This window comes from Streptomyces hyaluromycini (assembly GCF_002217755.1).
Lineage (GTDB): Bacteria > Actinomycetota > Actinomycetes > Streptomycetales > Streptomycetaceae > Streptomyces > Streptomyces hyaluromycini.
Genome location: NZ_BCFL01000020.1, coordinates 170,779 through 228,449 on the forward strand (window position 1 = coordinate 170,779; position 57,671 = coordinate 228,449).

51 protein-coding genes (2 of these 51 only partly in view) are annotated in these 57,671 nt (G+C 72.9%); 40 read left to right on the forward strand and 11 right to left on the reverse strand.

Annotation, left to right across the window (positions count from 1 at the left end):
- Positions 1-343: the 3' end of a Vgb family protein gene (locus SSP29_RS22560; RefSeq protein ID WP_089102564.1), read on the forward strand. It extends 641 nt beyond the left edge of the window; 343 of the gene's 984 nt are visible here — the last part of the coding sequence; the start codon falls outside the window, past its left edge; the stop codon is at positions 341-343.
- Positions 344-398: 55 nt separating this feature from the next.
- On the opposite strand, the gene SSP29_RS22565 is transcribed toward SSP29_RS22560, so the two are convergent.
- Entirely contained in the window at positions 399-818 is a 420-nt protein-coding gene (locus SSP29_RS22565) for a tRNA-dependent cyclodipeptide synthase (RefSeq protein WP_150134703.1), read from the reverse strand.
- A 367-nt stretch (positions 819-1,185) separates the two neighbouring features.
- Here SSP29_RS22565 and SSP29_RS22570 point away from each other — a divergent pair, with 367 nt between their 5' ends.
- The 4 genes from SSP29_RS22570 (at position 1,186) to SSP29_RS22585 (ending at position 4,340) form a co-directional block, all read left to right on the forward strand.
- On the forward strand, positions 1,186-2,052 hold the full coding sequence (locus tag SSP29_RS22570; protein ID WP_089102894.1) for a fructosamine kinase family protein: 867 nt from the start codon (positions 1,186-1,188) through the stop codon (positions 2,050-2,052).
- A gap of 165 nt (positions 2,053-2,217) precedes the next feature.
- Positions 2,218-2,409, forward strand: coding sequence for a putative ATP-grasp-modified RiPP (gene tgmA / locus SSP29_RS22575; protein WP_089102565.1), 192 nt, complete (start codon positions 2,218-2,220; stop codon positions 2,407-2,409).
- A gap of 15 nt (positions 2,410-2,424) precedes the next feature.
- Positions 2,425-3,408: an ATP-grasp ribosomal peptide maturase gene (gene tgmB, locus SSP29_RS22580; protein ID WP_089102566.1), complete on the forward strand. Its 984-nt coding sequence runs from the start codon at positions 2,425-2,427 to the stop codon at positions 3,406-3,408.
- A gap of 47 nt (positions 3,409-3,455) precedes the next feature.
- Positions 3,456-4,340 (forward strand): Gfo/Idh/MocA family protein, encoded by an 885-nt coding sequence (locus SSP29_RS22585; RefSeq protein ID WP_089102567.1) that lies wholly within the window; start codon positions 3,456-3,458, stop codon positions 4,338-4,340.
- Between the two features lie 173 nt (positions 4,341-4,513).
- On the opposite strand, the gene SSP29_RS22590 is transcribed toward SSP29_RS22585, so the two are convergent.
- Entirely contained in the window at positions 4,514-4,834 is a 321-nt protein-coding gene (locus SSP29_RS22590) for a hypothetical protein (protein ID WP_089102568.1), read from the reverse strand.
- A gap of 44 nt (positions 4,835-4,878) precedes the next feature.
- Positions 4,879-5,787, reverse strand: coding sequence for a GNAT family N-acetyltransferase (locus SSP29_RS22595; RefSeq protein ID WP_089102569.1), 909 nt, complete (start codon positions 5,785-5,787; stop codon positions 4,879-4,881).
- A gap of 243 nt (positions 5,788-6,030) precedes the next feature.
- Here SSP29_RS22595 and SSP29_RS22600 point away from each other — a divergent pair, with 243 nt between their 5' ends.
- On the forward strand, positions 6,031-7,128 hold the full coding sequence (locus SSP29_RS22600; RefSeq protein WP_089102570.1) for a PP2C family protein-serine/threonine phosphatase: 1,098 nt from the start codon (positions 6,031-6,033) through the stop codon (positions 7,126-7,128).
- 29 nt (positions 7,129-7,157) lie between these two features.
- Here SSP29_RS22600 and SSP29_RS22605 read toward each other — a convergent pair whose 3' ends face one another.
- Both SSP29_RS22605 and SSP29_RS22610 read right to left on the reverse strand, forming a co-directional pair.
- Positions 7,158-7,598, reverse strand: a complete 441-nt coding sequence (locus SSP29_RS22605) for an Lrp/AsnC family transcriptional regulator (protein WP_089102895.1) — start codon at positions 7,596-7,598, stop codon at positions 7,158-7,160.
- Between the two features lie 30 nt (positions 7,599-7,628).
- Positions 7,629-8,978: a transaminase gene (locus SSP29_RS22610; RefSeq protein WP_089102571.1), complete on the reverse strand. Its 1,350-nt coding sequence runs from the start codon at positions 8,976-8,978 to the stop codon at positions 7,629-7,631.
- A 334-nt stretch (positions 8,979-9,312) separates the two neighbouring features.
- Here SSP29_RS22610 and SSP29_RS22615 point away from each other — a divergent pair, with 334 nt between their 5' ends.
- The 8 genes from SSP29_RS22615 (at position 9,313) to SSP29_RS22650 (ending at position 16,874) form a co-directional block, all read left to right on the forward strand.
- Positions 9,313-9,783, forward strand: a complete 471-nt coding sequence (locus SSP29_RS22615) for a hypothetical protein (RefSeq protein WP_089102572.1) — start codon at positions 9,313-9,315, stop codon at positions 9,781-9,783.
- A 304-nt stretch (positions 9,784-10,087) separates the two neighbouring features.
- Complete coding sequence (locus SSP29_RS22620) at positions 10,088-11,332, forward strand: serine hydrolase domain-containing protein (protein WP_089102573.1); 1,245 nt, start codon at positions 10,088-10,090, stop codon at positions 11,330-11,332.
- Positions 11,333-11,549: 217 nt separating this feature from the next.
- On the forward strand, positions 11,550-13,049 hold the full coding sequence (locus SSP29_RS22625) for an ATP-binding protein (protein WP_089102574.1): 1,500 nt from the start codon (positions 11,550-11,552) through the stop codon (positions 13,047-13,049).
- On the forward strand, positions 13,046-13,468 hold the full coding sequence (locus tag SSP29_RS22630; protein WP_089102575.1) for a roadblock/LC7 domain-containing protein: 423 nt from the start codon (positions 13,046-13,048) through the stop codon (positions 13,466-13,468). Before SSP29_RS22625 ends, SSP29_RS22630 begins: the two co-directional genes overlap by 4 nt.
- Entirely contained in the window at positions 13,465-13,827 is a 363-nt protein-coding gene (locus SSP29_RS22635) for a DUF742 domain-containing protein (RefSeq protein WP_089102576.1), read from the forward strand. Before SSP29_RS22630 ends, SSP29_RS22635 begins: the two co-directional genes overlap by 4 nt.
- Positions 13,799-14,422, forward strand: a complete 624-nt coding sequence (locus SSP29_RS22640; RefSeq protein ID WP_089102577.1) for a GTP-binding protein — start codon at positions 13,799-13,801, stop codon at positions 14,420-14,422. The genes SSP29_RS22635 and SSP29_RS22640 overlap by 29 nt, the downstream gene beginning before the upstream one ends.
- Entirely contained in the window at positions 14,419-15,645 is a 1,227-nt protein-coding gene (locus SSP29_RS22645; RefSeq protein ID WP_089102578.1) for a cytochrome P450 family protein, read from the forward strand. The genes SSP29_RS22640 and SSP29_RS22645 overlap by 4 nt, the downstream gene beginning before the upstream one ends.
- A complete protein-coding gene (locus SSP29_RS22650) occupies positions 15,642-16,874 on the forward strand; it encodes a cytochrome P450 family protein (RefSeq protein WP_089102579.1) in 1,233 nt (410 codons plus the stop codon). The genes SSP29_RS22645 and SSP29_RS22650 overlap by 4 nt, the downstream gene beginning before the upstream one ends.
- 142 nt (positions 16,875-17,016) lie before the next feature.
- Here the strand turns inward: SSP29_RS22650 and SSP29_RS22655 are convergent, their stop codons facing one another.
- Complete coding sequence (locus SSP29_RS22655; RefSeq protein WP_089102580.1) at positions 17,017-18,546, reverse strand: helix-turn-helix domain-containing protein; 1,530 nt, start codon at positions 18,544-18,546, stop codon at positions 17,017-17,019.
- A gap of 544 nt (positions 18,547-19,090) precedes the next feature.
- On the opposite strand from SSP29_RS22655, the gene SSP29_RS22660 reads away from it, so the two are divergent.
- From SSP29_RS22660 to SSP29_RS22670, 3 genes are all read left to right on the forward strand, one after another.
- Complete coding sequence (locus SSP29_RS22660) at positions 19,091-19,711, forward strand: L-threonylcarbamoyladenylate synthase (RefSeq protein WP_150134708.1); 621 nt, start codon at positions 19,091-19,093, stop codon at positions 19,709-19,711.
- A gap of 115 nt (positions 19,712-19,826) precedes the next feature.
- Positions 19,827-20,582: a dienelactone hydrolase family protein gene (locus tag SSP29_RS22665; protein ID WP_089102581.1), complete on the forward strand. Its 756-nt coding sequence runs from the start codon at positions 19,827-19,829 to the stop codon at positions 20,580-20,582.
- Positions 20,583-20,783: 201 nt separating this feature from the next.
- Positions 20,784-21,956 carry a glycoside hydrolase family 64 protein gene (locus SSP29_RS22670; RefSeq protein WP_438363806.1) on the forward strand — a complete coding sequence of 391 codons (1,173 nt, stop codon included), beginning with the start codon at positions 20,784-20,786 and terminating at the stop codon, positions 21,954-21,956.
- Between the two features lie 62 nt (positions 21,957-22,018).
- Here the strand turns inward: SSP29_RS22670 and SSP29_RS22675 are convergent, their stop codons facing one another.
- Together SSP29_RS22675 and SSP29_RS22680 are read right to left on the reverse strand one after the other, a co-directional pair.
- Complete coding sequence (locus SSP29_RS22675; protein ID WP_174855993.1) at positions 22,019-24,421, reverse strand: M4 family metallopeptidase; 2,403 nt, start codon at positions 24,419-24,421, stop codon at positions 22,019-22,021.
- Positions 24,422-24,679: 258 nt separating this feature from the next.
- Positions 24,680-25,153, reverse strand: coding sequence for a GNAT family N-acetyltransferase (locus tag SSP29_RS22680; protein ID WP_089102897.1), 474 nt, complete (start codon positions 25,151-25,153; stop codon positions 24,680-24,682).
- Between the two features lie 275 nt (positions 25,154-25,428).
- Between SSP29_RS22680 and SSP29_RS22685 the strand changes: the two genes are divergently transcribed.
- The 13 genes from SSP29_RS22685 (at position 25,429) to solA (ending at position 40,418) form a co-directional block, all read left to right on the forward strand.
- Positions 25,429-26,079, forward strand: a complete 651-nt coding sequence (locus SSP29_RS22685) for an NADPH-dependent F420 reductase (RefSeq protein WP_089102584.1) — start codon at positions 25,429-25,431, stop codon at positions 26,077-26,079.
- 127 nt (positions 26,080-26,206) lie between these two features.
- Entirely contained in the window at positions 26,207-27,163 is a 957-nt protein-coding gene (locus SSP29_RS22690; protein WP_150134713.1) for an MHYT domain-containing protein, read from the forward strand.
- A 661-nt stretch (positions 27,164-27,824) separates the two neighbouring features.
- Positions 27,825-29,507 (forward strand): ABC transporter substrate-binding protein, encoded by a 1,683-nt coding sequence (locus SSP29_RS22695; protein WP_089102585.1) that lies wholly within the window; start codon positions 27,825-27,827, stop codon positions 29,505-29,507.
- Positions 29,500-30,432, forward strand: a complete 933-nt coding sequence (locus tag SSP29_RS22700; RefSeq protein WP_150134714.1) for an ABC transporter permease — start codon at positions 29,500-29,502, stop codon at positions 30,430-30,432. The genes SSP29_RS22695 and SSP29_RS22700 overlap by 8 nt, the downstream gene beginning before the upstream one ends.
- Positions 30,429-31,505 carry an ABC transporter permease gene (locus SSP29_RS22705; RefSeq protein WP_150134715.1) on the forward strand — a complete coding sequence of 359 codons (1,077 nt, stop codon included), beginning with the start codon at positions 30,429-30,431 and terminating at the stop codon, positions 31,503-31,505. Before SSP29_RS22700 ends, SSP29_RS22705 begins: the two co-directional genes overlap by 4 nt.
- A gap of 5 nt (positions 31,506-31,510) precedes the next feature.
- The gene (locus SSP29_RS22710; protein WP_089102586.1) at positions 31,511-32,200 is read left to right on the forward strand and encodes an alpha/beta hydrolase; all 690 of its coding nucleotides are present in this window, start codon (positions 31,511-31,513) and stop codon (positions 32,198-32,200) included.
- Positions 32,201-32,322: 122 nt separating this feature from the next.
- Positions 32,323-33,330, forward strand: a complete 1,008-nt coding sequence (locus SSP29_RS22715) for an ABC transporter ATP-binding protein (RefSeq protein ID WP_218036920.1) — start codon at positions 32,323-32,325, stop codon at positions 33,328-33,330.
- A complete protein-coding gene (locus SSP29_RS22720; protein ID WP_089102588.1) occupies positions 33,327-34,307 on the forward strand; it encodes an ABC transporter ATP-binding protein in 981 nt (326 codons plus the stop codon). The genes SSP29_RS22715 and SSP29_RS22720 overlap by 4 nt, the downstream gene beginning before the upstream one ends.
- The gene (locus SSP29_RS22725; RefSeq protein WP_089102589.1) at positions 34,304-35,068 is read left to right on the forward strand and encodes an amidohydrolase family protein; all 765 of its coding nucleotides are present in this window, start codon (positions 34,304-34,306) and stop codon (positions 35,066-35,068) included. The genes SSP29_RS22720 and SSP29_RS22725 overlap by 4 nt, the downstream gene beginning before the upstream one ends.
- Positions 35,065-35,514, forward strand: a complete 450-nt coding sequence (locus SSP29_RS22730) for a cytidine/deoxycytidylate deaminase family protein (protein WP_089102590.1) — start codon at positions 35,065-35,067, stop codon at positions 35,512-35,514. The genes SSP29_RS22725 and SSP29_RS22730 overlap by 4 nt, the downstream gene beginning before the upstream one ends.
- A gap of 75 nt (positions 35,515-35,589) precedes the next feature.
- Positions 35,590-36,480 (forward strand): creatininase family protein, encoded by an 891-nt coding sequence (locus SSP29_RS22735; protein WP_089102591.1) that lies wholly within the window; start codon positions 35,590-35,592, stop codon positions 36,478-36,480.
- 54 nt (positions 36,481-36,534) lie between these two features.
- Positions 36,535-37,992, forward strand: coding sequence for an aldehyde dehydrogenase family protein (locus SSP29_RS22740; RefSeq protein WP_150134717.1), 1,458 nt, complete (start codon positions 36,535-36,537; stop codon positions 37,990-37,992).
- The gene (gene solA / locus SSP29_RS22745) at positions 37,989-40,418 is read left to right on the forward strand and encodes an N-methyl-L-tryptophan oxidase (protein ID WP_089102592.1); all 2,430 of its coding nucleotides are present in this window, start codon (positions 37,989-37,991) and stop codon (positions 40,416-40,418) included. The genes SSP29_RS22740 and solA overlap by 4 nt, the downstream gene beginning before the upstream one ends.
- Before the next feature lie 53 nt (positions 40,419-40,471).
- Here solA and SSP29_RS22750 read toward each other — a convergent pair whose 3' ends face one another.
- Entirely contained in the window at positions 40,472-41,161 is a 690-nt protein-coding gene (locus SSP29_RS22750) for a GntR family transcriptional regulator (RefSeq protein WP_089102593.1), read from the reverse strand.
- Between the two features lie 134 nt (positions 41,162-41,295).
- Here SSP29_RS22750 and SSP29_RS22755 point away from each other — a divergent pair, with 134 nt between their 5' ends.
- The 9 genes from SSP29_RS22755 (at position 41,296) to SSP29_RS22795 (ending at position 53,940) form a co-directional block, all read left to right on the forward strand.
- A complete protein-coding gene (locus SSP29_RS22755) occupies positions 41,296-41,949 on the forward strand; it encodes a cyclase family protein (protein ID WP_089102594.1) in 654 nt (217 codons plus the stop codon).
- Entirely contained in the window at positions 41,946-43,679 is a 1,734-nt protein-coding gene (locus SSP29_RS22760; RefSeq protein ID WP_245883175.1) for a gamma-glutamyltransferase, read from the forward strand. The genes SSP29_RS22755 and SSP29_RS22760 overlap by 4 nt, the downstream gene beginning before the upstream one ends.
- A complete protein-coding gene (locus SSP29_RS22765; protein ID WP_089102595.1) occupies positions 43,676-45,634 on the forward strand; it encodes a primary-amine oxidase in 1,959 nt (652 codons plus the stop codon). The genes SSP29_RS22760 and SSP29_RS22765 overlap by 4 nt, the downstream gene beginning before the upstream one ends.
- A gap of 885 nt (positions 45,635-46,519) precedes the next feature.
- Complete coding sequence (locus tag SSP29_RS22770; RefSeq protein ID WP_089102596.1) at positions 46,520-47,872, forward strand: Rieske 2Fe-2S domain-containing protein; 1,353 nt, start codon at positions 46,520-46,522, stop codon at positions 47,870-47,872.
- Positions 47,873-47,877: 5 nt separating this feature from the next.
- Positions 47,878-49,320, forward strand: coding sequence for a glutamine synthetase family protein (locus tag SSP29_RS22775; RefSeq protein WP_089102597.1), 1,443 nt, complete (start codon positions 47,878-47,880; stop codon positions 49,318-49,320).
- Complete coding sequence (locus SSP29_RS22780; protein ID WP_089102598.1) at positions 49,310-50,281, forward strand: PDR/VanB family oxidoreductase; 972 nt, start codon at positions 49,310-49,312, stop codon at positions 50,279-50,281. Before SSP29_RS22775 ends, SSP29_RS22780 begins: the two co-directional genes overlap by 11 nt.
- Positions 50,282-50,304: 23 nt before the next feature.
- Positions 50,305-51,150, forward strand: coding sequence for an N-acyl homoserine lactonase family protein (locus tag SSP29_RS22785; RefSeq protein ID WP_089102599.1), 846 nt, complete (start codon positions 50,305-50,307; stop codon positions 51,148-51,150).
- 175 nt (positions 51,151-51,325) lie between these two features.
- Complete coding sequence (locus tag SSP29_RS22790) at positions 51,326-52,828, forward strand: metallophosphoesterase family protein (protein WP_089102600.1); 1,503 nt, start codon at positions 51,326-51,328, stop codon at positions 52,826-52,828.
- 77 nt (positions 52,829-52,905) lie between these two features.
- Positions 52,906-53,940, forward strand: a complete 1,035-nt coding sequence (locus SSP29_RS22795; protein ID WP_089102601.1) for an LLM class flavin-dependent oxidoreductase — start codon at positions 52,906-52,908, stop codon at positions 53,938-53,940.
- A gap of 1 nt (position 53,941) precedes the next feature.
- Here the strand turns inward: SSP29_RS22795 and SSP29_RS22800 are convergent, their stop codons facing one another.
- Positions 53,942-54,916, reverse strand: coding sequence for a TauD/TfdA dioxygenase family protein (locus SSP29_RS22800; RefSeq protein WP_089102602.1), 975 nt, complete (start codon positions 54,914-54,916; stop codon positions 53,942-53,944).
- 345 nt (positions 54,917-55,261) lie between these two features.
- Here SSP29_RS22800 and SSP29_RS22805 point away from each other — a divergent pair, with 345 nt between their 5' ends.
- Complete coding sequence (locus SSP29_RS22805; protein WP_089102603.1) at positions 55,262-55,696, forward strand: cupin domain-containing protein; 435 nt, start codon at positions 55,262-55,264, stop codon at positions 55,694-55,696.
- 13 nt (positions 55,697-55,709) lie between these two features.
- Here the strand turns inward: SSP29_RS22805 and SSP29_RS22810 are convergent, their stop codons facing one another.
- Positions 55,710-57,671 carry the 3' portion of a SpoIIE family protein phosphatase gene (locus SSP29_RS22810; RefSeq protein ID WP_089102604.1) on the reverse strand. Its footprint extends 399 nt past the window's final position, so 1,962 of the gene's 2,361 nt are visible here — the last part of the coding sequence; its start codon lies beyond the right edge, outside the window; it ends in the stop codon at positions 55,710-55,712.

A 57,671-nucleotide genomic window follows, 5' to 3' on the forward strand; every position in this document is an offset into this window, starting at 1 on the left:
CCCCGAGGACATCGTCCACGGGCCGGGCGGAATGTGGTTCACCGCGTCCGGGTCGGGCTCCGTCGACCGGATCGACGCCACCGGCCGTGTCACCCGGTTCCCGCTGCCCGGCGCCGACGGCGACCCCGGCGGGATCGCCGCCGAGCCGGACGGCCCGGTGTGGTTCACCGACCGGTCGGGCCGGATCGGACGGGTGACGGCGGACGGCGGGGTCGCCGTCGTACCGCTGGCGTCCGGCCCCGACAAGGCACCCTTCCGGCTCGCCGCCGGCCCGGACGGCACGCTGTGGTTCACCGAACTGCTGGGCAACGCGATCGGACGGCTTCGGGCGTCCCCGCGCTGAAGGGTGCCGTCCGAAAGGTGCCGTCGGCTCTCGCGCAGCCGCTCCGGACCGCGGTTCACGCGGCCGGTGCGTCGCACACTCTCGCGGCCGCGGGGGTGACGATCGCGTGTCCCTGGTTGCGGGAGGCACGCAGGCCGGCGCCGCGGCCGTACGGCAACTCCGCCATCGGCAGCCGCTGGTGGTAGCAGACCGGGGAGGACGGGACGCGGAGGATGGCGGGGGTGTCGAGGAAGAGCGGGAGCTCCGCGCACACGTACTCCAGGCACACCGCGCACTGCCGCGCATCGGCCGCCTCCCCGCGCGTGGCGAGGAAGCGGCCGACCAGGTCGTCGCAGACGGCGCGCAAGTCGTCGTCCTCGCCCAGCTGCCGCTGCAACTGCCGGTGTATCTCCTGGTACGCGGCGTTGGCGCGGAAGTGGGAGGTGTAGGGCTGGATCTCGAAGGCGTCGGCCATCAGCACGGATGCCGTGGTCAAGGGGGACCCTCCGCCGCGCGCGTCCTGACCGGGCCTTGTGCCCTGGTTGTGGTGATGCGGCGAGGCTCAAGCCAGCCGCACCGGGTCGACGGGGGCAGTGGCTGCCGGATGGTGGCCGGAACCCGTCGAGGCGCTGCCGGAGACTCCATGGAAATTGAGCTGCTTGCGGACGGGGAGGATGGGATTCTTCGCTACGGCCCGATGAGTACCGCAGGGGGAGGTATCACCGCAGTGAACCGTATGCGCACAACTTCCGGGATCCCGGCCGTCACCGCCGTCCGGACCGCTCTCGCCGTCGGCCGTCAGAGCCGCTTTTCCTTGAACGCGTACGGCCGGGCGGCCGAAGGCGGCCGGGGCGCTGGTGGCCGTGGTCGACTCCGGTGAGGGTCCGGGCGCGGCGGCGGCCCGGCTCACCGGGCGGCGGGTCGCTGCCGAACGGGCACGGTCGGGCGGCCTGGCCGAGGTGAGGTTCGCGGGCGGTCCCGCGGTCATGGTCAAGCGCGGCGACGGTCCCGGGGCGGTACGGGCCGAGGTGGCCGGGCTGCGCTGGCTGGCCGCCGCCCGGGCGGTGCCGGTACCGGAGGTGCTCGGGCACGACGAGCGGTGGATGGTGACCGAACTGGTCCCCACCGGCCGTCCGGGCGCCGAGGCGGCGACGCGTTTCGGCCGCGCCCTGGCCGCCCTGCACGCCTCGGGCGCCCCGGCCTTCGGGGCGGCGCCGCCGGACGGCCCGCGCGACGCCTGGATCGGTCTCGCCCCGATGCGCAACGAGCCCGGCACCGAGTGGCCTCGGTGGTACGCCGAGCACCGGGTGCTGCCGTATCTGCGTGCGGCGGCCGATCGGGGGACCCTGCGACCGGGCGAGGCCGCCGTGGTCGAGCGGGTCTGCGAGCGGCTGCCGGAGCTCGCCGGGCCGCCCGAGCCGCCCGCCCGGCTGCACGGCGACCTGTGGAGCGGGAACGTCCTGTGGGGTGCCGACGGCAGGGTCCGGCTGATCGACCCGGCCGCGCACGGCGGGCACCGCGAGACCGACCTCGCGATGCTCCGGCTCTTCGGCTGCCCGTATCTGGACCGGATTGTGGCGAGCTATCGCGAGGCTGCTCCGCTGGCCGACGGCTGGGCGGAGCGGATCGGCCTGCACCAGCTGTTCCCGCTGCTGGTGCATGCCGCGCTCTTCGGACGGAGCTATGCCGAACAGGCTTTGGCGACATCCCGGAATTACGCGTACATGTGACACCGTCATGTGCCGGACAGGAATGTGAAATCGGCCACGTGCAGGAGCGATTCGCCGCTTCTCCCTTAACAAGCTCTTAATTCGGGCTGAGATTACGCAGAGTAAGGAAACCAACCACGCGTTCGAATCGTATAAGTGCATGGAAGAACGAAACAGGGAGAGACCATGCAACCGTTCGCGCTCAACTACGCACGCCCCGCAGTGCAGTTGGACGTCACCACTCCGTACGCGTATGACTCCGGACTGCAGTTGAACGTTCTCCACGATGGCCGGATCGCAGCCACCGATCACGCAACGCTCAGAGCCCTGGGGACCACGACCTCCACCGCGGGTTCCAAGACGCACTTCGACGACTGATCGCGGATCCTCACGATGACCGTGCTCATCCTGACCAGTGACGAGGACGTGACGGCGGACATGGTGGTCCTCCGGCTGCACGAGGCCGCAGTGCCCGTCGTCCGCCTCGATCCTGCCGATCTGACCAGTGGGGTGGCCCTGTCGGGCGAGTATGTGCAGGGCGTCAGCCGCGGACACCTGTCCGTGAACGGGCGCCTGGTGAGCATGAACGGCCTGCGTTCCATATGGCTGCGCAGGCCGGGGGTCGCGGCCTCCCGGGCGGCACAACCGTCCAGCTGGCTCACCGAGGAGTCCGAGCAGGCGCTGTACGGCATGCTGCGCGGGACCGAGGCGCGCTGGATGAACCATCCGGACGCGGCCCGCCGGGCCCGCCACAAGCCGTGGCAGCTGCGGCTGGCGCAGCGCAGCGGGCTCGCCGTGCCCGCGACGCTGATCACCACGTTTCCGCAGGCGGCCCGGGAGTTCGCGGAGCGGTTCCCGGACCTCGTGGTCAAGCCGGTGTCGGGCGCGCATCCGCAGGAGCCGCCGCGGGCGGTGCCGACCAGCCGGGTGGCGCCGGACACGGACTTCGCGGCGGTGGCCTTCGGCCCGACGCTGTTGCAGCGGCGGGTCGCCAAGCGGGCCGACATCCGGCTGACGGCGGTCGGCAAGCAGTTGCTGGCCGCCCGCAAGCCGGTGAGCCCGGACGCCCACCCCGACGACGTGGACGTCCGGTTCGCGCCGTCCGACTCTCCCTGGCAGGAGGCGGAGGTACCGCCGCGAGTCGCCGAGGCCGTCCGCACGTATATGAAGGACGCCGAGCTGGCCTACGGTGCCTTCGACTTCGCGGAGGACGCCGACGGCATCTGGTGGTTCCTGGAGTGCAACCAGTCGGGCCAGTTCGGGTTCGTCGAGATGGACACCGGTCAGCCGATCGCCGAGACCATCGCCGGCTGGCTGGCGCACGGCACCGACCGGAGCCGGTCGTACGTCAACGGCGGACGGAGCACGACGCCTTGACGGGCTGGGCGACGATGTGGAACCGGGTACGGAGAAGGGAACGGGAGATGCGCATCGGACTGCTGGGGACGGGGCCGTGGGCGCGGGCGGCGTACGCCCCCGCGCTGGCGGGGCATGGTTCGCTGGACTTCGCCGGGGTGTGGGGCCGCCGCCCCGGGGCCGCCGCGGAACTCGCCGGGGAGTACGGCGTCCGGGCGTACGACGACGTGGACGCGCTGCTCGGCGATGTGGACGCGGTGGCGGTGGCGCTGCCGCCGGTCGTCCAGGCGGAACTGGCGGTGCGCGCCGCGGCGGCGGGCCGGCATCTGCTGCTGGACAAGCCGCTCGCGCTCGGCGTCGCCGAGGGGCGGGCGGTGGTGGAGGCGGCCGAGCGGGCCCGGGTCGCCTCCGTGGTGTTCTTCACCACCCGGTTCCAGCCGGAGCCGGAGGCGTGGATCGGTGAACAGGCCGCCACCGCGGGGTGGTTCACGGCCCGGGCGCACTGGCTGGGGTCGCTGTTCACCGGTGCGGGCCCGTTCGCCGACTCGCCGTGGCGGCGGGAGAAGGGCGCGCTGTGGGACGTGGGTCCGCACGCCCTGTCCGTGCTGCTGCCGGTCCTGGGCGACGTACGGCGGGTGGCGGCCGTGCACGGCCCCGCGGACACCGTCCATCTCGTCCTCGACCACGCCGGCGGGGCGTCGAGCACGGTGACCCTGAGCCTCACCGCGCCCCCGGCGGCGGCCGGAGCCGATGTGGAGCTGCGGGGCGAGGCGGGGGTCACGCTCCTTCCGAGGAGTGCGGAAGGAGCGGTCCCGGCCCTCACCCGGGCCGCCGACGCCCTGGTCACCGCCGCGCGCACGGGCCGGGCGCACCCGTGCGACGCGGCCTTCGCCCTGCGGGTCACCGAGATCCTCACGGAGGCGGAGACCCTGCTGGGCAAGGACATCGGCTAAGCGCTCCGCTGGAAGTGCCGCGATATGCCGTCGGTCGACTGCGGCGCCGTTGTGGCTGGTCGCGCAGTTCCTCCCCCAGCCTTCGGCCGGGGGTACCCCCAGCGCCCCTTCAGGGCGCTGCCGAACCGCAGCCGACTTCGCCGGACCCGCTTAGGGGCCGGGCGGCCGGCGGGCTACTCCTTGCCGAACGGCTCATCGCTCCATCTGAACCAGGCCCGGTCCCCCTCGATGTGCAGCAGGAACTCGGGGACCGGGCCGTCCGGTGAGATCAGGGAGACCTGACCGCAGATCTCGCCCTGGACCTCCTCCCAGGCCTCCCAGTCCTCGGCGTCGGCCAGCACCAGCTCCCGGGCGAAGAGGTCCCGGACGCCGGCGAAGCCGGGACCGGGGGTGAAGGTGCCGTGCAGCCAGGGGAAGTCGGCCTCGTCGATGCGGATCTCGCCGACCGGCTCCTGCCCGCCGCGCACCTGCCAGACGTCACCCTCGAACCCCATGCCGGCCTCTCCCGTCAGCTGTCGATCACCCTGCTGTCAGCATGTCACCCGGCACTGACAGCGGCCGCCGCCCAGAAGTTCACCCGCTCCCGGACGACGGGGTATCCGGCCCGGGCGAAGTGCGCGGCCATGGGGGCGTTGCCCTGGTCGGTGGCGGCGGCGATGAACTCGGCGCCGTGCTCGACGAGGAAGTGCGTGCACTCCACGAGGAGGTCGTAGGCGTACCCGTGCCCGCGCTGCTCGGGCAGGACGCCTATGAACCCGACACAGGGTCCTGCCGGGTTGCGCCCGGGGATGTGGATGCCGACCGGCTCGCCGTCGGGGGTGCGGGCGATCTGCCACCACTCGCGGGGCGAGGGCATCCAGTGGAAGAAGTCCATCTCCTCCTGGGCCGCCTGGTCCACTCCCCCCTGCTCGATGGCACGGCGGGCGTGGGCGTCCAGGGTGACGGAGTGGATGCGGCGCAGGGCGTCGAAGAACACCCGGTCGTCGGGTTCGGGAGTGAAGACGAGGCGGCCCGGCCGTCCGGGCAGGCCGCACTCGGGCGTCCAGCGGTAGTTGTAACGCTCCACCAGCAGCTCGAAGCCCGCCTTGCGGACGGCGGTGAAGCGGGTCTCGGCGGCGGTGCGCAGGGCGGGGTCGTCGTGCCAGCCCGTGGGCAGGTCGAGTTCCAGTTCCTCGACCTGCCAGGGCGCGCCGCGCAGCAGCTCCGCGCCGGCCTCCTCCTCGCCCTCGGCCACGTCGAACCAGTTGATCAGGAGCGGCTCGGTGGCCTCGGGAGCGCCCCACCAGGCGGCCCGGGCGACCACGCGCCCGTCGCGCAGGGCGACGCGCTGCCAGTCGGGCCGGAACCGGGTGCGCTGGTGCTTCTCCCGCATGCGCAGCGGGTCGGGCAGGGTGTCGAAGAGGTGGGCGGTGCTGTCGTCGAGCGTGCGGATGACCGGATCGGTCACGGATTCCTCCGGGATGCGTACTACGGGGAGCGCTCCCGGGTCAGCTCTGACCTGTCACGCCCGGGAAACGGGGAGGGAGCGCGGAATGGGTGGGATGTACATCGCACTCGCCTCCTTCCGTCCGGTCTCGGGCGTGCGCTCATACGTTAGGGGACCGGCCCGGACGCGTCCACGGGTTTTCCGCACGCGGCTTTTCAAGATCAGGGCGGGTCGGGTGACCGGGCACGGGCGTAGCTTAGGGATGTGACTTCGGTGCGCGGCCGGTCGTCGCGCGGCTACCGGGACGGTCGTGGCTGGTTGCAGGGTGCGCCGCCGCCACGCTGGATCCGGGTGCTGCCCGTCGCCCTGCTCGCGGTGGTGACGGCGGCGACGCTGATCAGCCCCCACGGAGGCGACTTCGGCTTCCTCCTCGGGGCCATCCCGCCGCTGGCCGTGCTCTCCTACGGCCCGCTGGCGACGGCCGTGCTCAGCTGCCTGGTGGTGCTCCTGCTCAACGTGCCCGCCACCCATCTGAACCATCCCGGCGACACCGACCTCCTCACGGTCACCTTCGTGGCGCTACTGAGTGTGTTCGTTTCCTATGTGCGCAGTCACCGGGACGCCCAGCTGCTCACCGAACGGGCGGTCGGCGAGGCGGTGCAGCGGGCCGTGCTGCCGCCGATGCCGGAGCGGGTCGGCGCGGTGGGGTGCGTGGGGCTGTACCGGGCCGCGCAGCACGGCACGCTGGTGGGCGGGGACTTCTTCGACGTGCGCGACGGCCCGTACGGGGTCCGGGCGGTGATGGGGGACGTACGGGGGCACGGGCTGGCCGCCGTCGCCACGGTGGTGTCGCTGCTCGGCGCGTTCCGGGAGGCGGTGCTCGATCTGCCGGACCTGGAGTCGGTGGCGACGCGGATGGACCGCAGGCTGACGGTGGACTCGGCCGACGTCCCGCACGCGGAGCTGTTCGCCACGGCCCTGCTGCTGGAGTTCTCCGCCGATCTGCGGTCGGTGCGGATCGTGGCCTGCGGTCATCCGCCGCCCGTGCTGCTGCGGGACGGGCAGGCCCAGGAAGTGGCCGTCGCGGCGGGGGCTCCGCTCGGCCTCGGGCTGGTGGGGGTGGACCCGGCGAAGGAGGTCACGGTCGAGCTGGGGACGGGCGACCGGCTGTTCCTCGCCTCGGACGGGGTCTGGGAGGCGCGCGACCGGGCCGGGTGTTTCTATCCGCTCCCGGAGCGGCTCGCCGGGTTCGCGGGCGTGGACGCGGTCGCACTCACCGAACTGGTGTGGGAGGACCTGTCCGGACGCTACGAGGTGCGTGACGACACCACCATGCTCGTGCTGACCCCGGCCATCGGCTGAGCTCTCGGCACCGCCGTCGGCCGGACCGCTCAGCCCACCTCCCACAGGAAGCGGTGGGTGTGGATGCCGAAGTACGGGAAGGGCCGGACCTCGCGTACGCCCTCGATCGGCCGGACCACGTCGTTGACGAAGTCGAGCAGGTCCTTCGGACCGGGCGTGACCACCTCGGCGAACAGGTCGAAGCCGCCCGAGGTGAACACGGAGTACACCACCTCGGGGTGTCCGGCGAGCGCGTCGGCGACGGCACGGGGGTCGCCGTCCACGCCGACGCCCAGGAGGGCCATCGCCTGGCCGCCCATGGCCATCGGGTCGGTGACGCCGACGACCTGCACGGCCCGGGAGTCCAGCAGGCGCTGCAGCCGCTGCCGGGCCGCGGAGGCGGAGAGGCCGACCTTCGGGCCCAGGTCGGCGTAGGCGATACGGCCGTCGGCCTGGAGCTCGCGCAGGATGGCCCGGTCGATGTCGTCCATGTGCACCACGTCCCCGCCCCTTCCTCTTCGTCAGCCGGCCAGTTCGAGCAGCGCGGCGCCGAACACCGCGGTGTGGGTGTCGACGTCCTGCTCGGTGGTGTCGGGGCACATCAGGGCCATGTTGTGGAACGGGGTGAGGAGGATGCCGCGGTTGGCGAGGTAGAGGTGCAGGAAGTCCTCAAGGCCGGGGTCGGCGGCGGCCTCGGACTCGGTGCCGGTGCGCGGGGCCGGGGAGGCGAAGCGGTACTCGGTGCGGGCGCCGAGGCGGCTGACCGACCAGGGCAGGCCGTGCGCCTCGACGGCGGACCGCACACCGCTCTCGAAGCGTGCGGAGAGCCGGTCCATGTGGTCGAACGCCTCGTCGGTGAGCACGTGCTCCAGGGTGGCCCGGGTCGCCGCCACCGAGAGCGCGTTGCCCGCGAGGGTGCCGCCGACCCCGCCCATGTCCACGAGGTCCAGGTCGTCGCGGGCGAGGAGCCGCTCGGCGAGGTCGGCGGAGAGGCCGTAGGCGCCGGCCGGGATGCCGCCGCCGATGGCCTTGCCGATGGTCAGCAGGTCGGGTTCCAGGTCCCAGGCGGCGGTGCAGCCGCCGGGCCCGGCGGAGAAGGTGTGCGTCTCGTCGTTGATCAGCAGCGTGCCGTACTGCCGGGTGAGGGCGCGCACGCCCTCCAGGTAGCCGGGCTCGGGCAGCACGATGCCGATGTTGGTGAGGGCGGGTTCCATGAGGACGGCCGCCACGTCGCCGTGGGCGAGTTCGCGCTCCAGCTGGTCCAGGTCGTTGAACTCGGCGACCCGGCTGGTCAGGGTGACGTCGCAGGGCGCGCCGACGTTCCCGGGGCGGGGCGCGCCCTTGCCGTCGGGGCCGACGACGATGAGGGACTCGTCGACGCTGCCGTGGTAGCTGTAGCTGTTCACCAGGATCTTCGGGCGCCCCGTGACGGCGCGGGCGAGCCGGATCGCCCACCGGTTGGCGTCCGTCGCGGTGAGCGAGAAGCTCCAGCGGGCGAGTCCGAAGCGGCGGGTCAGCTCGGCGCCGACCCACTCCGCGTCCTCCGTCGGCAGCATCGCGGTGGCCCCGCCCAGCTCGCCGAACCGGCGGTGCACCGCCTCGGTCACGGCGGCCGGCGAGTGACCGGCCATCGCGCCGGTGTCGCCGAGGCAGAAGTCGATGTACGTGTGCCCGTCGACGTCGGTGACCCGGGCACCACGGGCGGTCGCCAGGTACCGGGGGAAGGCTCCGGCGGTCTTGTTCATCCACGTCATCGGGACCCGGCCGAAGAGATGGCCGGCGTCAGCGTATGCCGCCCGGGAACGGGGGTTTCGCCGTTCGGCCTCGGCGCTCTCGCGGGCCAGGAGGGCGTGCAGTCGGGTGCGGTCCATGAAGTACCCCTGGTCGGGTGCAGCGGCGACGGAACGATGGGAGCGTACGACTGATATCACCCCTGAATCAAGGCATGACACTCGAATCGATTGCCGGAACGACAGAATCGAGCGTGATCGTCCATCACGGCAGATCCGCTGCTCTGCGCAACTCCGCACCGATGCACCGTGTTCGAACATCCGCCCTAAAACGCCAGGGTTCGCCACCCCTTCCGCCAGTTAGAAATATCTACCAGCATGCATATGCCGGGTTGGCGTGCGGATGCGCCGAGTGCCCGGTGCCGGTCGTTCCCTGCACCCGAAACAGGTGAGCGGATATCCCACGGAGCAGTGCATGACGAACACGATGTGGATGCAGGGTGTGGAATGGCTCGCGGCGGCCTCGGCGGACCCCCGGGCATGCAAATGGGAGTGGGACCACGGTGAGGGCGTCTCGCTTTTGGAGGCAGGACGCTTCTGGGATGTGCTGAGCGTGCCGGACCGGCTCGGTCTGCTCACGCTGGACCTGCTGTGGCGGCCGCCCCTGCCGGTGCCCGGGCCGACCCTGGTGGACACCGCGGCGCGCCGGGTCGGGTTCTTCCTGCCCCCCGACCCCGACGGCGGCTGGATCGGGGCCGGGCTGCGGTACACGGGCAAGGGGGCGTGGGTCGCGGTACCGCCGCCCTACCGGCCCGCGCGTTTCCTGGAGTGGCTGGTGCCGCCCGACGGCAGCGGCGCCCTGCACTCGCCGGCCACGCTGGAGCTGGCGCTCCGGGAGGCCAACGGCACACTGGCGGTACTGCGGCCGGTGTGCGACGAGCAGTGAGGCCGGAGGTCAGCGGCGGTCGGCTCACGGGAGCGAAAGGGCGCGCGGCTCCCGGACCGTGCGCCAGGGCGTGCGAGAAGTTCCGTCCGTGCCGGGGAAACGCCCGGGACGCGCTGGTGGTACACGCCGTCCGACGCGCTCACCGGGCCGGGTGAGCGCACCCCCCGATCGGGCCGGGCCGCCCGTCCTGCAGGCATTCCGGCGGCCGGCAGGCGGCGCCGGGCGCGCGCTCGTATCCTGTGAAGTCAGGGTTCTGACGTCCGACCCCACCGCACGTACGCTCTCACGTGCTTGGAGTCAGCCCATGCCGTACAGGTCCGCCATGCTGCGCCGGGCGGCCGCGATCGCCGTCGTGCTGGGCGCGCTCACCGTGCCCCTCGCCGGAGCACCCGCAGCCGCACCGGTCGCGTTCGCCGCACCCTCGCCCACCCCGTCGCCGTCCGGCAGCCCGGACGTCCGCACCATGACCCCGGCGGTGGCCCGCCAACTCGACGCGGTCGTCCAGCACGTCATGAGCGAGGCGGACGTACCCGGCGTGACCGTCGGCATCTGGACGCCCGGCCAGAGCGACTACGTTCGCTCGTTCGGGGTCGCGAACAAGGCGACCGGGCAGAAGATGTCACCCGACCTGTACATGCGGATCGGCAGCGAGACCAAGACGTTCACGGTGACCGCACTGCTCCAGCTGGTCGACCAGGGCAGGGTGAGCCTGGACGACCCCGTCGGCAAGTACCTCCATGGCGTCCCCAACGGTGACCGGATCACGCTGCGGGACCTGGCCGGGATGCGCAGCGGGCTGTTCAACTACTCCGAGGACGCGGGCTTCTTCAAGGCGCTGACGTCGGATCCGCAGCGCGCCTTCACCCCGCGGCAGCTGCTCGCCTACTCCTTCGCACACCCGGTGATGTTCCAGCCCGGGGAGAAGTTCTTCTACTCCAACACCAACCTGATCCTGCTCGGCCTGCTCGTCGAGAAGGAGAGCGGGCAGCGGCTCGGCGACTACCTCGAACAGGACGTCCTGCGTCCGGCGGGCATGAGCCACACCCTGTTCCCGACCGGGAACGAGTTCCCCGCCCCGCACGCACAGGGCTACACCAACCAGACCGCGACCGGGAAGGTCGAGGAGACCGCCGGCTGGAACCCGTCCTGGGGCTGGGCCGCCGGCGCGATGATCTCGAACCTGGACGATCTGCACACCTGGGCGCGCACCGTGGCCACCGGTGTCTTCCCCGACGGCACCGCCATGGTCGGACCGGCCGTCCAGAAACAGCGGCTGACCACACCCTCGACCGGCATCCAGGGCGCCGGGTACGGCCTCGGCATCTTCGACGTCCAGGGCTGGATCGGGCACAACGGCTCGCTGCCGGGCTACGAGTCCCTGACCGTCTACCTGCCGTCGACGCGGACGACGGTGGTCGTGCTGCTCAACACCGACATCAGCTACAAGGGCGACATCGAGCCCAGCACCCTGTTCGGCCAGGCGATCACCCGGGTCGTCTCCCCGTCCCACGTCTTCAACCTGCCGGTGCCGGCCTCCGCCACGCGGTGACGATTCGGCCCGCGCGGGATCCCAACTCACCGCCCCCGCATGGCATTTCCGACACTTGACACAGAAGCGAACAGTCGCCGGGCGGATTCGAAGTGATGTAACGATTCACCGTGCGGGGCCGGTCAATGACGGTGTGTACTGTGCTGCGAGCGCCACATGGGAGGGCCCTGGGCTCTCCCTGCCGTCTGCTGCCCTACTCCCCCTGGAAACCGATTCCATGATCGAATTACCGGAACTGGTGGCCGGTGGTCTCGCCGCCGGAACGCTCTCCGCGCTCGCCCTCGGCGGCAGCCTGGTCAGGTCCCGGCGCCAGAAGGCGGCGCTGCGGGCCGAGGTCACGGAACTGCGGGCCCAACTGGAGGGCGCCGAGGGCGCGTTCATCACCGAGGTCGAGCATCTCGCGGCCCGCCGGATGCCCGCGGCCGCGGCCCAGCTCGCGCATCCGCACCTCAGGGTGCCGGGCCCGGCCAGGCAGCACACGCCCGGGACCCCCACCGGGATCGCGCTGGAGTACGTGCTCACCGCGCTGCGCGAGGAGCTGAGCGCGCAGCGCACCCGGATCGACGCGGCCGCGCAGGCCGGCCTCCGGGGCGCCACCCGGGAGATCCAGGCCGCCCTGTACCGCCTGCAGGACGCCCTGCGGGGACTTCAACAACGCTACGACGACCCCGAGCTGGCGCAGACACTGTTCGCACTGGACCACGAGAACGAGCAGTCGCTGCGGCGGGCACAGGTCGCGGCCGTGGTGTGCGGGGCCTGGGTGGGACTGGCCCGCGAGGAGTCCCATGTGGTGGACGCCGTCACCGGCGGCCAGGCCCGGCTCTCGGGCTACCACCGGATCCAGGTCAACAACCATCTGGAGCCGGGCACCGCCCTGGTGTCCCACGCGGTCGAGCCGGTCGCCATCATCGTCGCCGAACTCCTCGACAACGCGCTGCGCCACTCGGCGCCGGACACCGACGTCGTGGTCAATCTGGAGCACGTCCACCACGGGGTGTGCGTGACCGTCGACGACGCGGGCCTCGGCATGACGCAGGACGAACGGGCCCGCGCCCAGCGGCTGGTGGCGGGCAGCGACCCGATCCTGCTGACCGACCTGGGCGACCCGCCGCGCATGGGCCTGGCCGCGATCGGCCAGCTCACCCGCCAGTTCGACCTGAGCGTCGACGTCTCGTCCCCCTCGCCCTACGGCGGGGTCCGCGCGGTGCTGCGGGTGGACAGCCATCTGCTCGGCCGGATCGACCCGGGCGAACGGCCCCCGTCGGTCAGCGCGCCCCGCTCGACCCGGGAGCGCGCGGCGCGCAGGGAAGCGGTGCGTGAGCGGGCCGTGCGTGAGACGGCGGTGCGTGAGACGCCCGTCCCTCAGACAGCCGTACACGAGGCAGCCGTACCGGAATCGGCCCTGCCCGAGATCGCCTCGGCCGAGTCTCCGGTGCCCGCCGCGCCGGCACCGGCCGGACCGGCTGCCGAGCACGAACGCGCCCCCGCCCCCGGCCATGAGCAGCCGGGTGACCTGGGCGGCCTGCCGCAGCGGCGCCGTCGGCACCGTGCCGCCGCCCCCGGCGCGCCCGAACCGCAGCAGGCCGCGCGCCGCCCCGAGGAGGCGGCCGCGGCGCTCGCGGCCCTGCAGTACGGCACCGCGGCGGCGCGGGCCCCCAAGCGGGCGAGCGCGCCCGAACCCCAGCGGACCGACGACGAAGGAGGAGCGGCCAGATGAGCAGCCGCGATGCGGGCGAGACGGCATGGGTGCTGGACCCCGTCCTGCAGGTACCGCATGTACTGGCCGCCGTCCTGCTCACCCGGGACGGCCTGGCGACCGGCTACACCGACCGCCTGTCCCAGGCGAGCGCGGAGCGGGTGGCCGCGATCACCAGTACCGTGCAGGGCGCCTGCCGGGCCGCGGCGGCCGCGTTCGCCGACCGGGACCGGGCCGAGGTGCGGCAGGTGGTCATCGAGTCGGACCACGGCTACGTGCTGATCGTGCCCACCGACCACGGCACCTGTGTGGCCGCCTACGGTGACCCGGAGGTGCGGCTCGACCTGCTGGCGCACCGGGTGCACTCGCAGGTGGCCCGGCTGGGTGAGAAGGCGATGGCGGCCGCGCCCAGAGGCTCCGACGGCGGCGCACCGGCATGACCGGCCGCCGTGGCGGCCGTCCCCTGGTCCCCGCGTATCTGTCGACCGGCGGGGTGGCGCGCCCCAGCCGTCCGCACCTGGAACGGCTGACGGTGCTCACCCGTGACGGGACCCCCCTGCCCGCCGGTCTGCCGGCCGCCGAACTGGCCCTGCTGGAGCTGCTGTCCGGCGGCGCGCTGACGGTGGTGGAGGCGGCGGCGCTGCTGCGGCTGCCGTTCTCCGCCGTGCGGGTGCTGGCCGCCGACCTCGTCGACCGGGACCTGGTCCAGGCCCGCGCGCCGATCCCGCCCGCCGAACGGTTCGACCCCGACCTGCTGAAGAGAGTGGCCGATGGCCTCCGCGCCCTCAAGCACCAGTGAGCTGCCCCGCGCGGGCGGCACCCATCTCCCCGACACCGCCCGCGATCTGGTGAAGATCCTGGTCACCGGGCCGTTCGGGGTGGGCAAGACGACCCTGATCGACTCGGTGTCGGAGATCCGCCCGCTGCACACCGAGGAGCATCTCACCGAGGCCTCCGTCCATGTCGACGATCTCGACGGGGTGCGGGAGAAGGAGACGACGACCGTCGCCATCGACTTCGGGCGGATCAGCCTGTCCGGCGGGATCGTGCTGTACCTGTTCGGGACACCGGGGCAGGACCGGTTCCGGACGCTGTGGGACGACATCTCCTACGGGGCGCTCGGTGCCCTGGTCCTGGTCGACAGCCGCCGGATCGACGCCTCCTTCGACGTACTGGGCCTGGTGGAGGAGGCGGGGCTGCCGTACGCGGTCGCCTTCAACGCGTTTCCCGACGCGCCGAGCCACTACACGGGCGACCAGCTGCGCGCCGCCCTGGATCTGGAGCCCGGCACCCCGATGGTGACCTGTGACGCCCGGGACCCGCATTCCTCGGTCGACGCGCTGCTCGCCCTCGTCCAGCACCTGATCGACGACCGGCCGGCGGAGGCCCGATGACCGCCCAGCAGTCCTTCACCGTCTCCGGCCCGGTACGGCTGTGGGAGGACGGCTTCGCCCGCAACCCGCACGGCTACTACGCGGCGCTGCGCGCCCAGGGCCCGGTGGGCTGGGCGGAACTCGCGCCGGGCACGCCGGCGTACGTGGTCACGGAGCGGCGCGCCGCCCTGGACGTGCTGCGGGACGTCGAGACCTTCTCGCACGACCCGCGGGGCTGGGAGGCGACCGTCCCCGAGGACTCCCCGCTGCTCGGCATGATGCGCTGGCGGCCCAACGCCCTGTTCTCCGACGCCGACGCGCACCTCCGCTACCGGACCACCCTCATCGACGTGTTCGACCTGATCGAGCCGCACGACCTGCGCCAGCTGGTGCACCGCGCGGTGCGGCTGCTGGTCGACCGCTTCGGGCCCAAGGGCGAGGCGGATCTCGTCACCGACTTCACCCGGCCGCTGATGGCCCTGGTGTTCAACAACCTCTTCGGGCTGCCGGACAGCCAGGGGGACCGGCTCAACGAGGGCCTCCTGAAGATGATGGAGGGCGGCGCGCAGGCGGCCGAGGGCGAGGCGGACTTCGTCGAGTACGTGCTGCGGCTGATCGCCGCCAAGGTCGAGGAGCGCGGCGAGGACCTGCCGAGCATGCTCCTGGACCATCCCGCGCAGCTGACCCCGGAGGAGGTCACCTGGCAGGTGTTCCTCACCCTGGGCGCCGGCTACGAGCCGACCACGAACCTCGTCTCCAACGCGCTCTCCCGGATCCTCGGCAACCCGCTCTACTACTCCACGCTCACCAGCGGCGCCCGACCGGTGATGGACGCGGTCATCGAGGTGCTGCACCACGAGACCCCGCTGGCCAACTACGGCATCTACTACGCCCGTCGGCCGGTCTCCTTCCACGGGGCGTGGGTCCGGCCGGCGATCCCGGTGGTGGTCTCCTTCGGCGCCGTGGGGCTGTTCGCCGAGCGGGAGGACACCGGCGGCCGGCGTGCCGCGGACGCCTCGCACCTGTCGTGGGGCGCCGGTCCGCACGCCTGCCCGGTCCGGCACCACGCGCTGCTCATCGCGACCGAGGCGATCGAGCGGCTCACCCTGTGGCTGCCCGACCTCGACCCGGTCCTGCCCCGCGAGAAGCTCAGCTGGCGGCCCGGCCCGTTCCACCGCTCGCTGACCTCGCTGCCCGTCCGGTTCAGCCCCCGCTCCCCCGACCAGCCTGGAGAGTCGTCGTGACCGTCACCGACCGCATCGCTCTCGACCCGTTCGGCTCCGACATCCCGGCGGAGAGCGCACGGTTACGCGCCCTCGGCCCCGTCGTGCCCGTCGAACTGCCCGGCGGCATACCCGCCTGGGCGCCCACCGGCTACGACGTCCTCAAGGAACTCATCCTCGATCCCCAGGTCAGCAAGGACCCGCGCAAGCACTGGCGGCTCTGGCCGGAGATCGGCGAACACCCCTCCTGGGGCTGGGTGGTGAGCTGGATCGGCGTGTTCAACATGCTCTCCGCGTACGGCCCCGACCACACCCGGCTGCGCAAGCTGGTGGCGCCGAGCTTCACGCACCGGCGGACCGAGGCGATGCGGCCGCGGGTCGCGGCGATCGCCGCGGAGCTGCTCGACGCGCTGGCGGCCGCGGGTGCCGACGGTTCGGCGGTGGACCTGCGGGCCGGGCTGGCGCAGCCGCTTCCCATGCGGATGATCTGCGAACTGTTCGGGGTGCCCGACGAGATGCGGGACGACACCGGTGCGCTGATCGCGGCCATCATGGACACCTCCGACCCGACCCCCGAGCACGCGGCGTTCGTGCAGGAGCGGATCGGCACGGTCCTCGGCGGGCTGATCGCGTACAAGGTGGAGCACCCGGGCGACGACATGACCACGGAGCTGATCCGGGTCCGCGACGAGGACGGCGACCGGCTCAGCGACGAGGAACTTCTTTACACGCTGCTGCTGGTGATCGGCGCCGGCTTCGAGACCACGGTCAACCTGATCGGCAACGCGGCCGTGGCGCTGCTGACGGATCCGGCGCAGCTGGCGGCGGTGCGGTCCGGGACGGTCGGCTGGGACGCGGTGATCGACGAGACGCTGCGGGTCCATCCGTCGATCGCCTCGCTGCCGCTGCGGTTCGCGGTGAACGACCTGAAGGTCGGGGACGTCACCATTCCGGCCGGGGACGCGATCATCACCACGTTCGCGGCGGCGGGCCTCGACCCGGCGCACTACGGGCCGGACGCGGCCGTGTTCGACGCCGCCCGGGGCGGCGACGACCATCTGGCGTTCGGGATCGGGGTGCACCGCTGCATCGGCGCGCCGCTCGCCCGGGCGGAGGCGCTGGCCGCGCTGCCCGCGCTGTTCGAGCGGTTCCCGGGGCTGCGGCTCGCGGTCGGCGAGGACGAGCTGCGGCAGGTGCCGTCGTTCATCGCGTTCGGCTGGCAGGAGATCCCGGTGCGCCTGGAGGCGTGAACCGGGGGCGAGGCGGGGCGGCCGGGGATCGCGGGGGCGGCGACCGGTCCCCCGTTCCGGTCGTGCCCCCGCGCAATGTGAACTTACGTCCGGATCCGGTCGTTGGGTATCGCGCCGGTGCCCGTTCGGGGACGCCGAGGACTCACCCGTGCACAGGTGAGTCCGGTTGGCCCTGATTCGCCGGGAGCAGGACGGGTGCGGTGAGGTCCCCGAGGGCGAGGTGGGCCAGGACGACCTCGTACAGGTCGGTGCCCGCGGCCAGCAGCTGGCGTTCCAGGACGGGTTCGGCGCCCCGCACGTGTTCGCGGACGGTCTGGGCGTGCATGCCCAGGTCGTGGGCGGCGCGTTCGGCGTTCCCGTCGGCGGCGATCCAGGCGCGCAGGGTGCCGCGCAGGTCGCGGCCGTCCCGGACCAGCCGGTCCAGGAGGTCGTGCGCCCAGGCCCGCAGCGCCGGACTCGCCAGCAGGTCGCCCAGCCGGACGCCGGACGGCTCGGGCACCGTACCGGCGAGATCCTCCGTCAGGGCCGCATGGGTGTTCAGGGCCAGATGGACGGTGGCGCGCACGGTGAGGTCGGAGAAGTCGGCGCCCAGCAACGCCTCGACCCGGTCCATGCGGGCGCGCACGGTGTTGCGGCTGACGCCGAGGACCTTGGCCGCGCTGACGGCGGTGAACTCCAGGCCGAGGCGGGTGGTGGCGAGGAGTTCCGCACGGGTGTGGTGGGGCAGGGTGTCGAGCGGCCGCAGCACGGCGGTGGACCAGGCATGCAGCGCGGTGGGGTCCATCAGCCGTTCCGGGTGGGTGCGTTCGGCGTAGACGGCGGCCTGGTCGGGGCGGAAGTGGGCGACGGCGAGGGCGCTGACGGCCTGGCCGTAGGCGGTGGCCGTCTGGGCCAGGTTCTGCCGGACGCTGCCGCCGAGGAAGGTGCCGGGGCGGCCGTCGACCAGTGAGCGCAGCCGCTCCGCCGTCGCGGGCGCGGGGCTGAGGACGATGACGTGGCCGTCCATGGCGGGGCAGCGCACGACGAGGGCCTGGCCGCGGGTCATGTCGAGGCAGTCCTCGGCGAGGCCGTCGCGTTCCGCCGGGTGCCCCTCGACGATGTACACGCAGGCGCTGTCGGTGTCGAGCAGGCCGGGCCACAGGCCGGAGGCGACGCGGCGGGCGGAGACCGTGTCCTCCACCATCAGGAGTTGCAGGATGGCGAGGCGCAGGTCGGCGGCGGCCCGCCGGAGCCGGTGCCCGGCGGCCCTCAGCTCCCGCTCGCGCAGCAGGAGTTCGACGACTCCGGCGGTGTGGGTGACGATCTCGGCGGCGCGCCGGTCGAAGGGGGTGTCGCGGGCCACGGCGAGCAGTCCGGCGGCCGCCGGACGCGGGTCGGAGGCGCGGACGGCGACGAGCCGCAGGTGGCGGTCGCCGTCCTGGACCGCGGCGGCTGAGATCCGCCTGGCGATCACGTCGGCCACGAGTCCGGCGTCGAGGGGGATTCCGGTACCGGCGAGCACCGTGCCGTCGGCGTCCTGGAGGCAGACCGTCCCCTGCACCGCGCCGGCCAGCCAGGCGACGACCCGGCGCGGGTCGCGGGCGCCGGGACGCAGATGGTCGAGGAGCCGCGCGGCCCAGTCGTCGCCGAGGGTTGTCGGGTACGGGGGGCCCTCGCCTGCTCGGCCTGCCATCTCGCCCTGCCCCTCGTCCCTCGCGTAAGCCTCGGTCCACGGACGTTACCCGATGGACGAAGCCCGGTCCCGGCCACCGGGCACGGCTCCGCCGGCGGCCCTCGGGGGAAGGGCCACCGGCGGAGAAAGCCTCACCCGGGGCCGGGGGGGAGGGCCCCGGGTTGGCTGGTTCTTCGGATGCCCGGGAATCCACCGGTTATGCGGACCGATTTCCGAATCCGCCGGATCCATGGCCGGCGACGGCCGCGGCACGACCACCCGGTCGGGCCATGACGTGGCCGGGCCGGGGTCCCGCGCGCATCCCGGTACCGACCGGGTACGGCCCGAGCGGGTCCGGTGAAGTCCGCTGCAGTTCGGCAGCGCCCCTTCGGGGCGCTGGGGGTACCCCCGGCCGAAGGCTGGGGGAGGAACTGCGCGACCAGCCACGACGGCGCCGCAGTCGACAGACGGCATATCGCGCCGGTTACGGCGGAGCGCTTGGTGGCCGTCCGGCACGGGCCCGGCCAGGTCGGCCGAGAGTCGCCGTACGGCATAAGCTCGGTGGATGGCGAAGTACTTCGACGTGCACCCCGACAACCCGCAGCCGCGCAGCATCTCCCAGATCGCCGACTCGGTGCGGTCGGGGTCGCTCATCGCATACCCGACCGACTCCTGCTACGCGCTGGGCTGCCAGCTCGGCAGCCGGGACGGCATCGACCGGATCCGCAGCATCCGGCATCTGGACGACCGGCACCACTTCACCCTGATGTGCCGTGACTTCGCGCAGCTCGGCCAGTTCGTGCGCGTGGACAACGACGTGTTCCGGGCCGTGAAGGCGTCGACGCCCGGCAGCTACACCTTCATCCTCCCGGCGACCCGGGAGGTGCCGCGCAAGCTGCTGCACCCGAAGAAGAAGACCGTCGGCGTCCGCATCCCCGACCATGTGGTCACCCAGGCGCTGCTGGCGGAGCTGGGCGAGCCGCTGCTGTCCAGCACCCTGCTGCTGCCGGACGAGGCGGAGCCGCTGACCCAGGGCTGGGAGATCAAGGACCGGCTGGACCACCAGGTGGACGCGGTGGTCGACTCCGGGGAGTGCGGCACCGAGCCGACCACGGTCATCGACTTCTCCGGCGGCGAGGCGGAGATCGTCCGCCGGGGCGCGGGCGACACCTCCCGCTTCGAGTGACCATTTCCGGCTCCCCCGAAGCCGTTCTCCCACCGTAGCGTGCCACGATGATCAGGACATGCCGCGCCGGGTGTCCCGCACCCCGACGCCGACTCCACAGAGAGGCACTTGCGCCATGACCCCCGTACAGGGAACCGACGTGGACATCACCACCGCGGACGGTGTCGCCGACGCCTACCTGGCCCATCCCGCCGACGGACTCCCCCACCCGGGCGTGCTCTTCTACCAGGACGCGTACGGAATCCGTCCCCACCTGAAGTCGATGGCGGACCGGCTCGCCGCCGCGGGTTACACAGTGCTGATCCCGAACGTCTTCTACCGCAGCGGCCGTACACCGGTCGTGGAGCTGCCCGAGTTCATCGACCCGGCCGCGGACCCGACCATCTGGCAGCGCATCATGCCGGTCCTGCAGTCGTTGACGCCCGAGGGAGTCAAGCGGGACGCCGACGCCTACCTGAACTGGCTGGCCGACAGCCCGCTGGTGACCGACGGACCGGTCGGCATCACCGGTTACTGCATGGGCGCCCGGCTGGCCGTGGGGACCGCCGCCGTCTTCCCGGAGCGGGTCGCCGCGGCGGCCGGCTTCCACGGCGGCCGACTGGTCACCGACACCCCGGACAGCCCGCACCTGACGGTCGGCCCCATCACCGCGGAGCTGTACTTCGGCTTCGCGGACCAGGACCAGTCGATGACCGCGGAGCAGATCCGCACCTTCCAGGAGGCACTCGACGCCGCCGGCATCCGCAACACCTGCGAGGTCTACCCGGGTGCCGCGCACGGCTATACGCAGGCCGACACCCCGGCGTACTCCGCCGAGGCCGCCGAGCGCCACTGGGCCGCGCTGCTCGACCTGCTGAAGCGCACGTTCTGATCCACCGACGTCACCGAACCAGACGTCACCGAAAGAAGGGGCCCGTCGACCGACGGGCCCCTTCTTTCGTCCTGCGCATTGACATGAACCCGCCCCACCGCCACTCTGAGAGCGCTCTCACAATTGGTCCGGACCAATTTCGGTACCAACCCCGACCCCACACGGAGGTGGAGAGTGCGCACAGGAATCGCACGCCGCACGCTGCCCCTGGCGGCCACGGCGGCACTGATCGGCGGGGCGCTCACACTGGGCACCCCGGCGCCGGCCGGCGCGGCCGTTGCGGACACGATCCCACTGAAGATCACCAACAACTCCGGCCGTACCGACCAGGTGTACGTGTACGACCTCGGCACCCAGCTCTCCACGGGACAGCAGGGCTGGGCCGACGCCAACGGCACCTTCCACGCCTGGCCGGCCGGCGGCAACCCGCCGACCCCGGCGCCGGACGCCTCGATCACGGGCCCGGCGGCGGGCCAGTCGAAGACGATCCGGATCCCGAAGTTCTCCGGCCGGATCTACTTCTCCTACGGCCAGAAGCTGGACTTCAGACTGACCACCGGCGGCCTGGTGCAGCCCGCGGTGCAGAACCCGACCGACCCCAACCGCAACATCCTCTTCAACTGGTCCGAGTACACGCTGAACGACTCGGGTCTGTGGATCAACAGCACCCAGGTGGACATGTTCTCGGTGCCGTACGCGGTCGGAGTGCAGCGCGCCGACGGCAGCACGGCCAGCACCGGGCACCTCAAGTCGGGTGGCTACAACGGGTTCTTCAGCGCCCTGCGCGGGCAGCCCGGCGGCTGGGCGAACCTGGTCCAGACCCGGTCCGACGGCACCGTGCTGCGCGCGCTCTCCCCGCTGTACGGCGTGGAGACCGGGGCGCTGCCGTCGACCGTCATGGACGACTACGTCAACCGGGTCTGGTCGAAGTACTCGACGTCGACCCTGACCGTCACGCCGTTCGCCGACCAGCCGAACACCAAGTACTACGGCCGGGTCTCGGGGAACGTCATGAACTTCACCAACTCCGCCGGGGCGGTGGTGACGAGCTTCCAGAAGCCGGACGCGAACAGCATCTTCGGCTGCCACAACCTGCTCGACGCGCCCAACGACCTGGTACGCGGACCGATTTCGCGCACCCTCTGCGCGGGCTTCAACCGGTCGACACTGCTGACCAGCGCCAGCCAGCCGGACACCAACCCGGCCGACTTCTACCTGGACACGGTCACCAACCACTACGCGCGCAAGATCCACGCGCAGATGGCCGACGGCAAGGCCTACGCCTTCGCCTTCGACGACGTCGGCAACCAGGAGTCGCTGGTCAACGACGGCAGTCCGCAGCAGGCGTACCTCACGCTGGACCCGCTGAGCTGACCCGCGCGGGCGTCCCGCACCCGGCTCGCGGATGCGGGACGCCCGGCTTCAGCCGCGGTACGTCAGCCGGTCGTGACGGCGGTGTCGTCGACGACGAAGCTGGTCTGGAGCGAGGAGTCCTCGACACCGCTGAACTTCAGGGTGACGGTCGAGCCCGCGTAGGACCCGAGGCTGAAGGACTTCTGCACGTATCCGGTGGCCGCGTTGAGGTTGGAGTACGTGGCCAGGGTGGTCGAACCGGCGGTGACCGTCAGCTTGTCGTACTGGGTGCTGGTGGTGGTCTCGGCCGTGTCGATGTGCAGGTAGAAGGTGAACGTGGTGGCGGTGCAGCCGGACGGGATCGTCACCGACTGGGAGAGCGTGTCGGTGTGGGTCGATCCGTAGCCGTCGAGCCAGGCCTTGTACGAGCCCGCGTGGGCGGCCTCGCTGCTGGAGTTGGTGATGACTCCGCTGGTCGCGGTCCAGGTGGTGTTGCCCGACTCGAAGCCGGCGTTGCCGAGCAGCTGCGTGGAGGTGCAGCTGCCGCCGCCTCCGCTGGAACTGACCGTCCAGGTGAAGGACGCCGTGCCGGTGGCCCCGGTGGAGTCGGTCACCGTGACGGTCGTGCTGTAGGTGCCCGCCGTCGTGGGGGTGCCGGTGATGGCCCCGGTGGAGCTGCTGATCGACAGGCCGGTCGGCAGTCCGGTCGCCGCGTAGGTCAGCGAGCCGCTGTTGGTGCTGCTCGCCGATATCTGCAGGCTCACCGCGGTACCGACGGTCGAGGACTGGCTGCCCGGGTTGGTGACCGTGACGCCCGAGGTGGGCACGGTGATGTGGCTGCCGACGTTGATGCCGGCGAACGCGTTGCCGACACCCGCGTACTGGGTGGAGCTGGTGCCGTACAGTGCCGCGGCCGCGCTCAGGGCGGCGGTGCGGGCGCCCGCGTAGTTGGTGCTGGACGTCATGTACGACGTCAGCGCCTTGTACCAGATCTGCAGGGCCGCGGCCCGGCCGATGCCGGCGACGGCGACGCCGTCGGAGGTCGGGCTGTTGTACGTGACGCCGTTGATGGTCTTGCTGCCGCTGCCCTCGGACAGCAGGTAGAACATGTGGTTCGCCGGGCCCGAGGAGTAGTGCACGTCGAGGTTGCCGACCCCGGAGTACCAGCTGTCGGCCGACGAGCCGTCCTTGTTCGGTTCGTCCATGTAACGCAGCGGCGTGCCGTCGCCGTTGATGTCGATCTTCTCGCCGATGAGGTAGTCACCGACGTCGGTGGAGTTGTTGGCGTAGAACTCCACGCCGGTGCCGAAGATGTCGGAGGTCGCCTCGTTCAGGCCGCCCGACTCACCGGTGTAGTCGAGCCCGGCGGTGTTCGACGTGACGCCGTGGCTCATCTCGTGGCCCGCGACGTCGAGCGAGGTGAGGGCATGGGTGCTGCTCGTGCCGTCGCCGTAGGTCATGCAGAAGCAGTCGTCGTCCCAGAAGGCGTTGACGTACGCCGTGCTGTAGTGGACGCGGCTGTAGGCGGCGACACCGTCGTTCTTGATGCCGCTGCGGCCGAAGGTGTTCTTGTAGAAGTCCCAGGTCGTCTGGGCGCCGTAGGCGGCGTCGGCGCCGGCGGTCTGGGTGTTGGAGCCGGATCCGGTGCCCCAGACGTCGTCGGTGTCGGTCATCAGGGTGCCGGTGCCCGACGTGCCGTTGTTGAGGCTGTACGTCTTGTGGCCGCCGCGGGTGGTGTCGTACAGCTGGTACGTGGAACCCGACAGCGTGGTGTTGAGGGTGACCGTGCCGCTGTACTGGGTGTTGCCCGTGCCCGTCTGGACGGCCTGGTAGCGGTAGAGCTCCTTGCCGCTGGTGGCGTCCGTGACGACGTGCAGCTTGCTGGGCGTGCCGTCGTCCTGGAAGCCGCCGATCACGGTCTCCCAGGCGAGCTTCGGGGTGCCGTTGCCGGCCCAGATCACCTTGCGGGCGCTGTCGGCGACGGGCTTCTGCGCGTCGAGGGCCTTGGCCGCCTTGAGCGCCTTGGTCTGGGCGGCGGACTTGCTGTAGGTCGCGCTGACCGTGGGGACGGCGATGGTGTGCTTGTTGTTGAAGGTGGTGCTCACGGTTCCGGCCGCGAGGGAGGCGGGCGGGGTGTGCACGACCAGGTCGCCGCCGAGCACCGGCAGACCGGCGTAGGTGCGCTCGTAACGGGTGTGCACGGTGCCGTCGTTGTCCTTGACGACATCCTTGACGACCAGCTTCTCCTTGGCGCCGAGGCCGATGGTGCGGGCGGTCGCGGCGGTCTTCTGCCGGGCGCTCCTGAGCAGCGCGCTGTGCTGGGCGGGGGTGAGCTTGGCCTCCAGGCCGCCGGTGCGTACGGGGCTGGGGTGGGGGGTGGCGGGCTTGGCGTTCGCCGGGACCGACTGGATGCCGACGGCGAGGAAGGCGGCGGTGGAGACCAGTGCGGCTCCGACCGTGGCCCGTCTGTGGGGAAGACGTCTCACTCGTACTCCTCCTGCTGCGGCCGCCGGGTCGCGGCCGGTGACAGACCGGGCAGACGGGGATGTGCTGTCCGGGACGAGCTGAGCTGTGCGGGGACCGGGATCCGGGAACCGGGGTGCATGGTCCGGGATCCGTGGACACGCCATGGAGAAGGCGTGTGGTGAGCGAGGATTCCAGATTTGACCCGCGCATGTCATTCACGTCGAGGTCAGTCAAGGGTTTTCCCTATGCAGGGCAGGGCGGTCCGGACGGACCGGCGTTCACCGGGAGGGCGGGCGCGGGGACGGCACGCGCGGGGCGGGCGGGCGAACCATGAACACGTCCACCGGATCCTCGGTCTCGACCAGGAATCCGTGCCGCTCGTACAGCCGCCGGGCCGCGCTGCCCTGCAGGACGTTCAGCCGGACGGGGACGCCGTCGCGGTCGCACCGCGCCAGCACCTCCCGCAGCACGGCCGAGCCGATGCCGCCGCCCTGCACGTACGGGGCCAGATAGAAGTGCTCCAGCCAACGGGCGTCCCCGGCCGGCCGCAGCGCCACACAGCCGGCGAAGGCGCCCTCCACCTCGATCACCCGGGTGCAGGCCGCGCCGAACCCGTCCCGCAGCCGCTGCCGGACCCGCCGCGCGTCGTACCGGCCGAGCCGCTCCAGGTCGTCCCGCAGTACGACGGCACGCAGTTCGGCCACCGCCTCGACGTCCGCGTCCGACGCCGGCCGCGTCCTCCAGTCCGCCACGATCGCCACGCTATCGACCGCGGCCGGCCGCCAAGGGACCGGGGCGGGGAACCCGGTCCCGCCGACGGGCCGGCGCGGCGCGCCCCCGGTCACGACCGGCGGCGAGGAGCCGTGACGCGGTCACCGAGGACGCCCGACGAGGCCCGACGGCCCCCTGCCTCACCAGCCCGAGCCGCGCCAAGCCGACCGATTTATCCTGGTTCAGGCGGAGTGCGACGGTCGCGCGTCCCCGGACCGGCCGTCGGCGGCTCCCACCCCACGGAAGGGGCTCACCCATGCGGGTCTTCATCGTCGGCACAGGCAACATGGCGGGCGGTATCGCCACCCGCGCCCTGGCGGGCGGGCACACGGTCCGGCTGATCGGCACGGATCCCGTCAAGGCCGCCACGCTCGCCGACGCCCTGGGCGAGCGGACGCCGGGGGCGGATGTGGCGCCCGCCGTGCCGGACGCGGTCGGTTCGGCGGACGTGGTGGTGCTGGCCGTGCCGTTCGACGCGGCCAGGCAGGTCGTGACCGAGTACGGGGACCAGCTCGCCGGGAAGACGGTCGTCGACATCTCGAACCCGGTGGACTTCTCGACCTTCGACTCGCTCACGGTGCCCGCGGACAGCTCCGCCGCCCAGCAGCTCGCCGAGGCCGCCGCGCCGGGCACGCACGTGGTGAAGGCGTTCAACACCACGTTCGCGGGCTCACTGGTCGCGGGTGAGGTGGGCGGGCTGCCGCTGGACGTGTTCATCGCCGGCGACGACGCGGCGGCCCGCGACCAGGTGGCCGAGCTGGTCTCCTCCGGCGGACTCAACCCGGTGGTCGTCGGCGGGCTGCGGCACGCCCGGGAGCTGGAGGGCATCCAGCTGCTGCACATGGCCCTGCAGACGCGGCCCGAGGGGCACGGCTGGATGAGCGCGATCAAGATCGTCGCACCCTGAGCCACGCCTGCGGCGCCCCAGAGACAGCTGAAGTCCCGGTGAACGTCGTGGCGAACGTCCCGGCGCACGCCCCCGGCGCGTAGTACCTTCCCCCACAACAGCCGTGACTCTGGGGGGAGTTGTGCACATGCACGGCACGACGGACGGTTTCCACTACGGCGCCGTGACTCCGGTCGCGGCCTATCTGATGGCCTGTCTGGGCGGGGCACTGGGGCTGCGCTGCATCGTCAGGTCGCTGTACCACCACGGGCAGTCGTGGCGGCCGGGCTGGCTCGCACTGGGGGCGGCCTCGATCGGCTGCGGCATCTGGACGATGCACTTCATCGCGATGATCGGCTTCCACGTCCGGGAGACCACGATCCGCTACGACGTGGGGCTGACCCTGCTCAGTCTCGCGGTGGCGGTCCTGGTGGTCGGCATCGGCGTCTTCGCGGTCGGCTACCGGGGTGCGACCACGGGAACGCTCTGGGCGGCGGGTGTCGTCACCGGTCTGGGTGTGGCCGCCATGCACTACCTGGGCATGGCCGCGCTCCGCCTTGACGGAACGATTCACTACGACCGGGTGACGGTCGCCCTGTCCGTCCTGATCGCGATCGCGGCGGCGACGGCGGCGCTGTGGGCGGCCGTGTCGGTGCGGGGCTTCACGGCGAGTCTGGGCGCCAGCCTGGTGATGGGCCTGGCGGTGTCGGGCATGCACTACACCGCCATGGCGGCCGTGAGCGTCGATGTGCACGCGGCGTCCGCCACCTCGTGGTCGAGTGCGTCACCGACCTCGCTGCTGCTGCCCATGCTGCTCGGCCCGGTCGTGTTCCTGCTGCTGGCCGGGGTGGTGGTGATGTTCGACCCGCTGCTGGTCCTGGGCGAAGGGGACTGGAACCGCCGGGCACCCGAGAGGAAGGCCCCGCCGACGCCGTCGCCCCGGGCGGCGCGCTCACGCCCGCCGGGCCGGCGCGGCGGACGCACACCCCGAAGGCGCAACGGCCGCCGGGCACCGGGCGGCGTGAGCCGGTTGGGCAGTTCTCATCGCCCCGCGCCCGGTCCGCAGGACCCGTACGGTGCCCCCTCCAACCCCTACGAATGGTGACCAGTTCTGCCGGGAACGCCCGAACGCTGTCGACGCCCCCTCCGACCCGCATCAGAGGCTTCACTCGCTCGTCGTGAGGTCGGCCGAGCGCACACTGCACAGACCGCGAGTCCGGACATGAGCAGCTGAGGCAAAGAGCCGGGGACGACTCCGCGGACCGTGTCGGATGAGCCGCGGACCGTCTTCAGCCGCGGTTGCCGCAGCATGAACGGCGCTTCAGGCATCCGGGCCACAAGCGGCTTCCGGACCGGGAGCTGCTGTGCGGGATCCCGTGTGCGCCGCAGGCCGACGCCCAGTGGGGGCCACCTGCCGCAGGGCAGAAGCCGTGGCGCGCTTTCCGGTATCGGTCGCCGCCGCTGGAACCCCGCGCTCCTTCGAAGACCGGGGCGTCGAAACCCTCACCACTGCGAGGTCGCCGACGGTGCTGCCCGGAGTCGTGCGGGCGCCGCGCAAGCAGTCCGCGCGGACGGCGTGATCTTCGGCAGCACCGGAGTCTGGGGCCGAGGACGCCCCCGGCGTATGACACACACTCTCCGGGATCCGCTTCACACGCCTTTAACCCCAGGGACACGAGAGGGAATCGGGAGCCACTGAGCATGTTTTTGGATCCAATCCAGCGCAGATTTAATCCATTCTCAGGATCGGTGCCCAAGGAGGCCCCATGCCGGATCACACATCTGGATCGCCCTCGACCGCCGCCGCGACCCCGTCGTCGGTGCCGGCGACCGGGTCGCGGGACGTCTCGCGCCGGACGATGCTCCGGGGTGCCGGACTGCTCGGCGTGGGCGTGGGGTTCGGGCTGCCCGCCCTGCTCACCGCGTGCGGTGCCGCGGCCCAGGACGGAGGCGGCAGCGGGAAGGGCGGCACGCTCACCCTGGCCATCGACGCCACCAGCGCCGTCAACGACCCGGCCTTCTACACGTCCCTGGGCGACTGGATGGCCGTCGACTGCATCTGCCGCGGCCTGACCTTCATCTCCTTCGAGACCAACGAGCCCACACCGGACCTGGCGAAGACGTGGACCATATCCAATGACAAGCTCACCTACACCTTCACCCTGCGCGAAGGGGTGAAGTTCCACGACGGGACCACGCTGACCTCCGCCGACGTGCTCGCCAGCCTCGGCCGCCAGTTCGACCCGGACGACAAGACACTGCCCAAGGGCGCGACCCGGCCGCTGTCGAGCATGGGCGCCAACGTCGCCTCGCTCACCGCACCCGACGACATGACCGTGAAGATGGTCCTCAAGAAGCCGGACCGGACCGTGCTCGGCAAGCTCTCCGACATCGGCGGCCGGATCATCTCCAAGGCCGCGCTGGACAAGCACGGCGCCGACATCGGCAAGCACCTCGTGGGCACCGGGCCGTTCGCCTTCTCCACCGCCACCGCGGGGCAGTCCATCACGCTCGAGGCCTTCGACGGCTTCCGGCTGGGCAAGCCCCCCATCGACCGGCTGGTGCTGCGCCAGGTCCAGGACCCGTCCACCATCGTCAGCTCGCTGCTCAGCGGCGACGTGTCCGCGACCCAGTTCGCCCCGTACTCCGCCGTCTCGCAGCTGCGCAAGGACAGCGCGGTGAAGGTGTACGACACCCCGCAGAACGCCGACGCCATCATGATGATCGACGCCCGCCGGGTCCCCGAACTGAAGGTGCGCAAGGCCATCAACCTGGCCATCAACCGCAAGGCCATCCTCCAGCAGGCGTTCTACGGCGTCGGCGCCGAACCCAGGGGCTACGCGATCCCGCCGGCCCAGAGCGGCTACGACACCGCGCTCGCCGACCTCAGCACCCAGGACACCGCGCAGGCCAAGCGGCTCGTGGAGGAGGCCGGGGCGAAGGGGCGCACCATCCGGCTCATGGCCGCCAGCGACTCCTGGCACCCCAAGGCCGCCCAGATCATCGCCCAGAACCTCACCGACATCGGCCTCAAGGTGGCCACCACCTCGGTGGACCCGGCGACCTACTTCAGCCGGCTCCTGGACGGGGAGGACGACTACCACGACCTGATGATCTGGGAGCGCAACACCTACGTGCCCGACCCCGACGACATGGTCGGCGCGATGGCGAGCCCCACCAGCATCTACGGCTCCAAGCTCTCCGGCATGGACACCCTGAAGGGCGCCGCCTCCCTCGCCGACGACCTCTACACGGCCAAGAACCTCACCGACACCAAGAAGCGCACCGCCGCCTACACGAAGATCCAGCGCCGGTGGGCCGAGGAGTACATGGTCCTGTCGATGCTGGCCTGCTTCAGCAACCTGGTCGTCAGCGGCGCGGACGTGAAGGGCATGAACACCGACGCCCTGGCCAACCACCGCTGTTACATGGAGAAGGCCAGTGTCTGAGGCCGGCGCCTCGGTCGACGCCGTGGCGGCGGAGGCGGCGGCCCCCGCCGCCGCGGCCTCCCCGCCCCGGCCCGGAACAGCGCGACGGATTCTGGGCGCTCTGCGTCGGCGCAGGGTGGCCCGCTCCTGGCCCGCGCTGCTCGCCTGGCTGCTGCTCGCCGCGACGGTCCTGGTCGCCCTGCTCGGACCGCTGGTCGTGGCGGCGGACCCGCTGCGCCAGACCTCCTCGGCGCTGCTGGCCCCCGGAGCGCCGGGGCATCCGCTGGGCACCGACGACCTGGGCCGGGACGAGCTGGCCCGGCTGGTGCACGGCGCCCGCCCGCTGCTGCTGGTGTCCTTCGCGGCGACCGCCCTCGCGGCCGGGATCGGCACCCTGGTCGGACTGGTCGCCGGATATGCGGGCGGCGTGGTGGAGCAGGCACTGATGCGGCTGGTCGACCTGGCGCTGGCCTTCCCGTCGATCCTGCTGGTGATCCTCCTGGTGGCGGCCGCCGGACCGGGCACGGTCAGTCTGATCCTCGGCATCGGCAGCTCGCTGGCGCCGGGTCTCGCCCGGCTGGCCCGCACCCTGACCGCACGCGAGGCCGCCAAGGACTACGTCGTGGCCTGCCGGCTCGGCGGCACCGGGGCGCCCCGCATCCTGCTGCGCGAGGTACTCCCCAACATCGGCGGCCCGTTGCTCGCCCAGGTCGTCATGACGCTGTCGATCGCGGCCGGGTTCGCGGCCGGTCTCTCCTACCTCGGCCTGGGCATCCAGCCGCCGCAGCCGGACTGGGGCTACATGGTGCAGGCCGGGCAGGAGTTCCTGTACACCGCTCCCCGACTGGTGGTGCTGCCGGCCGCCCTCACCCTGCTGTTCGTCGTGGCGTGCAACTTCGTCGGCGACGACCTGCGGGACGCCCTCGACCCGAGGGGGACGGCATGAGCGCGGGCACCGGGGTGCTGACCCGGGTGCGCCTGCCCCGGCCGACGGGAGCGGCCTGGGTGTTCGTGCGGCGGCTCGCCGTGATCCCCGTCGTGCTGTTCGCGCTCGCCTCCCTGGTGTTCGTGGCGATACGGCTGCTGCCGGGCTCCCCGGCGACCTCGCTCGCGGCGGGCGGCGGCAACACCTCCTCCGCGCAGTTCGACGCCAACGAGGAACGCGTCACCAAGGCCCTCGGACTCGACCAGCCGCTGCTGACGCAGTACGGCCACTTCCTCGGCGACCTCGTCCATCTGCGCCTCGGCACCTCGTTCTACGGCTCCAACAGCGTCCTCGGCCTGCTCGGCGACGCGCTGCCCGCGACCGTGGAGCTCACCCTCGCGGCCATGACGGTCGCGGTGGTACTCGGCGTCGTCACCGGAGTCGTCGCGGCACTGCGCCGGGGCAGCTGGATCGACACCTCGACCCGGGCCGTGGCGACCGTCAGCTTCTCGCTGCCCTGGTTCGCGCTCGGCGTGCTGGCCATCGTGGTGTTCGGCGTGTGGCTGCGCTGGCTGCCGGTCCTCGGCCGGCTGCCCAGCACCCTCGACTACCGGCCCACCACCGGCTTCGTCCTGTTCGACGCGATCCTCCAGGACCGGCCCGAACTGGTGTGGCCGTGGTTCCAGCACCTGATCCTGCCCGCGGTGACCCTCGCGCTGTCGATGGCCGGTTTCATCACCCGGATCGTGCGCGCCTCCGTGCTGGAGGTGCTCGGCGACGACTTCGTGCGCACCGCCCGGATGAAGGGCCTCGGCGAGGGCGCGGTGGTGCGCCGGCACGTGCTGCGCAACGCCTGGCTGCCCATCGTCACCGTCCTGGGGCTCCAGTTCGGGTCCCTGCTGGGTGGTTCGGTGGTCACCGAGACCGTCTTCTCCTACCCGGGCGTCGGACGCCTCCTCGTGCAGGGGGTGCTGCAGCGCGACTACCCGGTCGTGCAGGGCGCGGCCCTCGCGATCGCCCTGCTGTTCACCCTCGTCAACCACGCGGTCGACCTGCTCTACACGGTCCTCGACCCGCGCCTACGCAAAGGATGATCCCGATGGACATCGTGCTGGTCCACGGCGCCGGCGGACGGCCCACCACCTGGTCGGCGGTCCAGCCGCTGCTCGCCGCCCACGGCCACCGGCTGGTCACGGTCACCAACCCGATGACCTCGCTCGCCGACGACATCGCCGAGACCACCGCCGCGCTCGCGGGCACCAGCGGCCCGGTGCTGCTCGCCGGGCACTCCTACGGCGGCGCGGTGATCACGAACGTGGGACGCGATCCGCGTGTCGCAGGGCTGGTCTACATAGCCGCGTTCGGGCCGGACGAGGGCGAGACCGTCAACGGGATCGTGGAGCGCTACCAACCCGCGGAGATCTCCAAGTACATGCGGCGCGGCCCGAACGGGGAGTGGAAGTCAGAGCCGAGCCCGGAGTTCTGGGCGGAGATCGGCCCGGACCTGTCGGACGAGCAGCGGGCGGTCGTCGAGGCGGAGGGACGCAAGGCCGACAACCTCGTCTTCACCCAGGCCACCGGGGCGCCGGCCTGGCGGTCGCTGCCCAGCTGGTACCTGGTCGCCGACGACGACCGCACCCTGCGCCCGGAGATCCAGAACTTCATGGCCGAGCGGATGAAGGCGACCGTCGAGCACGTGCCGGGCAGCCACTACACCACCCTGGTGTGGCCCGAGCGGGTCGCCGACCTGATCCACCGGGCGGCGCTGGCCGTGGGCGGTGCCGTATGACCGCGCCGGAGGGCGTACATCACGTGACTGCGCCGGAGGACGTGCATGACGTGACTGCATCGGAGGCCGCGCACGACACGACCGCGTCGGAAGGCGTGCACGACGCGCGCCCTCCGGAGGCGGTGCTCGAAGTGCGCGGTCTGAGTGTCGGGTTCGACGTGCCGGCGGGCCGGCTGCCCGCCGTGGACGGGGTGGACCTGACGCTGCGCAGGGGCGAGATCCTCGCGCTGGTCGGCGAGTCCGGGTCGGGCAAGTCGGCGCTGTCGATGAGCCTGGTCGGCCTCAACCGCGGCCCCCGCACCCACATCGCCGGATCCGTGTCGTTCCGGGGCCGGGAGCTGGTGGGGGCGTCCGAGCGGGAGCTGCGCCGGGTGCGCGGCAAGGACGTGGCGGTGGTCTTCCAGGACGCGCTGGCCGCGCTCAACCCGCTGCACCGGGCGGGTGCGCAGGTCGCGGAGACGATCCGGGCCCATGGCGACGTCCCGCGGGCCACGGCCGCGAGCCGTGCCGTCGAACTGCTCGGCGAGGTCGGTATCGCGGGCCCGGCGCGGGCCGCCCGCGCCTATCCGCACCAGCTCTCCGGCGGCATGCGCCAGCGCGTGATGATCGCGATGGGGCTGGCCAACGACCCGGCGGTGCTGATCGCCGACGAGCCGACCACCGCGCTGGACGTGACCATCCAGGCGCAGGTGCTGGCGCTGCTGAAGCGGGTGCAGCGCGAGCACGGCACGTCCGTGCTGCTGATCACCCACGACCTGGGGGTGGTCGCGGAGGTCGCGGACCGGGTGGCGGTGATGTACGCGGGCCGGATCGTGGAACAGGGCACCCGCGACGAGGTGCTGTTCGACCCTCAGCACCCGTACACGATGGGCCTGCTCGGCTCGGTGCCCCCGCTGCACGGGCCGGTGCCCGAGCGGCTGCCGGCCATCCCCGGCAGTCCGCCCGCAGGTGTCGCACGGCCGTCCGGCTGCGGCTTCCGGCCGCGTTGCGGGTTCGCCCAGGACGGCTGCGAGAGCCGCCCGGAGCTGCGGCGGCGCCACGGCGGCGCGGCCCACCTGGACGCCTGTGTGCTCCCCGCGGAGGCCCGGATGCGGGCTCGGGCGGCCCAGGCGGCGGGAGCCGCCGTATGAGCGAGGTCCTGATGAGCGCCCGCGGGCTGCGGGTCGACTACGCCGGCCGGGCCGGCGGCCGGGTGCGGGCGCTACGGGACGTCGACCTGGACATCGCCGAGGGCGAGACGCTGGGACTGGTCGGCGAGTCGGGGTGCGGCAAGTCCACGCTCGGGCGGGCGCTGCTGCGCGTGGTGGAACCGTCGGCGGGCCGGATCGACTTCCTCGGCACCGATCTGACCCGGCTGCGCGGGCGACGTCTGCGGCGGACCCGGGCCGAGCTCCAGATGGTGTTCCAGGACCCGTTCGGCTCGCTGAACCCGCGCCGCACGGTCGCCGACATCGTCGCCGAGCCGCTGCTCCGCTCCCGGGGCGCGAGCCGCGCCGAGGCGGAACGTACCGTGGCCGAACTCCTCGACCTGGTCGGTCTGGGGGCCGAGGCCGGCGGGCGCAAGCCGCACGAGTTCTCCGGCGGCCAGCGCCAGCGCATCGGCATCGCCCGGGCCCTGTCCTCGTCGCCGCGATTCGTGGTGGCCGACGAGGCGGTCTCCGCGCTGGACGTGTCCATCCAGGCCCAGGTGCTGAACCTGCTGTCGGACCTGGTGCGCGACCGGGGTCTGACGATGCTGTTCATCTCCCACGACCTCGGTGTGGTGCGGCACATCGCCGACCGGGTCGCCGTGATGTACCTCGGCGAGATCATCGAGACCGCTCCCCGGGACGACTTCTTCTCCGGCCCCGCCCATCCGTACAGCAGCGCGCTGCTGGCCAGCGTGCCGGAGCTGCGGCCCGGCCCGCCCGTCGAACGGCAGCCCCTGGAGGGCGAGCTGCCCGACCCCGCGGACCCGCCGGAGGGGTGCCTGTTCCGGACCCGCTGCCCGTTCGCCACCGACCTCTGCCGCACCCGGCACCCGGAACTGCGCGAGATATCGCCGGGCCGCCGCGTGCGCTGCCATCTCCCCCTCGGCCCCGTGCCCGTGAGTGAGGACCCGCAATGATCATCGACGCCTACAACACCACCCAGGACGTGCGCGGCCGTTCCGACTACCTGACCGGCGCGCGCAAGGGCGAGGCGCCGCCGCCCTACAAGCCCTTCGAGCCGCGCCGCATCCTCGACCGGATGGACGCCGCCGGGGTGGACATGGCGATGGTGTGCTCGCTCGCGCAGCGCATCGAGAACGACTTCATCGCCTCGCTGGTGGCCGCGTACCCCGACCGGTTCTTCGGCTTCGGCCAGGTGCTGCCGCAGGCGGACGACACGATCGAGGAGATCGACCGGATCGCCGATGCCGGACTGGTGGGGCTGAAGCTGCATCCGAGCCTGCACGGCTACCACGTGGCCGACCACGGGCTGCTCGACCCGGTGTTCGAGGCCTGTGCAAGGCGCGGGCTGATGGTGCTGGTCAACGCCCTCGACGACGCCTTCTGCGCGCCGCTGGCCATCGAGGAGATCGCCCGGGACCACCCCGGGGTGCCGACGATCATCGCGCACATGGGCGCGGTGTGGAACGTGCCGGAGGCGATCATCGTGGCCGAACGGCAGCCGCACGTCTATCTGGAGACGTCCGCGACGCTGATGAGTGACGTGAAGCGGGCCTACACGCGGCTCGGCCCCCGGCAGATCCTGATGGGCAGCGAGTGGCCCGGCTCGGACTTCGACCTGGAGCGCATGAAGATCACCAAGGCGGTCGAGGACGAGAAGGACCGGGCGCTGATCGAGGGCGGCAACATGGCCCGCCTGCTGGGGCTCGGCGAATGACCGCCGCGCCCGTGGCCGTCCCGCCGGAGATGAGCGAGCAGGACGCCGAACTCCTCTCCGTGGCCCAGGCGTTGCTGGACCGGGTGTGGCAGGCGGACCGGCACGAGGTGGCCACCGCCCTGCGCACCGCGGACGGCCGGATCCACACCGGCGTCCATGTCGAGGGCTCCTGCCGGCGCAGTTCGATCTGCGCGGAGGGCGTCGCCCTCGGCACCGCGCGCGGCGCGCTCGCGCCCGGTGCGCCGCTGGCGGTGACCTCGGTGGTGTCGGTGCAGATCAAGCCCGCCGGACGGTTCCGGATCATCGCGCCGTGCGGGGTGTGCCGCGAACTCATCAGCGACTACTGCCCGGACGCCGTCGTGTGGATCACCACGGTCGACGGCGACCGTCCCGTCCCGGCCCGCGCCCTGGACCTGCTGCCGGAGAAGAGCCGGCGCCGCTGGTGACCCCGAACGACAGCACCGCACCGCCGAGGAGACGACACCCCCGTACTCCCGCGTACCCCCGAGGAAAGGAGAGACATGCCGTCCGTCATCACAGGACCCAACGGCCTGCGCGTCCCCACCGGCCTTGACGTGCCCGCACTCGCCGCGCAACTCGGCGGCAGCGGAGCGCCGTTGCCGTGGGAGGAGCTGACCTGGCAGGAGGCCGGGACCACGGTCGCCGGAAGCGACGCGGTGATCATCCCGGTGGGCGCCACCGAACAGCACGGCCCCCATCTGCCGCTGGCCGTGGACACCCGGATCTGCGAGGCGGTCGCCCTGGGCGTGTCCGCGCTGACGGGCGTACCGGTGCTGCCGCCGCTGGCCTTCGGCGTGTCCGCCTCGCACGGCGGCTTCGCCGGGACGGTGGCGCTACGCCCCGAGACGCTGATCGCCGTCGTGGAGGACGTGATCGACTCCCTGTACGCCAGCGGGGTACGGCAGTTCGTCCTGCTCAACGGGCACATCTGGAACAACGGCGCGCTCGACGTGTCCGCCGAGAAACTGAGGGTGCGTCACCGGGACGCCCGGGTACGGGCGTTGGGGTACGTGACGATGTACCCGGGGCCCGAGGTCGACGGCCATGTCACGTACGGGCGGGCGCTGATGCACGCCAACTACTTCGAGACCTCGGTGATGCTGCACCTGGCGCCCGGGCTGGTGCGGATGGAGCGGGCCACCTCGCACGTCGACGTCGACTCCTTCTGGGACTACCGCATGGACCAGGTCAGCGAGACCGGTGTGTGGGGCAGGGACGTCACCGAGGCGAACGCGGCCCACGGGCGGGCGGAGTTCGACCGCTGTGTGCTCACCACCGCCCGCGCGGTCTCGGCGGCCGTGCACGAGCCCTGGCCCAGCGCGGCGCACCGGCCCGGCGATCCCGCCCCAGCCGTCCCGCCTCAGCCATCCGGCCTGAGCCATCCGGCCTGAGCCGCCCGGCCGGAGACCCGCGCCGCCGTTCCACGAACGACAAGGAGAACCCCCTTGGACCCCAGCATCACCCTGCCCAGGCTGCCCGAGTGCGAGCCCATGCTCATCGGCGGCGCCTGGACCACGGGCGCCTCGGCCCGGCGCATCCCGGTCCTCGACCCGGCCACCCGCGAGCCGCTGACCACGATCGCCCAGGCGGACGCCACGGACGTGGCCGCGGCGGTGGCCGCCGCCTCGGCCGCCCACCGCGACGGCCGCTGGCGCGCGCTGCCGCCCCGGGACCGGCGGGACGTCCTGCTGCGGCTCGCGGACCTGGTGGAGCGGGACGCCGAGGCACTGGCGGTCCTGGACACCCTGGACAACGGCAAGGCGATCGAGCGGGCCCGCGGTGACGTGGAGCTGGGCCTCCAGGCGATCCGGCACTTCGCGGGCACCCCGGCCCGGCTGACCGGCACGGTGCATCCCGCCGGGCCCGGCCGGCATGTGTACAGCGTCCGGGAGCCGGTGGGCGTGGTGGCCGCCGTGCTGCCCTGGAACTTCCCCTTCATGATCGCGGCCTGGAAACTCGCCCCGGCCCTGGCGGCCGGCTGCACGGTGGTCGTCAAGCCCGCCGAGCAGACCCCGCTGACCGCGTTGCGGCTGGCCGCGCTGTGCCTGGAGGCCGGTGTGCCGGAGGGCGTGGTCAACGTGGTGACGGGCGACGGACGCACCGGGGCGGAGCTGGTCGCGCATCCCGGTGTGGCCAAGGTGTCGTTCACCGGGTCCACCGACGTCGGGCGGCTGATCATGGCCGCGGCGGCGCCGTCCGTGAAGCGGCTCACGCTCGAACTGGGCGGCAAGTCCGCCAACATGGTGTTCGCCGACGCCGACCTGGACGCCGCCGTACCGGCCGCCGTACGGGCCGTGTTCGGGCACTCCGGACAGATGTGCACGGCGGGCAGCCGGCTGCTCGTGCAGCGCACGGTGATCGACGAGTTCCTGGACCGGATGCTGCCGGCCGTCGAGGCGCTGCGGATCGGCCCCGGTCTCTCGGGCGGGATCAACATCGGACCGCTCGTCTCCCAGGAGCAGTTCGACCGGGTCACGGGCTACCTGGACCTCGGCCGCGCCGAGGGCGCCAAGGCCGTCACGGGCGGGGAACCCCTGCCGGGACCCGGCTGGTTCGTGCGGCCCACGGTGTTCACCGACGTCACGCCGGACATGCGGATCGCCCGGGAGGAGATCTTCGGACCGGTCGCCGCGGTGCTGCCCTTCGACACCGAGGAGGAGGCCATCGCGCTCGCCAACGACAGCGACTACGGCCTCGCGGCCGGCGTGTGGACCACCGACCTCGGCCGCGCGCACCGCGCCGCGGCAGCGCTGCAGGCGGGCACCGTATGGGTGAACACCTACAACGAGTTCGACCCCGCCGTGGCGTTCGGCGGCAGCAAGCAGTCCGGTCTGGGCAGGGATCTCGGCGACGCGGCGGTCGACGGATTCACCGAGCCCAAGAGCATCACGATGGCGCTGTGAGCGCCCCCGTGACGGCGGTGCCGCCGGCCCCCGCCGGTTTCGACCTGGCCGCCGAGCGGGCCCGCACCCCGGGCTGCGCGACCGGTCACCACTTCAACGCGGCCGGTGCCGCGCTGCTCGCCTCGGACACGGTCGAGGCGGTCATCGCCCAGCTGCGCGCCGAGAGTCTGCACGGCGGCTACGAGGCGGCCAAGCTCGCCGCCGACGACCTGGCCGCCGTCTACACCCGTACCGCCGCCCTGCTCGGTGTCGACGCGGACGAGATCGCCCTGGTCGAGAGCGCCACCGCCGGCTGGCAGCGCATCGTGTCGGCGCTGCGGCTGCGGCCCGGGGACCGGGTGCTCGCCGCCCGCTCCAGCTACGTGAGCAGCGCCCTGCACCTGCTGGCCGCCGAGCGCGACACGGGAGTACGGGTGGAGGTGCTGCCCAACGGGCCTGACGGCGCGACCGATCTGGAGGCCCTGGAGCGGGCGCTGCGCACCGGTCCCGCCGCGCTGGTGACCGCGGCGCACGTGCCGACCTCGTCGGGGCTGGTCGAACCGGCCGCCGGCATCGGCGCGCTGACCGCCGCGCACGGCGTGCCGTTCCTGCTCGACGCCACCCAGTCGCTGGGCCAGCTGCCCGTCGACATGACCGCTCTCGGCTGCGATCTGCTGATCGGCACCGGCCGCAAGTTCCTGCGCGGTCCGCGCGGCACAGGTCTGCTGGCCGTGCGCCGGCCGCTCCTCGAACGGCTCGCCCCGCAGGCACCGGATGTGCGCGGGGCCCGCTGGACGGCCGAGCGCAGCTGGGAACTGGCCCCCGACGCACGGCGGTTCGAACTGTGGGAGGCCGCGCACGCACTGCGGCTCGGCCTCGGCTCGGCACTGGCCGACCTGCACGCGCTCGGCACCGCGACCGTCTTCGGCCGACTGGCCGCCCTCGCCGCGCGGCTGCGCGAGCGGCTCGGCGCGGTCCCCGGCGTACGGCTCGCCGACCCGCCGGCGGCGGGCGGGGCGATCGTCACCTTCGTGGTGGAGGGGCTCGACGCGAGCGAGGTCCAGCGGCGGCTGGCGCTGCGGCGGGTGTACCTGATCGCCGTGCCGGCCGACCACGGCCGCTGGGACATGGAGCCGCGCGGACTGGCCAAGGTGGTACGGGCGTCGGTGCACGTGTACACCGACGACGGCGACCTGGACGCCCTGGTGGAGGCGGTCGCGGAGATCGCGGCGGACGCGCAGGGCACGGGTCGTGGGGCGGAGTCACCGGCACCTGCTGCCACGGCGGCCACGTCCCGGCCCCCGGCCCGTCTCCCGCGCACACGTGCCGCCCGCACGTCCACGAGCACCCGGCGCGACGCCGTGGTCGTGGGGCTCGGCGTGCACGGCGGCGCGGTGCTGCGGCAGCTGGCCGAGCGGGGACTGGACGTGCTCGGGATCGAGCGGTTCACGGCGGGTCACGACCGGGGCTCCTCGCACGGTGCCACCCGGATGATCCGCCGGGCCTATCCGCACCCCGACTGGGACGGCCTGGTCGACACCGCCTACCGGGCCTGGGCCGAGCTGGAACAGGCCGCGGGGACCCGTCTGGTGGACGTCACCGGCGGGCTGTACGCGGCGCCCGCGGAGCGGCCCGATCCGCTGCGTGGTCCGGGCTGCCGTGCGGTGGACCGCGCGGAGGCGGCCCGGATCTTCCCGGGGCTGCGGCTGCCCGCGGGGTTCACCGCGGTCCACGACCCGGCCGCCGGGATCATCGACGCCCGCGCGACCCTGCGCGCCCAGCTCGCCCTCGCGGAACGGGCCGGAGCCACGATCGCCGACCGCACGCGGGTCACGGCATGGCATCCGGACGGCGACGGGGTCGTCGTCCGCACGGCGGACGGGGAGGTGCGGGCCCGCCGGCTGGTGCTGTGCGCCGGGCCGTGGACACCGAACCTGGTGCCGTCGCTGACCGCGCACCTGACGGTCACCCGGATCGTGAACGCGTACTTCGCCGCGGATCCGGCGGGGCCGCTCGGGCCCGGCGGGCTGGGCAGCTTCTCGGTCGAACTCCCGGAAGGACTGCTCTACGGCTTTCCGGCCGCCGACGGCCGGGGGCTGAAGGCCGGTCTCGACTCGGGTCCCGCGTGGGATCCCGAGGCGGCCAGACCCGCCGCGACCGACGCCGAACTCGCCCTGCTGGCAAGGGCGGTGAAGCGGGTGCTGCCCGGTGCGGGCCCGGTCACGGAGAGCCTGACGTGTCTGTACACGATGACACCGGACCGACGGTTCCTGGTCGGCGAGGTGCCCGGGGTGCCGCAGGCGCTGCTGGTCTCGGCCTGTTCGGGACACGGATTCAAGTTCGGTCCGGCGATCGGGGCCGCCCTGGCCGACCTGGTGTGCGAACTCCCGCGCCCGGACCTGGACTTCCTCTCCCCCGCGCGGCTGGTTCCCGGCGGTGTCCGGTGACGGCGGTCACCGGGACGGCCGGGGACGGGCTGGTCGGGGCGACCGTCGGCGGGTCAGCCGTGGAACACGGTCTGGGAACGTCGCTCGTACCAGGCGGTCAGGTGTTCGCCGGCGCTGATGACGTGCTCGCGCATGGCCTCCTGCGCCCGGTCCTCGTCCCGGTCGGTCAACGCCGCCACGACGGCGTCGTGCTGACGGACGTTCAGCTGGCGATGGCGTTCGTCGCCGGCCAGGGCGAGCGAGGACACGTTGCGCGGGAAGCTCTCGTTGATCCGGTCGATCATCCGGCTCAGCCAGGGGTTGTCCGCCGCCTGGCAGACCACGGTGTGGAAGCAGTCGTTGGCCTGGGTGGTGTCCGGGGTGCCCGCGGCGCCGGCGCCCGCCGCCGCGCGCAGCACGTCGTTGTGGCGGCGCAGTTCGGCGAGCTGGCTGTCGGTGATGCGGGCGGCCGCGCGCCGGGCGGCCAGTGCCTCCAGCTCCGCGCGCACCTCGTAGGCCTGCCGCACCTCCCACGGCGCCGGCACCCGCACCACCGCGCCGCGGTGCGGCTGCATCTCGATCAGCCCGCCGTTCTGCAGCTGGCGCAGCGCCTCGCGCACCGGGGTGCGGCTGACCCCGAACTCGGCCGCCAGCGCCGCCTGGCGCAGCGGTTTCCCGATCGGGAGCTCCCCGTCCATGATCCGCGCGCGGATACGGGCAGCGATGTCGTCGACGAGGGCGCCTTCGTCGGTCTGGGGCGTCATCGGAGTGGGTCTCACCCTTCTCGGGGGCTGACGGGAGCCGCGCGGTGGTGGAGCAGTCTGTCACGCCGCCGCCGTCCACTGTTCATCGACATTGGATCCATTTACAGACTATCCGCATCCAATAGGAGCGTGTCATGCACCTCGATGTGACCAAGGCCATCGACGTCTCCGTGCCGATCCACCCCGGCATGCTGCACTGGGGCCGGCGGCCCGAGATGGAGGTCGTCGAGTCGCGGACGGCGGGCGATCCGTCCAACGTCAGCCGCTGGCGCATCGGCGCCCACACCGGCACGCACATCGACGCCCCGGCCCATTTCATCGACGGCGGCAGGACCGTGGACCAGCTGGACCTGTCGGCCCTCAACGGGGCGGCCCGGGTGCTGGACCTCACCCATGTCAAGGAGCAGATCACCGCCGCCGACCTCGACGCGGCGGGGCTCGGCACCGAGGAACGGGTGCTGCTGCGCACCAGCAACTCGGCGGGGGTGCTGCGCAGTCCGTGGAAGGCCCGGCAGTGGGTCGGCCTGGCCCCGGACGGCGCCGAACGGCTGATCGAGGCGGGGGTGCGCACGGCGGGCATCGACTACCTCAGCATCGAGGCGGTCGCCTACACCACGCACTGGGAGACGCACCAACTGCTGTGCGGCGCCGACGTGTTGATCCTGGAAGTCGTCGACCTGCTGCACGCCCCCGCCGGGGTCTACGACATGCTGTCGCTGCCCGTGCCCCTCCAGGGCGCCGAGGCGGCCCCGTCGCGCACCCTGCTGCTGCCCCGGGACTCCGCGTGACCCCGGCCGGCGCGCTGGCCCTGGCCGCCCCGCACCCCGCGGCGCTCGCCGCGGCCCGGCGGGCGGCCACGCGCGGCGGCAACGCGGTGGACGCGGCGCTGGCCGCGGCGGCCGCGCTGACCGTCGTCTACCCGCACCAGTGCTCCCTCGGCGGCGACCTGATCGCCCTGGTGCACGCCCCGGACGGCACCGTGCGGGCGCTGCTGTCCGTCGGGGCGGCCGCGGCGGGCACCGACGTCGAGGCGCTGCGCGCGGCGGACTCCAGGATGCCGGCCCAGGGTCCGGGGACGGTCACCGTGCCGGGCGCGGTGGCGGGCTGGGCGGCGCTCGCCGAGGCGTACGGCACGCCGGGCGCGCTCGCCGCCGCACTGCGGGACGCCGCCGCTCTGGCGCGGGCGGGGGCGACGGTCTCGGCCGGGCTGGCGCGCGCGGTACGGGACAACGAGGCGCGGATCAAGGCCGATCCGGGCCTGACCGCGCTGCTGACCGGCCCGGACGGACGGCCGGTGGCGGAGGGCGACCCGCTCCCCCAGCCCCGGCTGGCGACGGTGCTCGACGAACTCGCCGACGACCCCTGGTCGTTCTACCGGGGCAGCGTCGCCGAGACACTGGCCGCCGGACTGCGCGACCTCGGGAGCCCGCTCACCACGGCCGATCTGGCGGCGCACCGGGCCGAGTTCGCGGAGCCGGTGAGCATCGCGCAGGTGGGCGCGGAACCGGTGAGCGCCGAGGCGGTGGATGTCGAGCCGTTGGGCGCCGAGGCCACGGACGTCAAGACTGTGAGCGTCGAGGCGATGAGCGTCGAGGCAGTGGGCGCCGCGCCGGAGGACGCCGAAGCCCTGGACGCCGAGCCGATGGGCGTCCGCTGGTGGGCCGCGCCACCGCCCAGTCAGGGCGTCGTGCTCCCCGCCCTGCTGTCCGCGGCGGCCGGTGCCCCCGGCCGCTCCGCGGCGGAGCGGACCCGGCTGCTGGCCGCCCGCTGCCAGGATGCCTCGGCCGCCCGGGACCGGCTGCTCGGCGATCCGCGCGGGCAGCGGCTCGACCTCGACGGGCTGCTCGATCCGGCGCCGCTGGCCGGCACGCTCCCGCCACGGCCGCCGTTCCGGCCGTCCGGTGACACGGTCGCGGTGACGGCCGTGGACTCCTCCGGGCTCGCGGTCTCGCTCATCCAGAGCGTCTACCAGACCTTCGGCTCCGGACTCTGCGACCCGGGCACCGGGATCGTGCTGCACAACCGGGGTTCGGCGTTCAGTCTGCTCCCCGGGCATCCCGGCCTGCTGCGCCCGGGCGCGCGCCCGCCGCACACGCTGTGTCCGGTGATCGGCCGCTCCCCCGCGCTGCTGCTGGCAGCCGGCTGCCAGGGCGGCCGGGCCCAGCCGCAGATCCTCGCCCAGACCCTGCCCGGGCTGGCCGACCCGGACGCCGACCCGGCGGCCGTACTGGCGGACCCGCGCTGGGTGATCGGTGCCCGGGACATCGGCTTCGAGGAGCAGACGCTGCTCGCCGAGCCCGGCTCGGTTCCGGCGGCAACGCCCGCCGTGTCACCGGGACTTCCCGTGGTCTCCGCACCGGGTCCGAGCGATCTGGCCGGCCACGTCCAGGTGGCCCGGCTCACCCGTGACGGCCGCCTGGACGCCGCCTCCGACCCCCGAGCCGACGGCGGCACGGTCCAGCCGGAGACCGACGCCCCCGGCACCACCCGCACCACCCCGGAAGGAACCCCCGCATGAGCACCCTCGCGCCCCGTCCCGCGTCCGCCGCCGCACCCCACCCGCTGGATCCCCTGACCGCCGCCGAACTGGCCGTCGCCGTCAAGGTGCTGGAGGACGACCCCCGGGTCACCGAGGACACCCGGTTCTGGGGCGTCGCCCTGGACGAGCACCACGCGCGCACCGCCCGGCCCGGTGACGCCCGGCGGGCCCGCGCGGTGGTGATCTGCCCCTCGGCGCACGTCGGCTACGAAGTCGACCTGGAACTCGGCGAGAAGCCGCAGTCCATGGCCTGGCGTGAACTGGACGTGCGCAGCCCCGGCTGTTCGTCGGAGGAGGCCCGGCAGGCCGCCGCCGCGTGCCGGGCGGACCCGCGGTTCCGGGACGCGCTCGCGCTGCGCGGGATCCACGACGTGTCGCTGGTGATGGTCGACCCGGAGTCGATCGGCGGCTTCGAGCCGCCCGAGTACCCGGGCCGCAGGCTGACCTGGGGCAGTGTGTGGCACCGCGAGTCGGAGGACGACAACGGCTACGCGCGGCCCGTGCAGGGTGTGGTGCCGGTCATCGACATGGAGTCGATGGAGGTGCTGTACATCGAGGACCACGGGGTGGTGCCGCTGTCGGAGGAGTCCGGGGTGTTCGCCGCCGGGACCGTGCCCGAGCGGGCGGGTCTGAAGCCGCTGGAGGTGGTCCAGCCCGAGGGGCCGGGCTTCACCGTGACCGGGCAGCGGGTGGACTGGCAGGGCTGGTCGGTGCGGGTCGGTTTCAGCCACCGCGAGGGCCTGGTGCTGCACGACCTGAGCTTCGACGCGGGCGGCAGGGGGCCGCGCCGGGTGATCCGCCGGGCCTCGGTCAACGAGATGTACGTGCCGTACTTCGACACCGCTTCCACCCAGTACCGCAAGAACTTCTTCGACTGGGGCGAGTACGGCGCCGGGCCGCTCACCAACTCCCTCGCCCTGGGCTGCGACTGCCTCGGCGTCATCCACTACTTCGACGCGGCGGTCCTCGGCGGCGACGGCGTGCCCCGGGTCATCCCGAACGCGGTGTGCATGCACGAGGAGGACGACGGGATCCTCTGGAAGCACCACGACGGACGCACCGGCCGCACGGAGGTGCGCCGCTCCCGCCGCCTGATCATCTCGGCGTTCGCCACGGTCGCCAACTACGACTACGGCTTCTACTGGTCCCTGTACCAGGACGGCTCGGTCATGCTGGAGATCAAGATGACCGGCATCCTCTCCGCGACCGGTGTCACGGAGGACGAGGAGACGCCGTACGCCCGGCGGGTCGCCCCGAACGTGGCGGTCACCAACCACCAGCACTTCTTCGCCGTACGGCTGGACATGGCGGTGGACGGGACGGCGAACCGGCTGGTCGAGGTGACGGCCGAGCACGAGAGCGACCCGGCGCTCGACCCGTACGGGAACGCGGCGCGGACGGTCCTGCGCCCTGTCCTCAGCGAAGCCGAGGGCGGGCGGTCCACGGACGCCTCCCGGGCCCTGCACTGGCGGGTGGAGAGCACCGAGGCGCGCAACCGGATGGGCGAGCCGACCGCGTACCGGGTGCACGTGGAGAACACGGCGGTGCTGCCGGTGCGTCCGGACAGCGTGTGCGCGCGGCGGGCGCCGTTCGTGGCGAAGCAGCTGTGGGCGACGGAGTACGACCCGGCGCGGCGGTTCGTGGCCGGCGAGTACCCCAACCAGGCCGAGCCCGGCGCGGACGGGGTGCACCGCTGGCAGGAGGAGGACCGTTCGCTGGACGGCACGGATCTGGTGCTGTGGGCGACGGTCGGCTCGCACCACTTCCCGCGTCCCGAGGAGTGGCCGGTGATGCCGGTGGCCCGGGCGCGGCTGCGCCTCGAACCGGACGGCTTCTTCGACCGCAACCCCGCCCTGGACGTCCCGGCGCCGGTCTCCTGCCACCCGCCGGCCACCACGGCGGACGCGGGCGGTGGCCACTGCTGCGCCGGATGACCACCGCCGACGGCCCGTCCACAGCACACCACCGCCCCACCTCGTCCCCGGCCCCGGCCGCGGTACACCAGTCGCTCACTGCGCTCGCGGTCCTCGCCGTGACGGCCGCCGCCCTGCTCACCGCCCGTGCCTCCTCGGGAGACGACGGGCACGCGGGACACCCGGCAGCGGTGGGCACCGGGTACGGCTCGGTGGACCCGACGGCCGCCGTCGGCCTCGTGGGTGCGGTGCTCGCGGTCACGCTGGCCATGTCGTGGCCCGCGCTCCGGACCGTCCTAGTGCCCGGGGCGCGGCGGCTCACCGGGCGGTGTGTCCTCACCGCCATGGCGGCCGCGGTCGTGCTCGCCCTCCCGTTGCTGCTGGTGCGGGCGCCGGGCGGGGTGGACGCGCACGTGTGGGCGATGGTCCGGTTCGAGTCGCTGGCGGTGCTGGGGCCGGGGCTGCTGGCGTACGCCGTCGGAGCGACTGGGCCGCCGTCCTCGCGGGAGCGCGGCGGGGCCCGGCCGGGCGCGGTGGTCTGGACGGTGTCGGCGTACGCCTGGCATCTGCCGCCGCTGCACGGGCTCGACGGGCCGGGGACCGAACTCGCCCGGTCGTTCTGCTGGGTGGCGGCGGGTGTGCTGCTCTGCCGTCACCCGGTGGTCCCGCGCGGCCCGTTCCTCGCCGCGCACCTGGCCGTCCTGCCGCTGGCCGTGGTGATGGCGGCCACCGGACGGGGCGCGGCGGGCCTGGTGATGGCGGCAGCCGACGCGGCCATGGCGGTGTGCGTGCTCAACGCAGGCCGCCGGAAAGGCTGTTACGCCCGCGTAAATATTGGATCCAATTATTGGCTCTCTGGATCCTTGCATCGCTACGGTCTCCGTGACCGGGACAGAAAGGCGTCAGATGCGCGAGGAAGAGAACGTACGGCTCACCAGGACCGGTCCGGGCACGCCCGCCGGGACCTGGATGCGCCGCTACTGGCAGCCCGTCGCCCTGAGCGAGGAACTCGACGGCGTACGGCCCCTGGTGGCCCCGAAGGTGCTGGGGCAGGACCTCGTCCTGTTCCGGGACGGGGACGGTGAACTCGGTCTGGTCGACCGGGGCTGTCCGCACCGCGGCGCCGATCTGGCGCTGGGCCGGCTGGAGGACGGCGGGCTGCGCTGCTGCTTCCACGGCTGGCTCTTCGGCCGGGACGGCGCCTGCCTGGACACCCCGGCCGAACCGGCCGGCGGCGGCCTCGCCTCCCGGGTCCGGCTGGGCAGTTACCCGGTGCGCGAGATCAACGGCGTGATCTGGGGCTACCTCGGCCCCGGCGAGCCGCCCGAACTGCCCGCGCTGGACTGCTTCGAGGCCCCCGCCGGGCACACGTTCGCCTGGAAGGGCCTGCTGGAGTGCAACTGGCTCCAGGCGCTGGAGGTCGGCATCGACCCCGCGCACGCCTCCTACCTGCACCGCTTCTTCCAGGACGAGGACCCCTGCGACAGCTACGGCAAGCAGTTCCGGGCCGCCTCCCAGGGCACCGACCTGCCGATGACGAAGATCCTGCGGGAGTACGGCCGTCCCGACATCGACGCCGTCCGGACCCCCTACGGCATCCGGATCACGGCGCTGCGCACGCTCGACGGCACCGACACCGAGGGCCGCCCGATGGACGGCAGCCGCACCCATGTCCGGGTCACCCACCAGGTCTTCCCGCACGGCTTCCACATCCCGCTGGACGCCGAGACCGCGATCACCCAGTGGCATGTGCCGATCGACGACACCTCCTGTTACTGGTACGCCCAGTTCACCAGCGTCGGCGGCCCGGTCGACCGGGCGGAGATGCGCCGGCAGCGGGTCGACGCGGTCACCCTGCCCGACTACCGCCCGCGCTTCGGCCGTTCCAACGGCTACGGCTACGACCCCGCCGAGCAGCTGACCACGACGTACACCGGGCTCGGCACCGACATCAACGTGCACGACCAGTGGGCGGTGGAGGGCCAGGGCGCGATCCAGGACCGCACCCGCGAGCACCTGGGCCGCTCCGACAAGGCGATCGTGATGTACCGGCGGATGCTGGGCGAGGCGATATCCGCCGTCGAGCGCGGCGAGGACCCGCCGCTGGTGCTGCCGGCGGCGCGCGCGGCCGAGCTGCGCGGTCCGGTCACGCTCGACGGGATCGGGCCCACCGAGGGCTGGGCCGAGCACTGGGCCGCCGTGACCGCGAAGCAGCGGGCGGACAGCGGCTGGGCGCAAGCGGCCGGAACGGGCGGCTGACCGCGGTGGACTTCGTCGAACGTCACGCGGGGTGGACGGCCGAGCAGTCGGCCGCCGCCGTGGAGATCCGCGCCCGCGCCGAGCGCGGCGGGCTGAAGGTGGTGCGGCTCGTCTTCGCCGACCAGCACGGGCTGCTGCGCGGCAAGACCGTCACCGCCTCCGAGGTGCCCGCCATCCTGCGCGAGGGCACCGGTATCGCCTCGTCCCTGCTGGCCAAGGACACCTCGGGCCGTACCGTGTTCCCGCTGTTCACCCGGGAGACTCCGCTCGGGCTGCCCGAACTGCGCGGCGCGGCCGACATGGTGATGGTGCCCGACCCGCTCACCTTCCGGATGCTGCCGTGGTCGCCGGGCACCGGCTGGCTGCTGTGCGACCTGCGGTTCACCTCCGGCGCCCCGGTCCCGCTGTGCACGCGCGGGCTGCTGCGCTCGGTGCTGGGGCAGGCGGACGGGCTCACCTACCGCACGGGCCTGGAGGTGGAGTTCCATCTGTTCCGGCTGGACGACCCGAGGCTGGGCGCGGCCGACCTGGGCCAGCCGGGCGCGGCACCCGAGGTGGGCATGCTCAACCACGGCTACCAGTACCTGAGCGAGCTGCGCTACGACGAACTCGACCCGATGCTCGATCTGTTGCGCGGCACGCTGGAGGAGCTGGGGCTGCCGTTGCGCACCCTGGAGGTCGAGTTCGGGCCGAGCCAGGTCGAGCTGACCCTGCGGCCCGCCGACGGACTGGGCACGGCGGACGCGATGGTGCTGCTGCGCAGCGCCGTCAAGCAGGTCGCCGCCCGGCACGGCCACCACGCGACCTTCATGTGCCGGCCCCATCTGCCCGGGGTGTTCTCCAGCGGCTGGCATCTGCACCAGAGCATGGTGCGCGGCGACGCGGGCGTCTTCGCCCCGGAGCCCGGTGCCGGTAGCAGTAGCGGCAGCGGGCCGGGGCTGTCGCCGTACGGCACGGCCTTCCTGGGCGGACTGCTGCGCCACGCGCGGGCCACCAGCGCGCTGTCGACGCCCACCCTCAACGGGTTCAAGCGGTTCCGGTCGCTGTCGCTGGCGCCCGACCGCGCGGTGTGGGGGCGGGACAACCGGGGTGCGATGGTGCGGGTCCTGGGCGACGGCCCGTCGTCCACGCGGCTGGAGAACCGCATCGGGGAACCGGCCGCCAACCCCTACCTCTACCTCGCCTCCCAGCTCGCGGCCGGTCTGGACGGAGTGGCGCGCGGCCTGGACCCGGGTCCGGCCGCCGACGAGCCGTACGCGTCCCGGGCGGAGCCGCTGCCGCGGTCCCTCGGCGAGGCGCTCGACGCGCTGGTGGCCGACCGGGAGCTGACCGACCGCCTGGGCAAGGACTTCGTGGCCTACTACACGAGCGTCAAGCGGGCCGAGATCGCCCGCTTCGACCAGGAGGTCACCGACTGGGAACAACGGGAGTACTTCCGTGTCTTCTGACCCGCCCGCACCGGCCTTCGCGCGCCTTCTGGTCCGCCAGGCCCGCTGGATCGCCGAGGACGTCGTCGAGCTGCGGCTGGCCCGGCGGGACGGCCTGCCGCTGCCCCCGTGGGAGCCCGGCGCCCATGTGGAACTGACCCTGCCGTCCGGTCTGCGCCGCGCCTACTCGCTGTGCGGGGATCCACGGGAGCGCACCGCCTGGACGGTCGCGGTGCAGCGCGCGCCGGACAGCCGGGGCGGTTCCCTGGAACTCCACGAAACGGTGCTCGTCGGCCGGGAGTTGACGGTCGACGGCCCGGTCAACCGCTTCCCGCTGCTCCCGGCCCCCGGGTACCTCCTGCTGGCCGGTGGCATCGGCGTCACCCCGCTGCTGCCCATGGCCCGCGCGCTGGCCGCCGGCGGTCTGCCGTGGCGGCTCGTCCTGGGCGCCCGGGACCGCTCCCGCCTCGTCTACGCCGAGGAGCTGACCGCGCTCGGCGGCGACCGGGTCCGGCTGGTCCCCCAGGACGAGGCGGGCCTGCCCGACCTCGCCGCGGAACTCACCGCCGCCCCGCCCGGCCACGCCGTGTACGCCTGCGGTCCCGCGGCGATGCTGGACGCGGTGTCCGAGCTGTGCCGCACCGCGGTACCGCCGCGTCCCCTCCGTATCGAGCGGTTCGGCCCGGCCGTGGAAGCCGACGGGGACGCGGCGCGGGGCCGGTTCGAGGTCGTGCTGCGCCGGTCGGGGCTGCGGCTGGCGGTGCCGACGGACCGGTCGGTGCTGGAGGTCGTACGGGACCGTGTGCCGGACGTGCCGTACTCCTGCGAGGAGGGCTACTGCGGCAGCTGCGAGACACCCGTCCTGGCCGGCACCCCGGACCACCGTGACTCGGTGATCGGGCCGCAGGAGCGGGCGGCCGCCACGACGATGATGATCTGTGTCAGCCGCGCCGCCTCGACGGTCCTCGAACTGGACCTCTGAACCCCGACAACGGACGGAGCACCATGACCCGACGCGGCGTACGGCGCGTTCTGCCCCTCATCCTCGGCTGGGAGGAGCTGCCCAGATCGGTGTCGGTGCACGGCGCCCCGCACGGGGAACGGGTGCGGGAACCCGTGCCGGGGGTGCTGCTGGAGACCGAGGAGGGATGGCTGCTGCTGGACACCGGCTTCAACACGGCCCTGCTGCGCGACCCCGAGCTGCGCCGGCGGTACTACCCGTCCCCCTCCTACCAGCCGGAGCTCCCCGGACCCGGCGAGCCCCTGCCGGCGGCCCTTGCCGCCGTCGGCGTGGCGCTGGAGGAGATCACGGCCGTCGCCGTCAGCCATCTGCACGCCGACCACGCCGGCGGTCTGAAGCACTTCGCGGGCCGGGTGCCGGTGCACATCCAGCGCACCGAGCTGGAGTTCGGACTGTCGGGACGGCCCGAGGTGGAGCGCGAGACGATCTTCAGGGTGGACTTCGACGACCCCCGCATCGACTGGCGCCTCGCCGACGGCGACCAGGAGATCGTGCCCGGCGTCACGGCCGTCCTGTCCGCCGGGCACACCCCGGGCCACCAGAGCTTCGTGGTCGACCTCACCGAAGGCGGCGGCTATGTGTTCACCTGCGACGCGGCCGACCTGACGGAGAACATCGACGAGGAGCGCGCCGCCGGAACGTCGATCGGCGTACCCCCGGAGGCGACCCTGGCGCCGATCCGGCACCTCAAACGACTGGCGGCGGACAAGGGCTACGAGCTGGTCCCGGGCCACGATCCGGTCGTCTGGCCGGAGCTGATCCGGCGGCTTACGGGCGGCCAGGGCCACCGGCGCCACGGCCGGACCGTACCTCCCACACCTCGTCGCTGACCAGGTGACGGGGAGGCGGCCGACTCCCGGCGCGCCTCTGCGAGCCGCAGCGGTCGGAACGTCCGAGCGGGTCGGTGATACCGCATGTCAGGCCCAGGGCGCCGCTGGTGCGAACGAACCGTCCTGTCCGAACCCCCGCGCCCCGGCCGCCCGTTGATCGTTGTACGGTTCCCGCGTGTCTGACTCCTCACGCGAGACCGCAGAAGGCGCCGGCTGGGGCGAGGCCGAGCGCGGTGCCTATCGCCGGCTGATGCCGGACCATGTCAAGAAGCTGTTCTGGTTCGACCCGCGGACCATGTGGGCCGCCCGCAACGGGGTGCTGGCATCCTGGTTCGGCGATCCGACCGGCCGAACCCGCAGCCGTTGGGTGGCCCAGCAGGCGGCCGCCGGGGCACCCGCCGACAAGGTGATCCGGCGTCACGAGGCGGACCGGTTCTCGTTCATGGTGATCGGCGACACCGGCGAGGGCGACGACTCCCAGTACGCCGTCGTGCCGGGCTTCCTGAAGGCCGGTCAGGACACCGACTTCGCGGTGATCGCGAGCGACGTCATCTATCCGGTCGGGGCCACCGACGACTACGGCACCAAGTTCTTCCGGCCGTACCAGGACTATCCGGCGCCGATTTACGCGATACCCGGAAACCACGACTGGTACGAGGACCTCGGCGCCTTCATGCGCGTCTTCTGCGACGACGCCCCGCCGCTCCCGGCCGAGCCGAAGCCCCGCCCGGCGACCCGCGCCTGGTGGCGCGCCCTGCTGTGGCACCGGCCGCGCCCGGCCGACGAGCAACTCCTGTCTGAGGCCCGGAAGTTGCGGTCGGCACAGGAGCAGACGGCCGTGCAGCCGGGCCCCTACTGGGCCATTGACGCCGGGCCGGTGCGGATCGTCGGTATCGACACCGGGCTGCTCGGCACCATCGACGCCGAACAGGGCGCCTGGCTGCGCGAGGTGTCCCGGGGGCCGCGCCCGAAGATCCTCGTCACCGGCTCCCCGCTGTACGTGGACGGCGAGCACCACCCGTGTTCGATCGAGGGCGGCGGCACGGTCGACGACATCGTCCGCGACCCGGCCCACCACTATGTGGCGGCGATCGGCGGCGACATCCACAACTACCAGCGCTACCCCGTCGACGTGGCCGGGCGCACCATCCAGTACGTGGTCGCGGGCGGCGGCGGCGCCTTCATGCACGCCACCCACACCATCCCGCCGGTGTCGATCGCGAACGTCGCCGAGGACGACTTCCGCTGCTACCCGCTGCGCGGCGACTCCCTCGCCTTCTACAGCCGGCTGTACGGCCGCAGACTGCGCCTCCCCCGCTTCTTCACGCTGAGCGAGGCCGAGGCCACGGCCGTGATCGCCGAGCGCCTCGGCATCAGGCCCGGCCGCACCCCCGCCCCGGACACCCGGGTCACCCGCCGCATCCGCCTGGTCGCGACCCTGCTGGGCGCCGGCAGCCGCCCGGGCCGCGGCTCCCGCTTCCGCCTGCCCGTGAAGAAGATCTACACCCAGCTGTTCTCCCCGGGCTCGGTCACCTACAGCCCGCCGTTCTTCAAGTGCTTCCTCCGTCTCGATGTCACCCCGGAGGCGGTACGGCTGCGCTGCTTCGCCGCCACCGGCAACCGCCCGCAGGAGCTGGACCCGCCGGTCGAGGACGAGATCACCATCCCCCTGGCCTGATCCGCGGCTGATCACACTCCCGCAATGTTCGGGTGCCACAATCGGGGCAGAACTGACGTACGACCGCTGGAGGACCCGTGCCGTCCACCCCCCGCCCCCTGCGCAGACTGGGCTTCCTCACCATCGGCCTGTTCGACGGTGCGGATCCGGGCCGGGGGCACGAGTCCACGCTGGAGATCATCGAGCTGGGCGAGCGGCTGGGCTTCGACAGCGCGTGGGTGCGCCACCGGCATCTCCAGTACGGCATCTCGTCCCCGGTCGCCGTCCTCGCGGCGGCCTCGCAGCGCACCAGCCGGATCGAACTCGGCACCGCGGTGATCCCGCTGGGCTGGGAGAACCCGCTGCGGCTCGCCGAGGACCTGGCGACCGTCGACCTCCTGTCCGGCGGCCGCCTCAACCCCGGGGTGAGCGTGGGCCCGCCCATGCACTACGAGCAGGTCAGGGAGGCCCTCTACCCGGACACGGCCGATGTCGAGGACTTCAGCTACGAGCGGGTGCGGCGGCTCCTGGACTTCGTTCGGGGCAAGGCGGCAACCGACTTCAGCGGGGTCGAGGGCTTCGAGGTGTTCTCCGACGTCGTCCAGCCGCACTCCCCCGGGCTCGGACAGCGGCTCTGGTACGGCGGCGGCAGCCTCAGCTCGGCGCGCTGGGCGGGCGAGCACGGCATGAACTTCCTGACGAGCAGTGTCGTCAGGGCCGTGGAGCCGGAGGGGCCGCACGACTTCGCGGAGATCCAGCGCTCGCACATCCGCGAGTTCCGCGCCCACCACCCCGACGGCGAGGCGGCCCGGGTCTCCCAGGGCCTGGTCGTCATCCCGACCGACTCCGCCACGCCCGAGCAGCGGGCCAAGTACGAGGCGTACGCGGCCAAGCGCCTGCCCCGTACCACCACCCCGCAGGGCCCGGCGCGGCTGCTGTTCGCGCCGGACATCGTCGGCATCTCGGCGGAGATCGTCGAGCGGTTGCACGCGCACGCCGGGTTCCGCGAGGTCGACGAGGTGGCCTTCGCCCTGCCGTTCACGTTCGAGCACGAGGACTACGTCCAGATCCTCACGGACCTGGCGACCCGTCTCGGCCCGGCGCTCGGCTGGCGCCCGGGGGCGGCGGCCTGAGTCACCAGCGGCGCGCCTCCGTGCCGGTCACCGGCTCCGACGGCCTGCCGTCCGCCCCGACCGGCACCTCGCCGTGCAGCATCACCCGGTGCATGACGCGGGGGTGGCCGAGGTGGGCGTTGTCGCTGGGCGCGAGGTGGATGGTGGCCCTGTTGTCCCAGAAGGCGACGCTGCCGGGCTCCCAGCGGAAGCGGACCGTGTACTCGGGCCGTACGGCCTGTTCCAGCAGCATCTCCAGGAGTGCGGCGCTCTCCGGGCGGGAGACGCCGGCGATCTGCTCGACGTAGTACCCGTTGACGTACAGCACCCGCTCGCCGCTCTCCGGGTGGACGCGCACCAGCGGGTGCACCGAGGCCACCTGATGGTCAAGGAGGTGGCGCAGATATGTGTCATCACCGGGGCGGGGCTGGTAGCCGACGCCGAGGCGGTGCTCGGCGCGCAGGCCGTCGACGAAGGCGCGCACGGGCGCGGAGAGTCCGGCATAGGCGGCGGCCAGGTTGGCCCAGGTGGTGTCGCCGCCGTACGGCGGGACGGTCTCGGCGCGCAGGACGGTCGCGGCGGGCGGGTCGATCCGCGCCCCGTGGTCGCAGTGCCAGCCGCGCAGCAGGGTGTGCCGGCGCCGCTGGAGCCACTCCTCGTGCTCCATCCCGAACCGGCCGCCGAGCTCCAGCCGGTCGGCGGTGGTCTCCACCTCGGGGAAGCCGGCCGGTGAGGCGCTGCCGCGCCGGCCGAGCACGACCGGTTCGCCGAAGCGGCGGGCGAAGGCGACGTGCCCGGCGTGGTCCAGCCGCTGGTCCCGGAAGAAGACGACCTTCCAGCGCAGTACCGCCTCCCGGATCAGCCCGACCACCGCGTCGTCGAGTTCCCCGGTCAGGTCGACGCCGGTGATCTCGGCGCCGATGTGCCCGGCGACGGGTCTCACCTCGGCCCCGGCGACGCCCACTGCCCGTCCTGCCGTACCCCGGTCCGTCGTCATGCCTGCTCCGCGTGGTCGTCGGTACCCGTCCAGGGAAGATCGTGACAGCCCGGCGTGCACCACGGAAGGGAGCACCCGGGTCGGGTTGATCATCGCGCGCCCGGTCCGCGAGGCCAGGGGTACGACACAGTTGAGGGAAGGTCACATCGTGGTCAGCATTCCGGCGTACACAGCCGCCCGGATGGCGGCGGTCTCCGAGCGTGCCCAACGGCGGCTGGGCGGCGATCCGGACAGCCACGGGGAGTTCTGAGCCGTCGTCGGATTGAGCCGTTCCCGCCCCGGCCGACCGTGCGGGGGCCTATGTTCACGGAGGTACTCGATCTTCGGTTCAGGAGGCCTCCACACATGCGTACCGCGCTCCGTACCGCAATGGCCGGGGCGGTGGCCGCCGGCACTCTGCTGACCTGCGGCACCGCCTACGCCACCCCCGCCGGACCCGGCGTGACCGGCAGGGTGATCAGCCAGACCACCATCGGCGGCACGGACTACGTCCTGCGGGAGATCACCGTCCCGCCCGGCCAGACCACCGGCTGGCACTACCACGACGGCCCGGTCTACGGATACGTCCAGAAGGGCACCCTCAGTCACTTCCACTCCGACTGCAAGGAGGACGGCGTCTACCGGCAGGGCGGCACGGTGTACGAGTCGGGCGGGCCGAGCGACGTGCATCTGGGGGCCAACCTGGGCGACACCGACCTGGTCCTCGACGTGCTCTACATCCTGCCGCACGGCTCGCCGTACTCGGAGTCGGTGCCGAACCCGGGCTGCGACTTCCAGTAGCCGGTGGGACCGGTCACCCGTCGGCGACCGGGAACGTGCCTTCGGGCAGCGGCTGTTCGGCCCAGATGGTCTTGCCGCTGCCCGTCTGCCTGCTGCCCCAGCGCTGGGTGAGCTGGGCGACGAGGAGCAGGCCGCGGCCGCCCTCGTCGTAGGCGTGCGCCCGGCGCAGGTGCGGTGAGGTCGAACTGCCGTCGGCGACCTCGCAGATGAGCGCGCGGTCGCGGATCAGGCGCAGCTGGATGGGCGGTTCGCCGTAGCGGATGGCGTTGGTGACGAGTTCGCTGACGACGAGTTCGGTGACGAAGGCGGCCTCGTCCAGGCCCCAGGCGGTGAGCTGTTCGGTGGCCGCCTGCCGGAAGTGCGCCACCTGGGCCGGGTCGGGCGGCACGTCCCAGGTGGCGACCCGGTCGGCGCCGAGGGTGCGGGTGCGGACCAGCAGCAGGGCGACGTCGTCGGCGGGCTGTTCCGGCATGACGGCCTTGAGCACGTTGTCGCTGAGGGCCTCCAGGGAGTCGGCGGGCGCGCTCAGGGCGCGGCACATCTCCTCGGTGGCGCGGTCCACGTCCCGGTCGCGGTCCTCGACCAGACCGTCGGTGTAGAGGGCGACGACGGTTCCCTCGGGCAGTTCGAGCTCCGTCGCCTCGAAGGGCAGACCGCCGACGCCGAGCGGCGGTCCGGCGGTCATCGGGATCAGCTCGGCCTCGCCGCCGGGCAGCACGACGGCGGGCGCCAGGTGCCCGGCGGCGGCGAGGCTGAGCCGGCGCGAGACCGGGTCGTAGACGGCGTACAGGCAGGTGGCGCCCAGCTCGGCGGCCTCCTCGCCGGGACCGTCCGCGGCAAGGTGGGTCACCAGGTCGTCCAGGTGGGTGAGGAGCTCGTCGGGGGGCAGGTCCACGTCCGCGAGGGTGCGTACGGCCGTGCGCAGCCGCCCCATGGTGGCGGAGGAGCGGATGCCGTGGCCGACGACGTCGCCGACGACCAGGCCGACCCGGCTGCCGGAGAGCGGGATCACGTCGAACCAGTCGCCGCCGATGCCGGCCAGCGATCCGCAGGGCAGATAGCGGTGGGCGACCTCGACGGCGGCCTGTCCGGGCAGGCCGCTGGGCAGCAGGCTGTGCTGGAGGGCGAGGGCGGTGGAGCGCTCGCGGGCGAAGCGGCGGGCGTTGTCGATGCAGACGGCGGCGCGGCTGGCGAGTTCCTCGGCGAAGACGGTGTCGTCGATGACGTAGTCGTCGGGGTGGCGCATGCGCACGCCCACCACGGCACCGAGCAGGACGCCCCGGGCCTGCAGGGGTACGGCGATCATGGAGTGGACGCCCTCGCGGTAGGGCCGGCCGGCGGGCGATCGGGCGTTGCGCTCCTCGACCCAGCGGCGGAACTCGGGCTCGCCCTCCTGGCTGACCACCGCCCGCCGCTCCCGCAGCGCCCGCGCCGGGGGTGACGACGCCGGGTGCACCTCGGCCTCGCCCAGCCGTACGGCGGCCTCGGGGGTGCCCTCGGTCACGGAGCCGTGGGCGACGCGGCGCAGCGCGATGTCGCCCTCCGGCACCGTGGGCAGTTCCTCGGCGCCGAGGACCCAGTCGAGGAGGTCGACGCTGGCGAAGTCGGCGTAGCGGGGGACGAGGAGTTCGACGAGTTCCTCGGCGGTGCGCACCACGTCCAGCGTGGTGCCGATGGCGGTGGCCGCCTCGTTGAGGAGGGCGAGCCGGAGCCGGGCCTGGTACTGCTCGGTGCTGTCGAAGGCGGCCAGGGCGACGGCGGTCAGCTCGCCGGCGGGGTCGCGCAGGGGCCACATCTCGATGCTCCAGGCGTGGTCCCGGTTCAGGACCGGGGCGCCGGTGAACGTCTCGTAGCGGACGGGCCGGCCGGTCTCGACGACCTGGCGCAGATGGCGCAGGAAGCCCTCGCTGTGCGGGGCCTCCTCGACAGTGTCCAGGAAGAAGCGGCCGAGGAGGGCCTCCTCGGGGACGCCCAT

Excerpts from the sequence above, each read along its gene's own strand:
- tgmA (WP_089102565.1), top strand. The coding sequence starts at position 2,218 with ATGCAACCGTTCGCGCTCAACTACGCACGCCCCGCAGTGCAGTTGGAC.
- tgmB (WP_089102566.1), top strand. The coding sequence starts at position 2,425 with ATGACCGTGCTCATCCTGACCAGTGACGAGGACGTGACGGCGGACATG.
- SSP29_RS22585 (WP_089102567.1), top strand. The coding sequence starts at position 3,456 with ATGCGCATCGGACTGCTGGGGACGGGGCCGTGGGCGCGGGCGGCGTAC.
- SSP29_RS22590 (WP_089102568.1), bottom strand. The coding sequence starts at position 4,834 with ATGGGGTTCGAGGGTGACGTCTGGCAGGTGCGCGGCGGGCAGGAGCCG.
- SSP29_RS22605 (WP_089102895.1), bottom strand. The coding sequence starts at position 7,598 with ATGGACGACATCGACCGGGCCATCCTGCGCGAGCTCCAGGCCGACGGC.
- SSP29_RS22610 (WP_089102571.1), bottom strand. The coding sequence starts at position 8,978 with ATGGACCGCACCCGACTGCACGCCCTCCTGGCCCGCGAGAGCGCCGAG.
- SSP29_RS22615 (WP_089102572.1), top strand. The coding sequence starts at position 9,313 with ATGACGAACACGATGTGGATGCAGGGTGTGGAATGGCTCGCGGCGGCC.
- SSP29_RS22620 (WP_089102573.1), top strand. The coding sequence starts at position 10,088 with ATGCCGTACAGGTCCGCCATGCTGCGCCGGGCGGCCGCGATCGCCGTC.
- SSP29_RS22625 (WP_089102574.1), top strand. The coding sequence starts at position 11,550 with ATGATCGAATTACCGGAACTGGTGGCCGGTGGTCTCGCCGCCGGAACG.
- SSP29_RS22630 (WP_089102575.1), top strand. The coding sequence starts at position 13,046 with ATGAGCAGCCGCGATGCGGGCGAGACGGCATGGGTGCTGGACCCCGTC.
- SSP29_RS22635 (WP_089102576.1), top strand. The coding sequence starts at position 13,465 with ATGACCGGCCGCCGTGGCGGCCGTCCCCTGGTCCCCGCGTATCTGTCG.
- SSP29_RS22640 (WP_089102577.1), top strand. The coding sequence starts at position 13,799 with ATGGCCTCCGCGCCCTCAAGCACCAGTGAGCTGCCCCGCGCGGGCGGC.
- SSP29_RS22645 (WP_089102578.1), top strand. The coding sequence starts at position 14,419 with ATGACCGCCCAGCAGTCCTTCACCGTCTCCGGCCCGGTACGGCTGTGG.
- SSP29_RS22655 (WP_089102580.1), bottom strand. The coding sequence starts at position 18,546 with ATGGCAGGCCGAGCAGGCGAGGGCCCCCCGTACCCGACAACCCTCGGC.
- SSP29_RS22660 (WP_150134708.1), top strand. The coding sequence starts at position 19,091 with ATGGCGAAGTACTTCGACGTGCACCCCGACAACCCGCAGCCGCGCAGC.
- SSP29_RS22665 (WP_089102581.1), top strand. The coding sequence starts at position 19,827 with ATGACCCCCGTACAGGGAACCGACGTGGACATCACCACCGCGGACGGT.
- SSP29_RS22685 (WP_089102584.1), top strand. The coding sequence starts at position 25,429 with ATGCGGGTCTTCATCGTCGGCACAGGCAACATGGCGGGCGGTATCGCC.
- SSP29_RS22690 (WP_150134713.1), top strand. The coding sequence starts at position 26,207 with ATGCACGGCACGACGGACGGTTTCCACTACGGCGCCGTGACTCCGGTC.
- SSP29_RS22695 (WP_089102585.1), top strand. The coding sequence starts at position 27,825 with ATGCCGGATCACACATCTGGATCGCCCTCGACCGCCGCCGCGACCCCG.
- SSP29_RS22705 (WP_150134715.1), top strand. The coding sequence starts at position 30,429 with ATGAGCGCGGGCACCGGGGTGCTGACCCGGGTGCGCCTGCCCCGGCCG.
- SSP29_RS22710 (WP_089102586.1), top strand. The coding sequence starts at position 31,511 with ATGGACATCGTGCTGGTCCACGGCGCCGGCGGACGGCCCACCACCTGG.
- SSP29_RS22720 (WP_089102588.1), top strand. The coding sequence starts at position 33,327 with ATGAGCGAGGTCCTGATGAGCGCCCGCGGGCTGCGGGTCGACTACGCC.
- SSP29_RS22725 (WP_089102589.1), top strand. The coding sequence starts at position 34,304 with ATGATCATCGACGCCTACAACACCACCCAGGACGTGCGCGGCCGTTCC.
- SSP29_RS22730 (WP_089102590.1), top strand. The coding sequence starts at position 35,065 with ATGACCGCCGCGCCCGTGGCCGTCCCGCCGGAGATGAGCGAGCAGGAC.
- SSP29_RS22735 (WP_089102591.1), top strand. The coding sequence starts at position 35,590 with ATGCCGTCCGTCATCACAGGACCCAACGGCCTGCGCGTCCCCACCGGC.
- SSP29_RS22750 (WP_089102593.1), bottom strand. The coding sequence starts at position 41,161 with ATGACGCCCCAGACCGACGAAGGCGCCCTCGTCGACGACATCGCTGCC.
- SSP29_RS22755 (WP_089102594.1), top strand. The coding sequence starts at position 41,296 with ATGCACCTCGATGTGACCAAGGCCATCGACGTCTCCGTGCCGATCCAC.
- SSP29_RS22765 (WP_089102595.1), top strand. The coding sequence starts at position 43,676 with ATGAGCACCCTCGCGCCCCGTCCCGCGTCCGCCGCCGCACCCCACCCG.
- SSP29_RS22770 (WP_089102596.1), top strand. The coding sequence starts at position 46,520 with ATGCGCGAGGAAGAGAACGTACGGCTCACCAGGACCGGTCCGGGCACG.
- SSP29_RS22785 (WP_089102599.1), top strand. The coding sequence starts at position 50,305 with ATGACCCGACGCGGCGTACGGCGCGTTCTGCCCCTCATCCTCGGCTGG.
- SSP29_RS22800 (WP_089102602.1), bottom strand. The coding sequence starts at position 54,916 with ATGACGACGGACCGGGGTACGGCAGGACGGGCAGTGGGCGTCGCCGGG.
- SSP29_RS22805 (WP_089102603.1), top strand. The coding sequence starts at position 55,262 with ATGCGTACCGCGCTCCGTACCGCAATGGCCGGGGCGGTGGCCGCCGGC.